General features: G+C 39.9%; 38 protein-coding genes and 1 pseudogene (2 of these 39 running past the window's edge). 14 read left to right on the forward strand and 25 right to left on the reverse strand.

Annotated elements, in window-relative coordinates:
- The 6 genes in view from MR054_RS04115 to MR054_RS04140 are tightly spaced (at most 43 nt apart) and all read right to left on the reverse strand, a layout consistent with a single transcriptional unit that may run on beyond the window.
- A protein-coding gene (locus MR054_RS04115) for a cytochrome P450 (RefSeq protein ID WP_242156293.1) crosses the window boundary here: on the reverse strand, positions 1–360 show its beginning. Its footprint begins 981 nt before the window's first position; only the first 360 of its 1341 coding nucleotides appear in the window; it begins with the start codon at positions 358–360; its stop codon lies off the left edge, out of view.
- Complete coding sequence (locus MR054_RS04120) at positions 350–1489, reverse strand: hypothetical protein (RefSeq protein ID WP_242156294.1); 1140 nt, start codon at positions 1487–1489, stop codon at positions 350–352. Before MR054_RS04120 ends, MR054_RS04115 begins: the two co-directional genes overlap by 11 nt.
- 16 nt (positions 1490–1505) lie before the next feature.
- Positions 1506–4319, reverse strand: a complete 2814-nt coding sequence (locus MR054_RS04125) for an aminotransferase class III-fold pyridoxal phosphate-dependent enzyme (protein WP_242156295.1) — start codon at positions 4317–4319, stop codon at positions 1506–1508.
- Entirely contained in the window at positions 4303–5355 is a 1053-nt protein-coding gene (locus MR054_RS04130; protein ID WP_242156296.1) for a hypothetical protein, read from the reverse strand. The genes MR054_RS04125 and MR054_RS04130 overlap by 17 nt, the downstream gene beginning before the upstream one ends.
- Positions 5356–5366: 11 nt before the next feature.
- Positions 5367–6887, reverse strand: a complete 1521-nt coding sequence (locus tag MR054_RS04135) for a B12-binding domain-containing radical SAM protein (RefSeq protein WP_242156297.1) — start codon at positions 6885–6887, stop codon at positions 5367–5369.
- Positions 6888–6930: 43 nt separating this feature from the next.
- The gene (locus tag MR054_RS04140) at positions 6931–8262 is read right to left on the reverse strand and encodes a B12-binding domain-containing radical SAM protein (protein WP_242156298.1); all 1332 of its coding nucleotides are present in this window, start codon (positions 8260–8262) and stop codon (positions 6931–6933) included.
- 377 nt (positions 8263–8639) lie between these two features.
- Here MR054_RS04140 and MR054_RS04145 point away from each other — a divergent pair, with 377 nt between their 5' ends.
- From MR054_RS04145 to MR054_RS04155, 3 genes are read left to right on the forward strand one after another with little or no spacing between them, the layout of a single operon-like run.
- Positions 8640–11948, forward strand: a complete 3309-nt coding sequence (locus MR054_RS04145) for a DUF1553 domain-containing protein (protein WP_242156299.1) — start codon at positions 8640–8642, stop codon at positions 11946–11948.
- A gap of 5 nt (positions 11949–11953) precedes the next feature.
- Positions 11954–13378, forward strand: coding sequence for a DUF1501 domain-containing protein (locus MR054_RS04150; RefSeq protein WP_242156300.1), 1425 nt, complete (start codon positions 11954–11956; stop codon positions 13376–13378).
- The gene (locus tag MR054_RS04155) at positions 13378–14787 is read left to right on the forward strand and encodes a DUF2231 domain-containing protein (protein ID WP_242156301.1); all 1410 of its coding nucleotides are present in this window, start codon (positions 13378–13380) and stop codon (positions 14785–14787) included. The genes MR054_RS04150 and MR054_RS04155 overlap by 1 nt, the downstream gene beginning before the upstream one ends.
- Here the strand turns inward: MR054_RS04155 and MR054_RS04160 are convergent.
- On the reverse strand, positions 14784–15365 hold the full coding sequence (locus MR054_RS04160; protein ID WP_242156302.1) for a hypothetical protein: 582 nt from the start codon (positions 15363–15365) through the stop codon (positions 14784–14786). The two genes, MR054_RS04155 and MR054_RS04160, sit on opposite strands and share 4 nt — an antisense overlap.
- 698 nt (positions 15366–16063) lie before the next feature.
- Here MR054_RS04160 and MR054_RS04165 point away from each other — a divergent pair.
- Positions 16064–16690, forward strand: a complete 627-nt coding sequence (locus MR054_RS04165) for a porin family protein (protein ID WP_242156303.1) — start codon at positions 16064–16066, stop codon at positions 16688–16690.
- A gap of 106 nt (positions 16691–16796) precedes the next feature.
- Here the strand turns inward: MR054_RS04165 and MR054_RS04170 are convergent, their stop codons facing one another.
- Positions 16797–17156: a hypothetical protein gene (locus MR054_RS04170; RefSeq protein ID WP_242156304.1), complete on the reverse strand. Its 360-nt coding sequence runs from the start codon at positions 17154–17156 to the stop codon at positions 16797–16799.
- A gap of 293 nt (positions 17157–17449) precedes the next feature.
- On the opposite strand from MR054_RS04170, the gene MR054_RS04175 reads away from it, so the two are divergent.
- Complete coding sequence (locus MR054_RS04175) at positions 17450–18166, forward strand: hypothetical protein (RefSeq protein ID WP_242156305.1); 717 nt, start codon at positions 17450–17452, stop codon at positions 18164–18166.
- A gap of 48 nt (positions 18167–18214) precedes the next feature.
- Here the strand turns inward: MR054_RS04175 and MR054_RS16785 are convergent.
- The 8 genes and pseudogenes from MR054_RS16785 to MR054_RS04210 form a co-directional block, all read right to left on the reverse strand.
- A pseudogene (locus MR054_RS16785) lies at positions 18215–18616 on the reverse strand (transaldolase family protein); the annotation flags it as partial.
- Positions 18609–19229 (reverse strand): HAD family hydrolase, encoded by a 621-nt coding sequence (locus MR054_RS16790; protein WP_420868319.1) that lies wholly within the window; start codon positions 19227–19229, stop codon positions 18609–18611. The gene MR054_RS16790 and the pseudogene MR054_RS16785, both read right to left, overlap by 8 nt.
- Positions 19230–19233: 4 nt before the next feature.
- Positions 19234–20538: an MFS transporter gene (locus MR054_RS04185; protein WP_242156306.1), complete on the reverse strand. Its 1305-nt coding sequence runs from the start codon at positions 20536–20538 to the stop codon at positions 19234–19236.
- Between the two features lie 102 nt (positions 20539–20640).
- Positions 20641–21291: a GDSL-type esterase/lipase family protein gene (locus MR054_RS04190; RefSeq protein WP_242156307.1), complete on the reverse strand. Its 651-nt coding sequence runs from the start codon at positions 21289–21291 to the stop codon at positions 20641–20643.
- 5 nt (positions 21292–21296) lie between these two features.
- Positions 21297–22229, reverse strand: a complete 933-nt coding sequence (locus MR054_RS04195) for a glycerophosphodiester phosphodiesterase family protein (RefSeq protein WP_242156308.1) — start codon at positions 22227–22229, stop codon at positions 21297–21299.
- 84 nt (positions 22230–22313) lie between these two features.
- Positions 22314–25433 (reverse strand): TonB-dependent receptor, encoded by a 3120-nt coding sequence (locus tag MR054_RS04200; RefSeq protein WP_242156309.1) that lies wholly within the window; start codon positions 25431–25433, stop codon positions 22314–22316.
- A 189-nt stretch (positions 25434–25622) separates the two neighbouring features.
- Positions 25623–26867 (reverse strand): FecR family protein, encoded by a 1245-nt coding sequence (locus MR054_RS16730; protein WP_242156310.1) that lies wholly within the window; start codon positions 26865–26867, stop codon positions 25623–25625.
- Between the two features lie 56 nt (positions 26868–26923).
- Positions 26924–27493: an RNA polymerase sigma factor gene (locus MR054_RS04210; RefSeq protein ID WP_276520142.1), complete on the reverse strand. Its 570-nt coding sequence runs from the start codon at positions 27491–27493 to the stop codon at positions 26924–26926.
- Between the two features lie 300 nt (positions 27494–27793).
- On the opposite strand from MR054_RS04210, the gene MR054_RS16795 reads away from it, so the two are divergent.
- Positions 27794–27943 (forward strand): PspC domain-containing protein, encoded by a 150-nt coding sequence (locus tag MR054_RS16795; protein ID WP_420838779.1) that lies wholly within the window; start codon positions 27794–27796, stop codon positions 27941–27943.
- A gap of 52 nt (positions 27944–27995) precedes the next feature.
- Here MR054_RS16795 and MR054_RS16800 read toward each other — a convergent pair whose 3' ends face one another.
- Positions 27996–28139: a DUF5679 domain-containing protein gene (locus MR054_RS16800; protein WP_420838778.1), complete on the reverse strand. Its 144-nt coding sequence runs from the start codon at positions 28137–28139 to the stop codon at positions 27996–27998.
- Positions 28140–28417: 278 nt separating this feature from the next.
- On the opposite strand from MR054_RS16800, the gene MR054_RS04220 reads away from it, so the two are divergent.
- The gene (locus MR054_RS04220; RefSeq protein WP_242156312.1) at positions 28418–29878 is read left to right on the forward strand and encodes a YiiX/YebB-like N1pC/P60 family cysteine hydrolase; all 1461 of its coding nucleotides are present in this window, start codon (positions 28418–28420) and stop codon (positions 29876–29878) included.
- 38 nt (positions 29879–29916) lie between these two features.
- Here the strand turns inward: MR054_RS04220 and MR054_RS04225 are convergent, their stop codons facing one another.
- The 8 genes from MR054_RS04225 to MR054_RS04260 all read right to left on the reverse strand — a co-directional run bounded on the left by MR054_RS04225 (position 29917) and on the right by MR054_RS04260 (position 42953).
- A complete protein-coding gene (locus tag MR054_RS04225; protein ID WP_242083890.1) occupies positions 29917–30156 on the reverse strand; it encodes a hypothetical protein in 240 nt (79 codons plus the stop codon).
- A 188-nt stretch (positions 30157–30344) separates the two neighbouring features.
- Positions 30345–31763 carry a glycoside hydrolase family 5 protein gene (locus MR054_RS04230; RefSeq protein WP_242156313.1) on the reverse strand — a complete coding sequence of 473 codons (1419 nt, stop codon included), beginning with the start codon at positions 31761–31763 and terminating at the stop codon, positions 30345–30347.
- Between the two features lie 34 nt (positions 31764–31797).
- Positions 31798–32010, reverse strand: coding sequence for a hypothetical protein (locus MR054_RS04235; RefSeq protein WP_242156314.1), 213 nt, complete (start codon positions 32008–32010; stop codon positions 31798–31800).
- A 57-nt stretch (positions 32011–32067) separates the two neighbouring features.
- On the reverse strand, positions 32068–34335 hold the full coding sequence (locus MR054_RS04240) for a glycoside hydrolase family 3 N-terminal domain-containing protein (RefSeq protein ID WP_242156315.1): 2268 nt from the start codon (positions 34333–34335) through the stop codon (positions 32068–32070).
- Between the two features lie 26 nt (positions 34336–34361).
- The gene (locus MR054_RS04245; RefSeq protein ID WP_242156316.1) at positions 34362–35327 is read right to left on the reverse strand and encodes a sugar phosphate isomerase/epimerase family protein; all 966 of its coding nucleotides are present in this window, start codon (positions 35325–35327) and stop codon (positions 34362–34364) included.
- A 420-nt stretch (positions 35328–35747) separates the two neighbouring features.
- Entirely contained in the window at positions 35748–38081 is a 2334-nt protein-coding gene (locus MR054_RS04250) for a glycoside hydrolase family 3 N-terminal domain-containing protein (protein WP_242156317.1), read from the reverse strand.
- 12 nt (positions 38082–38093) lie between these two features.
- Positions 38094–40634: a glycoside hydrolase family 3 C-terminal domain-containing protein gene (locus MR054_RS04255; protein WP_242156318.1), complete on the reverse strand. Its 2541-nt coding sequence runs from the start codon at positions 40632–40634 to the stop codon at positions 38094–38096.
- Positions 40635–40760: 126 nt separating this feature from the next.
- Positions 40761–42953 (reverse strand): carbohydrate-binding protein, encoded by a 2193-nt coding sequence (locus MR054_RS04260; RefSeq protein WP_242156319.1) that lies wholly within the window; start codon positions 42951–42953, stop codon positions 40761–40763.
- A gap of 317 nt (positions 42954–43270) precedes the next feature.
- On the opposite strand from MR054_RS04260, the gene MR054_RS04265 reads away from it, so the two are divergent.
- The 7 genes from MR054_RS04265 to MR054_RS04295 all read left to right on the forward strand — a co-directional run.
- Positions 43271–47413: a hybrid sensor histidine kinase/response regulator transcription factor gene (locus MR054_RS04265; protein ID WP_242156320.1), complete on the forward strand. Its 4143-nt coding sequence runs from the start codon at positions 43271–43273 to the stop codon at positions 47411–47413.
- Positions 47414–47649: 236 nt separating this feature from the next.
- Complete coding sequence (locus MR054_RS04270) at positions 47650–50715, forward strand: SusC/RagA family TonB-linked outer membrane protein (RefSeq protein WP_242156321.1); 3066 nt, start codon at positions 47650–47652, stop codon at positions 50713–50715.
- 20 nt (positions 50716–50735) lie between these two features.
- Positions 50736–52400 carry a RagB/SusD family nutrient uptake outer membrane protein gene (locus tag MR054_RS04275; RefSeq protein WP_242156322.1) on the forward strand — a complete coding sequence of 555 codons (1665 nt, stop codon included), beginning with the start codon at positions 50736–50738 and terminating at the stop codon, positions 52398–52400.
- A gap of 109 nt (positions 52401–52509) precedes the next feature.
- Positions 52510–54327, forward strand: coding sequence for a glycoside hydrolase family 2 protein (locus MR054_RS04280; protein ID WP_242156323.1), 1818 nt, complete (start codon positions 52510–52512; stop codon positions 54325–54327).
- A gap of 4 nt (positions 54328–54331) precedes the next feature.
- Positions 54332–55735: a glycoside hydrolase family 44 protein gene (locus MR054_RS04285; RefSeq protein ID WP_242156324.1), complete on the forward strand. Its 1404-nt coding sequence runs from the start codon at positions 54332–54334 to the stop codon at positions 55733–55735.
- Between the two features lie 7 nt (positions 55736–55742).
- Positions 55743–57119: a hypothetical protein gene (locus tag MR054_RS04290; RefSeq protein ID WP_242156325.1), complete on the forward strand. Its 1377-nt coding sequence runs from the start codon at positions 55743–55745 to the stop codon at positions 57117–57119.
- Positions 57088–57671, forward strand: the 5' end (the start) of a protein-coding gene (locus MR054_RS04295) for a glycoside hydrolase family 5 protein (protein WP_242156326.1). It continues 658 nt past the right edge of the window; only the first 584 of its 1242 coding nucleotides appear in the window; it begins with the start codon at positions 57088–57090; its stop codon lies beyond the right edge, outside the window. Before MR054_RS04290 ends, MR054_RS04295 begins: the two co-directional genes overlap by 32 nt.

Genomic DNA, 57671 nt, shown 5'->3' on the forward strand with positions numbered 1-57671 from the left:
TTCTAAAGCCTCATCCATTTGCTCATGTAATTGATGGTGACTGAACACCGGATTCAACAACCGTCTCTGTGAGGACCATAATTCCCCTTGACTGGTCACCATCCCATGGCCAAACAGCGTTGTGACCCGCCGACCAATAAAATCGTTTTGGGAAAAATCCTTTTGATCCCGATTTAATATATCCTTTGCGATATCCGGATGATTGATGAGATAAAAATAAGGACCACATGCAACCACATCGCCATATTTTGCCATAAGATCATAAAAATGAAATGCAGGAAACCTCGTTGCTCCCCTGAAAAATTCCAGTAGGGATGGTCCGCTTGCCTGATGTTCTTCTTTTATGGTATTAACTAACATGTTCCGATAGTTGTTTCTTATACAATCTGTAGTGTTTTGTCGGAGACCCTCCTATTTTCAATAGTAATGAGTTCATGGTCTTATTGGTGGACATGACGTAACCCGCCTCACAATGAAATATATGCTGTTGATGCAGGGCCTCTGTGATTTTTTGATATAATACCAGATCCATCCCTGTTCCCCGATACGTATCCTTGATACCGATTAACATCACGCGCGCTGATTGAATGGATTTGCGATACTTTAAAATTTTAAAGATTCCGAATGGAAAAAGTTTACCATTGCGAATTTTCCGTAATACCTGGTTGAAATCAGGAACGGCAATGATATACCCAACGATCTCCCCTTCGACTTCGGCAAACAAGGCCAGATCGTAGGGCATAATGGATTTTAACTCGGAGGCCAAATATTCGAATTCCACTTGATTAAGAGGCATGAATCCCCAACTGCCCTCATTGCATGCGTTGTAGGCCATCCTTAATTTGGTGATGTCCGATGTATAGGTTTTTGGCGACATCGCCCTTATTTCTATGTTATTCCTATGAAGGTGCCCTTCTGCCCTGCGCATGATATTCGCATATTTTTCCAATTGGGGCTTTTCAAAGATCTCATAGGCCACAAGATCGATCACCCCGGTACATCCAACGGCTTTTAATAGAGTATCATAATAGGGATAATTGTAGGGCATGTTGATTTGATTTGGATATTCAAATCCCTTACACAGGATACCGCAGGAATCATTGGTCGTCGGATTGGTTGGCCCAATAATGGCTTTAATGCCTTTGGATCTTAACCAAATACAGGCCTGGTCTAAAAGCATTTTGCAGATTTGCACATCGTCAATGGCATCAAAAAAACCGAAAAACCCACAGGAATCATTATACTTATCCAGGTGGGTCTTATTCCATATGGCGGCAATCCTTCCAACGATTTTCCCTTCTTTGGATTCTTTGGCAAGAAATAAAGCCATTTCAGAATGCTTTAAAAAGGGATTTCGACGACTTAACCTGCCTTTTAGAGTGATATCAAGATCGGAAATATAATTTGGTTGATGTTCATAAAGCCGGCGTGGAAAATCAATGAACTGTCTTAACTCTTTTTTAGTATTTACCTCAATAATTATAGCCATAGCCTACAAAATTTGCCTAATCTGCCATTTCTTTAACCTGAGCACCTTCTATAAACCCATGGTTTAGCACCCGATTTCCCAATGCGATCACCAATGCCTTCGAAATTTCGCCAAATGAATAGGGGTCCCGATCCTGTTCAAAGCCCATAAGCATCGTTTCAGCCATGCATGCAAAGGCTTGTCCATCCTCTAAAAAAAGACCGGGAGGATACAGATTTTCACCGTTAACCAACCTCACTATACCGCCCTTTACCACTTGAAAATCCTTGTCTTCCAGCAAGTCCTTTTCACAGTTTAACGGAACGGAGATATCACATATAAACGCTCCTTTTTTTAAATAGGCTTTATTAAGGAAGGGGGTTGGATCGCTGGTAGCCACTACGATCACATCGCAATCACGAAGGCGATTTAAATCCGTCCCAATTTCAATTTTCTTATCGGACTCAAATTGCTTAGTGTAGGCGTTCCAAATGTTGACATAATGGGAACTTGATTGATGCTCTGAAGCACCCTTGTCCATATCGAGCCGGTTAATTTGATCATAGATCACATTGTCGTACGCCTTCCCTTCCGCAAGGTCCTTTAAGATTTCCTGTATTAAAAACCCGGCATGGTCCATGAGTTTATTCGGGTTGCCATTAAACCGCCCCAATAACAGCATTTTATCGCATTGATCCGCCACCATGGTGGATAATACTTTGGCTATGTTACCCCCTGCACCAATTACGGCCAGTTTGGTGGATTGCCCTTTACGGTTTATTATGGCTTCATATACTTTTTGCACTACGGTAAAGGCGGTATAACCATTGCCCGTTGTCACTCGAATATGGGGATTGGTTATGGCCTTACCGTTTTGCATGATCATTGAATTGTATTGTCCAAGACCTATTTTGGTAATTCCCAGATGGTATAAAAGGTCAATGCCTTTATTACAAATCCCCTGATATTTTATGATATTCCCCATAGACTCCCGCATATCATCAATGATCATTTTAGCGGTAAAGGACAGCCCTACAAAACTGATACAAATTTCCCGGCCCGCGGCATCCTTTATTCTGTTGCGACCAATCACTACGGGTTCAGAAAAAGGGCTTAGTCTTTCTATCAGATAAAGAACCAGGTCCTCCGGTAAAATATCCAGGGAAGGCAAATAAGCCCGAATGGTATGCACATCTATATAGTGGAGCAAAAACCCAACCTCATCCATGCTACCGTCCATTTCATCCCATTTTACCCTTTGGGGATTAAAATTTGAAACAGGTCGGAGATGTTGCCCTCTTTTGGGCAACAGAAAGGATATCAATGCGTAGAAATCGCCATACATCAAAATTTTACATAATTCCTCCAAGGCCTCAATCCATTGATTGATCTCCGCTTTATCCATAAATAAAGAAGGTAGGAGTCTAAGGGTTCTGGGGTCCGACAGGGTTACGGAAACCCTGATATGCTTTTCATTAAGTAAATACGCTGACAAGACATACCCAAAATAATTGGAACGGGATATCCCCTGAAGTCCAAAACTGGTGCTGTAATCCATACTTTCAAAACGGATTCCAATCATCAGTCCCAGGCCTCTTACTTCGCGTATAATTTGAGGGTATCGGTTCTGTAAATCCACCAAAGCATCAAATAAACAGGCACTTACGCCCGGTATCCTGTGACAGTTTTTTTCCAGTAATTCAAGACTTTTATGCGCCATAACCGTACTGTAGTCATCTTCGGCAAAGGTGGATGAATGCAAGACATCAAACTCAGGGATGTACAACCGCTTTTCAATGGCTACGGCGCTTATTTTGGCAAGTCCGCCCCCTAGGGATTTCCCTAAAATATAGTAATCGGCACTGACCTTGTGATGAAAGGAGGCTAGAAACGGTCCTGTTCTAAAGCACCCACATTGGATCTCATCGAAAATCAACGGAATGTTATACGCTTTGGTGAATCTCCTTAAATCCGTCAGGAATTCCTTCGACACCACATGTATGCCCCCTTCTCCAATGATGGGTTCCAGGATCGCGGCGGCAATTAAATTGAAAGTCTTCGTTTTAAATACAAGTTTTCCGTCCTTGGATACTTTTGGTATGGAAATCTCAATCTCATTTTCTTTAAACAGGGCTTCGGGGCATTCCGTATTTATATCCAGATAGATCGTTTCAAAGGGGGCATTCCTTAAAAATGGCATCCTAAAGGCTTGATTGGAGGTAACGGAAAGCGCCCCTAAGGTTTTACCGTGAAAGGACTTATTTGAAGCTACAATTTTTGGTCGGTATGTATTTGAATTCTTATTCAATGATTCCATGAGAGACCGTAACGCCTCGATGGAATGAATTTCATAATCGTTATACATAAGGGGGCTCTGAGGACAGGTGTTAAAAAACGATTCCTGAATATTCATCAGTTCCCTGGACAGGTCATTATCGATTGCCATGAGTTTATTATAAAACGTCAGCATGGCATGCTTTATCGCGGCTTCAACAGCTTCGGTTCCGGAATTGAGAACCATGGTCGTGTAGTTCGCACGGGTTTGAGAACCTATAAGGTCATTGATCTTATGGCAAAGGGCATCCAATTTTGATTTTTTAGATAATTGATGGTGGGCACAGACATGGTCTCCGAGCAATTCCTGCGCTGTTCTTATGAGATCCGGATGATTATGCCCAAGAAGCAACGAACCATAGCCCCCTGCGAGATCAAGATATTTTACCTGCTCTTGTCCCGCATCACTATACAAGTAATTCCCTTTGGCATGATGAAATTCCTTGTCCAGTTTTAAAATAGACAACAACTCCTGCAAATAGGGTTTCGTATAGCTTGTATTATGAGATTCCTGCATAATGCATTTTATTTTTTGAAATGTCACTCATTGGGACCTTATCCTCATGATAAACACGATGGCCCCCGGTATGCGATGTATAGCTCAACTGGTTTCTCAGGCTGTTGAAAAGCCATCGAATCATCCTGTTATGATGATAGAGACACATTTTATTATTCCTTTTATAGGCTCCAAACCGGGCTTTGGAAATTTCGGCGGTTTGACCAAGATTTATGACATGACATTCTCTATGGATTCCTTCCTTGATGATCTCAATCAAATTATTGGTATAGGAATCATACGTATCCCGGGCCTTATAATCCAGTCCTCCAAAAAGGAAATAAAGGGTCTTATTTTCCTCCAGCGTAATATTCCAGTACAACAGTTTTTCGTTATCGTAAAAGGAATTCAGATTAAAGGGTTCCGGAAGGGTTTTAAAAAAGGCCATACTCAATATTTCAAGTTTGGTTTTCGAGCGTTTAACCACCTCAAGATAGAGTTCATAATGGCGTTCTGTAAATGCCCCACAAGGTTCCCTACGTCCGGTAACAGTAGCTGTTTTATCCAGTGCTTTTAGGATACGTCTGCGATATGGATGTCTCAATGCCTGCATGTACCCCTCCCAACTGTCATGTTCTATTTGAAAAATCATACTGGGCAAAGAGGTCATGTTAATGGTCTTGAAGTTGGGCAGGTCCTGTGCGTAATTTAAACAGAGCACTATCCCGCGTTCCTTCCGAAATATATGGGACAAAAGCGTCTCCACATAGGGATCACTTCCCCATACACCGCTTTCGTCATTTGAAATGGGTAATCCAATAACCTGCATGGGAAGTTTAAGTTCCAGTTTTGAAAAGGTAAAGAGATTAATCTTTAAGGAATACACTACCGCTCCGGCACATAAAACCCCCTTTTCATGGAGCGTATAATAGCGCTGATTCGAATGATTCGTCCGTTCCAAGTGCGACAAGAAGGAACGCTTCTGATAGATGGAATGCGCGATATGGTCCCATTCGGGACTTAATTCTTGAACCTTGTTAACTTTTTCAATACTCACTTCAACCGGTATTACATTGGAACTTCAGAGGGCACCTTTTCGGAACTATGTATGAATGCTTTAAATGCGTCATGCCTAAATTTATCGCTAAAGGTTAGGTTTTCAGGACGTGGTCCTTTAAATCTTGATCTTCTTATCTCCTTTGGGGAGTGATGGGTGTAACTGAATAAAAATTGTCTGCCAATCTTCAACGCACCCAGTATCAGCCTCCAGTAATCGCGTGTCCAAATGGATGGAAGGGTTCTAAAGGTGTTTACACGTGCACTTCTCATGTTTAGCGTCGTTTGCGCATAAAGTTTTAGAAGCTCCCAGTAATACGCCTTTAATGAAACTTTAGTTGGAGACAATTGATGAGACAGGTCAAACAAGCTGTGTGCATCCTCGGGAACCGTAAGCTGGTCTTTGAATTCATGATAATTTTCAGCGCCGGGTAAAGGGGTTGCCGGAGATATATTGACATAATATAAATGGTTATCATTAATAAATTTTGCAAGACGTCTCCAATCCGCTTTAGTGTAATCCGGGCCCGGAATAAGTGATCCGTAAGTGTCAATCTCATGTTTTCTTAACACCTTAATGGCTTCAATATTGCAATAGGCCGGCAACTGTTTGTTCATGCCGTCCAATTCTTCATCCGTGGTAGCCTCAAGACCAATAAAAACAGCCTTGAGTCCCAATTGCGCCCAATGCGCAATAATATCTTCATTTTCCGCCACGAAATCCGCTCGCGCATAACAGAGATAGTTTTTCTTAATGTTATGTTTCCGAATAAGTCTTGATAGTTCATTGAGCCTGCTTTTATTGATGAGGAAGATGTCGTCGACAATATAAATTTCATCGGATTCTATGGTCAACAATTCCGCTACAATGGATTGTGGGGACCTGCTGTATGGCAGTCCATCGGTAATTTTCCAGGTAAAACAGAAGTTGCATTTATACCAGCATCCCCATGTGGTTTTCATCGTTGCCACGGGACGATGCATCAGGTAATAGTACTTATGTCGAAGGTGGGACACCAGGCTGCGGCTTGGGAACGGTAAATCGTCCGGTTTGGGCATGTAGGCCCTTTTTTTGGTGCTATACAATTTCCCTTCCCCATAAGGAATGGCAATTCCGGAAACCTCCGTCAGGGAGGTTCCGTATTCAATAGCATCAATGATTTCAGGCATGACCATGGTGCCATCTCCCATGCCTATAATGTCGACAGAGATATCGGCAAAATCCTGCGGAACCAGGGTGGCGTGAACGCCACCTACCACCGTAATGCAATCGGATTTCACCGATTTTACATAGCGGAATATTTTCAACACTTCATTCGTCCCCGTTTTATAACAGCTACTCACCACAACGTCCGGATTGAAATCCAAAAACCGTTGTTTAAACCCGCGTTCCACCAAATGATCAAATAGCATTAGTTCATGTCTTTCGAGATTTGCGGCAACATATTCCAATTCCAGGGGCTCACAGATCATGATGTGCTTGAGTCCGATGGTATGTTTTGGCACCGGTGGACGAACTAATAAAATTTTCATATCTCTAGTTTTAATTTAAACCTTCTGTTACCTCAAAAAAACACTACACAATTCCGGGGGTGATCCCGCGTCGAATGTGGTTTTGATAGATCATATTTGTCCCAAAGACAAATAATCTCATGAAATAATTTAATCCGGCAGGATTTCCTTTTAATCGTTTTATGATATTTTTAGTGGAATACAAGCGTTTATACAGATTCCAATAGCCTTCCTGCAGGGTTTGTGCCGACATCCTTTTAGGATGAAAAACGGCAGAACCTCCTACATATTTCTTAAAGTCAAAATCAAAAATTCGGCCTTCCTCCATTAATTGATTATACATGGGGGTTCCGGGTACCGGGGTTAAAATGTACATCCTTGGTAATGCAATTTTATGGGTCATAAGGAATTTAAACGTACGGTCAAAAACAGTCTCGTCATCGCCATCAAGCCCCAGGATCATCTCTGTACTAATTTCAATGCCATGCTTTTTTATGTTGGCGAAGGCGGTGCCGTAATTCTTAGGATCGTTCCACTCCTTGTCGATATGGGTAAGACTCTCCTCGTTAACCGTTTCTATTCCAAAGGACAAAATTCTACACCCGCTGTCGTAGGCCAGCTGAAGCATCTCATCCTCCTTGGCGATTTGCAAACTACACTGACTGGCCCATATGATCTTTTCCGGGATCAAGGCAGTCCATAATGCTTTGCAGTAATTAAAATCTACGCCTATGTTATCATCAATAAACGTTATGTACTTACTCCCATGGGCTTTTGCCGCCCTAACGTCCCTTATCACCTGGTCGACCGGTCTTTTGCGGTAACTCCGTTTAAAAAACTCTGAAATGGAACAAAATGTACATGGAAAAGGACATCCGCGAGTGGCTTGAACGGGTCTCCAGAACCCATAATACTTGGCGTTGAATTTATCATAGGAGGGGGGTGGAAAAGCCGTGACATCGGGAACTTTTTCCATGGTATAAATAGGCTTGATCTCATCGTTCAGATAGTCCCTTAAAAACCGTGGCCAGGTATCTTCCGCTTCTCCTTTAATGATCACATCGGTATGGGGTTTGGTCATGGCATCATCAAATAATGAAATAGCGATACCTCCCATGACCACTATCGCTCCCCGTTTTCTGAATTCGTCCCCAATTTGATACGCCCGGATCACTCCGGCGCCTCCCATTCCCGTAAGCCCGACAATATCCCATTTCTCATCCCATGGAATGGGCTCCGAAGTTTCAGAAACACAAGTAACCTCAAAATCATCCGGAGTTATAGCCGCCAGTTGAGGCATGGTTAATCCCGGCAAATAGGTTTTTCGCTGTACAATAGGGTTTCCCTCCCTATCCAAGCCCGTTGGGCTTATTAGAAGAATTCTCGCTTTACTCACATTAAAATTATACTCCAAGTTGGAAGTAAAAGTAAACAGGGACTATGGGTAGCTAAAGCATCGGATACGATCTTGACTTATAAAACCAAAATCAGATAAATATAAGAAATATCTCATGTAAATAACTATTCGGTGTTCACATTTATTAATTCTGCATCCGGTAGAGGTAGGGCCGGTGTGGGTTCCGGCTTTGTATTGGATACATAGTCCTCTAGCCCATGGATGATCCCCCCGATCCGGATTATCCTTTGGCTGTTCACCTTCCTCATGAGGTCTCTTTCTGCACGGTACCGGACCATCCCGATCAAATAATATGCCCGCCGCAGTTAAAATTGTTCAAAATAAGCTATCTTTAAATCCACTAACTAAACCATTTATTGGGTATCCTATCTTTAAATAAATCGCGTTCTCCATCCAGAGGATGGACATATCCTGTTCTCCTATTCTTTATTTGGATGAATTTTGGATGTTCAGGACGTTTGCCCAAGGAAATTTCTCAGGCTTATGCCTCCTTACCTGAAATTGTCGACTATAACTTCCATATTAAACCCATTCTATCCGACCGCTGTTATACCTGTCATGGCCCGGATGACCAGACAAGAAAGGCCGGATTGCGGCTGGATGTTGAAGAAGCAGCCTTTAAAAGACTGGAATCCGGCCATCATGCATTTGTAAAAGGCAGTTTGCGCAAGAGTGAAGCGATTCACAGACTATTAAGTGATGATCCCAATGTGATGATGCCACCTCCCGATTCGGAACTCACAATGTCCGCCCGTGAGATTGCCATGATCGCCAAATGGATCGAGCAAGGTTCCCAATGGAAGGAACACTGGTCGTTTCTTGCTTTGAAAAAACCGGCCATACCCGAGTTATCCAACGACTGGCCAAGACGGAATGACATCGATTATTTCATTCAAAATAATTTGGAGCAGCTGGGTCTGCAACCCGCTTCGGAAACGGATAGAGCACATTTGATTCGACGGGTAACCATGGATCTTACGGGTTTGCCCCCAACGGTAGCGGAGATTGATGCCTTTCTGAATGATCCTTCGGAAGAGGCCTATGAACAGGTGGTCGACCGGTTGTTACTGACGGATGCTTTTGCTGAACGCATGACTCAGGAATGGATGGATGTATCCCGTTATTCAGACTCTCATGGCATGTCCTTTGATGGCTCCCGAACCTCATGGCCCTTTCGGGATTGGGTGATAAAGGCCTTCAAAAACAATATGCCCTACAATACGTTCATCACCCACCAACTGGCCGGGGATCTTATTCCGGATGCCGATGAACAGTCCCGCATAGCAACCGCATTTGTAAGAATGAACCCTTTGGAAGGTTCGGCAGGGTCCATAGATGAAGAGTTTCGTATTGAATATGTGAATGAAAGGGCCGGAGTTACCGGAACCGCGCTTCTCGGACTTACCCTGGAATGTGCGAAATGCCATGACCACAAATTTGATCCTATCACTCAAAAGGAATTCTATCAGATGTCAGCATTTTTTAACCATACCATGGAATATGGTCTCGCCCCGGCAGATTCGGATAGGGCACCTACCCTTATGCTCCTTAATGATGAGGAGAAATCCAAAATCAACACCTACCTGGCATCGCTTCAAACCGAAGAAAAAGCAGTAGAACAGCTAAAAAGAGAAGCCCGTTCCCAATATCATAAACCCCTTCCAAAAGGCATCGTTTCAGAGCCCATGGGCCACTACGCCTTTAATACCATAAAACCGTATAAAAAAGAAATCAAGAAAAAGAAAGACGAGGAGGAGGAAAAAGATAAAAAGAAGGCAAAAAAGAAAGCAAAAAAGAAGGAGTATAAGGAATTACAGATGCTGGATGACAATACGGACGCCGAGGCCAATTTAAACATCACACTCACAGAGGGAAAATATGGTAAGGCCGCCTATTTCAATGAGGAATATGATGAGATATACCTGCGGAAAATTGGGGAGTTCGACCATTTCGATCCTTTTAGCGTAAGCACCTGGATCCGTACCGAAAAGGACACCGTAGGAGCCTCGCAGACCATTATAGGCAATTCCGGTACGGTATTCCAATTTCATCGTGGTTGGGAACTCGCATTGGATTCCCTCAATCATGTTCGGGTCAGACTGATCCGTCGTTTGCCGGATGAGCTTTGTTCCGTAAGTACTTTAAGTCCCATTCCTGCCAACACCTGGCAGCATATCGGGTTCACATATGACGGCAGCAAATCGGCGAAGGGCATCTCTATTTTTCTGAATGGCAGAAAAGTTAAAACCCAAACCCATTCGGACCAGCTCAAACGATCGATGATCCCGGTGAGCTTTAAAATGAAACGCGATTCCATTCCTCTGAAAGTGGGAAGAAGCTTTCGCCTATGGACCGAAGATCTGGGCCTGTTCCAAGGCGCCATTGACGACATCAAAATTTATGATCATCAGTTATCGCAGTGGGAAATGGCCACGCTGGGTGAAGCCGAAATAGATTCGAATTCAGAAGCAATAAAAGAGGAGTACTGGTTTTTAAAGGATCCCGCTTTGGCTGTGAAAAGAAAGGGAATCCGTGAAACCAGAATTCAAATGGGTAAGATTCTGGACAGCGCGAACGAATTGATGGTAATGGAAGACATGAAGCTCCCACGAAAGACCTATATCCTGGAGAAAGGCATTTATAATCAGCATGGTGAGGCGGTTGAACCCGGAGGAATCGATAAGGTGCTTCCATACCGCAGTGATTTCCCCAAAAACAGACTCGGGCTGGCCAGGTGGCTTTTTGATGATAAAAATCCCATTGTTGCCCGGGTAGCCGTGAATCGATACTGGCAGATGATCTTCGGGAGAGGATTGGTTAAAACCGCTGAAGATTTCGGAAGCCAGGGGGAACGTCCGAGTCATCCCGAATTGTTGGATTGGCTTGCTGTCGATTTTAAGGACCATGGTTGGGATATCAAGCGCAGCATCAAACAAATGGTGCTGTCCCATGCCTACAGGCAAACCTCCTACTGTCCCGAAAGCTTGCGTGAGACGGATCCCGAAAACAGATATCTGGCTCGGAGTCCATCGTATCGCTGGCCGGCAGAAATGATTCGTGACCATGCCCTGAAGGCGAGCGGATTATTGGTTGAAGACATCGGAGGACCCAGTGTTAAACCCTATCAGCCTGAAGGCCTTTGGAAAGAAGTTGGAATGTCTTCCGAAACCTTGAAGACCTATGAGCAGGACAAAGGCAACAAGTTATACCGACGCAGTCTTTATACCTTCTCCAGACGATTCGCGCCTAATCCAACCATGATAAATTTTGATGCCACTTCCAGGGAAATCTGCACCATACGGCGCAATACGACAAGTACGCCGCTGCAGGCCCTGACGCTTTTGAATGATCCACAGTTTGTAGAGGCATCACGAGTCCTGTCTGAAAAGGTCCAAAAGGAATTTCCGGATAGTGTCACCCAACAGATCGTATCGGCATTCAGACGATCCACCGGTCTAAAACCCAATACTGCCCAGCTGACCGTGCTTCAAGACCAGTATGAACAGTCCTTACGGCAATTTGAACGGGAACCGCTGTTGTCGGATTCCATTTTGTCTGTTGGGGAGCGGCCCTTTGACACCGTGTTATCCAAAGAAAAAACAGCAGCCCTGGCCCTGGTAGTCAGTACCATATTCAATTTTGACGAATCCTATATGAAACGCTAAACGCAATGCATGACCATCACCATCACCACCCCATAAGCCGGAAGGATTTTCTGAGCAAATCGACTTTAGGTCTTGGGGCACTATCTCTGGCTTCTCTGATCCATCCTTTGAGTGCCTTTGGATCTGCCTTGAATGCACCGGTAGGGCCCCATTTTGCGCCGAAGGCGAAACGGATCATTTTTCTAAACATGATAGGCGCCCCTTCGCAGTTGGACTTATTCGATTACAAACCTATTTTAACAAAAATGCATGGTGTTGAATTACCTGAAAGTGTCATGGGAGATCGCCTGACGGCCACGGCGGAAGCGCAGGCCACAAAGCCTATCGTCAGGCCGCTGTATGCATTTAAACAACGGGGGAAAAGTGGGATGTGGATGAGTGATCTGATGCCTTATATGGCACAAATTACCGATGAACTCTGTATGATCAATTCCGTATATACCGAATCCGTTCAGCACGAACCGGCACAAATGTTTACCCATACCGGTTCGGAAATTCCGGGAAGACCCACCATGGGGGCCTGGATCAGTTACGGCCTGGGTTCGGAAAATGAAAATCTCCCCAGTTATATCGCCTTGATGACAAAAGGAAATGAAGGGGGATCTTCACGATTGCTGTCCAGTGGTTTTTTGCCTGCCGAACATCAGGGGGTTCAGCTTCGAAGCGGTAAAAATCCCGTGTTGTTCTTAAATAATCCCCCGGGCGTTACCGAAGGAATGAGACGCGGCCAACTTGACCATCTGCAGCAGTTGCAGGATCAAAGTTACAGCACCTGGGAAGATGCCAGTATCAAGGCCAAAATGTCGCAATATGAAATGGCCTTTCGGATGCAGACCTCCGTTCCGGAAGTGATGAATATAGAAGGCGAACCTGAACATATTTATGAACTGTACGGTGAAGACAGTAAAAAACCCGGAACCTTTGCCAGTAATTGTCTGCTGGCAAGACGATTGGTTGAACGCGGGGTGCGATTTGTCCAGTTATATCATGGCGGCTGGGACCATCATAGCAACCTGCCCAAGCAGATTCCAAAAAATTGCAAGGATGTCGATCAGGGTTCTGCAGCCTTAATCATGGATCTTAAGCAACGTGGTCTTTTGGAGGACACTCTGGTTATCTGGGGCGGGGAGTTTGGAAGAACCAGTTTTTCGCAGGGCCAGCTCACCAGGGATAATTTTGGCAGAGACCACCATCCCGACGCCTACACCATGTTATTGGCCGGCGCCGGAGTAAAAAAAGGACTTACCTATGGTGCTACCGATGCGTTCGGGTATCACATCATAGAAAACAAGGTGCATGTACATGATCTCAATGCCACCATCATGCATCTTATGGGATTGGATCATGAAAGGCTCACCTATAAATATCAGGGGCGCCGGTTTCGGTTAACCGACGTTCATGGCAATCTTGTAAAAGGTATTTTGAGCTGATGGATTGGAATCTTTTTATTGGCCGTTTTCATCCTGTCATGGTCCATTTGCCCATTGGCATATTCATTCTGGGCTATGGTTTTGAAATCCTCTTCCAATCCGGGTATCGAAACCCCATTAATTCACGAAAAATCATTATCGCCACCTATAGCTTCGGTCTTTTGTCGGGCATTATTGCCGCAGTTACCGGTTGGCAGCTGTCCTTAAGTGACGCTTACGGTATGGCGCCTTTAAATGACCACAAGTATCTGGGAATAGCCACATTGGTGTTGATGCTTGCGGTTATTATCTACCAGATCAAAGCGCCTGAAGTTAAGGGACGTTTAAAACTTGGCCTTTCTACGGTTGCTATTGTATTAACCGCGTTAACGGGCCATTTTGGGGGCAATCTCACCCATGGGGCGTCTTATTTAGTAGAATATGGTCCTGAATTTCTTAAGGGTGAAGCGGATACAGGAACGCCGGTCCTTACAACGATGAACCCGGATTCTGTCCAAATTTACGGGACTATTATTCGCCCCCTTCTCGACCATAACTGTATGGCTTGTCATCATTCCGGAAGTGATAAAGGCGGTTTGATTCTTGAGGATTATCCCAGCCTGTTTAAGACGTCCGATCACAACCAACCCATCGCTCCGGGAGACCCCTTTGCCAGTGAAATATTTACCAGAGTAAGTTTACCCGCCAATCATGAAAAGGCCATGCCCCCGCGCGGAGCAGGTTTTGGATATACCGATATCCAAATCCTGAAGTATTGGATTGAGAACGGGGCAGATAGTTTAACCGTTTTTAATTCGGATACCATGACCCCCGAACTGATTGCATTAATTAATCGCGACTACGGTTTGGATTACAGTCCAAAACCGTATTATGACCGGATAAGGGTCGACAGACCCGATGACGACCTCCTGGCGGAACTTCGGCGTTCGGGTTACCGGGTTCATTTCCTCAGCGAGACCAACTTTCTATTGGATGTCGCCTTCATGAACGATTCCATAAGCACGGAGCACCTTAAATTGCTCGGTAAGATTTCAGATCATGTAACCATTCTCAAACTGGTGAATTGCCATCTTACGGATGACCTGATACAGGATATGGCTCCGATGACGCATCTTACACGAATGGATATCAGTAAAAATAAACGGTTATCGGGGGGAGTGGCCTTTCTGGCCAAACACGACCATCTGGAATCCGTTAACTTCAATGAAACCGCTTTGTCGAAGGATGCCCTGGAACACCTCCTAACGGGGTTTGAGGATTTAAGGGTTTATGTGCGGCATACCAACATCACTCGGGAAGAACGTGCCGACCTGTCACAGGCCTTTCCCGGGGCCGAAATTATTTCAGAATTTACCTTTGAAACCGTTGCGCCAGCTAAATCCGTTTTCAGATCGGAATCGGAGAACTAGGGGTTGTCTTGAATCTGTTTTTTAGCCATTATAAAATCAGCCAGGCCCTGTACTGTTGCCTGAATACAGGCGCATGGTGTAGGTCCTCCCTGCTTTTCGCGATTGCAGGGTTCTTCGACCAATTCGGGCAAATGCTGTCTTACCCATTTCCTTCCTTCGTAAAAGAGTTCCGGATCGTTAGAGGAGGTTTCCACCGATGTCAGATGCCCGTCCCTTATGCCCAGGTGAAACGTATCGGTCACATGAAGATCGAGCTGAAGCGCTTCCATTAAATCGTCCTTTACGGTAACCGGACACACCACCAGGGTATCATTTTTTTGAATGCATTGGTGCCGGTTGAGCACTTCATAATGCCCGCATTCTGCCCATTTTTGATAAAATAGGATTCCCGAACGGGAGGTCTTGGCCTCCGCTAAGACGGTTCGTAAGGCCTCCGGATCAAACGAATAAAACGCATCAATAAACTGATTGGCTATGACCAAATTTTTATTCTGTTGCATGGCCGCTTCCGAATTGGACCCGTTTTTACAGCCTACGAGGAGGGCGAGGAAGAGGACAACGACCGGTATTATTTTCATAAGGAACAATTTTGGGTGCCCTGACACCTGTTTCAGGCACGTGAAATAAGGCTTTAAAGTAAACCATTTTGGCGATATGGCGTAAAATAATTGAACCTGTTTTGGCGACGTCTTAACCGGACCCGTGTTAGTCTCCTTCAAACGGCACGCGCCTGGACCCTTCCCCGGGCATTGTTGGGCCGGGGCGATTCCATTGGCAAACCTCATATCAGGGCTGAGGATTGAGGGGTGAACCCTCTTAAAACACCCTCTGGGAACATCAGTGTTTACAGGGCTTAAGAAGGATGCGCAGAAAATTTAATTTCCTGCGTAAAAAAAATAATTTCTTAAGCAGAAAATAGAGATTCTTTGCCTAGAAAAAATAATTTCCTAAGCAGAAAAAATAATTTCATGCGCAGAAAATGGAGCACCCCTGCGCAGAGAAAAAAAATTTCAGCGCAGAAAAATTTTGACGCCCCGGGTAGGGGTTTTTTGGGCTAACCTCCAGTTCCCTGAATCCACTTAAAAAGGAGGCATGGGCTTTCCCTTTTTTACAAGCTCATGATCCATACTTCTCCACAACTATCTTTAGTATTCTTTAGACTTGAAGGACCCTGCCATGCAATCGCCATCGCCATGCATAACACATTAAAATCACACGAATACATTTATTATCTTTAGGTTATAAAATAAAGATGGGGCTACACCATACTCAAGTTATGGTCAACACTTTAAAACATATATTATTTGTCGTACTCATTTTCTTTATGATCTCCAGAGGGAATACCCAGAATGCAGGAGCCATTGAAATGGGGTTTGGCTTTGGATATAATATGGCCAGGGTCTCCACCATTGACGGCGACAGGGGTACGTCCTACAGAAGTTCATTTAACGGCGGTGTTTTTGGAGAATACTTTTTTTCAGATCGCTGGGGATTGAAAATGAAACTTCTTTATGACCGAAAAGGCTGGTCCGGAATCATCCTGAAGGATGACCATCCGATAAGTCTCGTTTCCGATTACCAACTCAACTACATCACCCTTCCTGTAACCGCTAACTATCATTTAGGAATGGGCAGGAATTGGTACATAACCCTGGGGACCTATTTTGGGGTATTACTCCATGATAAGGCCGATGGATCGGCAACGGCTACCAACGAAGCCTTTGAACCACTGGACTTCGGTATCGCCTTAGGCATTGGGTATGCATTTAAAATCCAGGGCAGTACTAAATTTTATCTGGAATGGGATGCACAGGATGGGCTAACCGATATCTTCGATAATCCTTCAGAAAAGACCATAAGAAATTCCAGGATGAGTATCAATGTAGGCGTATTGTTTTTATAATTTAAAAAAGAAATCGGTTGAAAAGGGAAACCAACTACTCCGCTTGAACCCATTCATAGTGGCACAAATCCTTTTCTGTACCCCCTTTGCTATTTTGAATCCTCGCTTAGGGATTTTTTCTTTTGGTTAATTCCAATCGCATCATCCCAAAAAAATCGTATTCCACGATAAGTTGGTCCTTGGTCAGGGCCTTGATATAAACCGCCCCAAATTCATTCAATAGTATGGAATCCCCCTTAATGCGCCAGGCAAAATAATTTATCGTATCTGACTGCGACATTAAATACAGTGAATCCGGTCCAAACCTGACAAACTCTACATTGTCTTGTTCCGGTAATTCTACGGCCCCGGTTTCCATGTCGGTTGACGAAACAAAATACCAATTTCCCAGCAGGGCCTTTTTCTTGTGATTTTGCGTACAACCTAAAATGGCGCATGCTAAAAGAATCCCTAATATGTGTTTCATTGTAATGCCGCTGATAAGCTGTTTAATTAATACATCCATCCGGTCGCATTTTCGGGTTCTCAATGCTACTGTATTCTTTTGGGACAACCTTATAGGAATAGCAGGAACTCATGAATATTGGAATAAGACAACCGTTGCTATTAATAAAGGTAGTCATTAAATCCATATCGTGATGTAAATATCCTTACAAAGAGAAATAAACCCAAATAACCGCCCATTTATCAAGTTTAATAAGTAGATTTGAATACACGGGTCATTGGTTATTATCCCATATTGGGATTAAGCATTAGGTCATGATGATGACATCAAGAAATACATTCATTCTAATTGTTGGCAGTCTACTCCTGTCCATGATGTCCTGTACATCTGTTTCCTTTAATCAACCCCAACCGGTGGATTCCAAAAACCTGAAGCGCATTCCGAAGAAACTCCGGGGGACCTGGGTTCAAAAAATGGATACTATAATTATTGGAAAACGATTCTATCAAAAAACGGACTGGCATATTGATACGATATCGAGGGCCGAAATTGAGGCAGATACCTCCCTGGAAATACGCGGACAACGCATTTATGTAAACCATGAAGACGCCTTAAAAGGATTTGAATTTACGGTGTTGCAGGACTCCTTAATTGTGAAAGTTCCGGATAGATTTGAATTCACCTTAGGAGATTCGGCCCAACTTCGAAGGATTTCTAAAAGATATGCCATCATCAACTTAAAAAAGGACAGTATTTGGTGGGATGTCCACCTCGTGGAATATAAAAATAATGGCGGGATCATCGTCAGACATCCAAAAAAAGAGGAGTTGCACCTTTTGGAGTCTCTTCTGAACCGGACTGACATTGACCTTATAATGGCCAAAAAGGACACCAATAATAAGAACACAGCGGAATCCCATAAATACTGGGATGTGGGGTTGACCTCAAGACAACTGATGGATTTTATTAACCAGGGCGGGTTTTCGGGTACCAGCTTAGTTCTCGAACCCCATGAGAAAATTAGTGACTGATTTAAAAATAAACGGCCCTCCGCAACGCTTTGTTCAAAAGAAACAAAACTATTGAAAATGGGCGTCAAAATGCTCCAATTCCAACTTTAAGAACACTTGCTGATGGCATCCGCGTGAAGGCTGGTGTCTTTTTTGATGTGTGAATTTCCATTTATAATCCTCTAAGAACTTAGCTAAACCCATATCGGTTAACGGGTGTTTCAATAATCCCATGATTGAAGATAAAGGCCCCATCATCACATCACTGCCTATTTTTGCACCGTCAATCACATGCATAGTGTGACGGATTGAAGCCGACAGGATTTGTGTTTCAAAACCAAAGTTGTCATAAATTTGTCTTATTTCTGACATGAGGTGAAGTCCCTCCAATGGTTCGCCCTCTCTTATCATACCGTCAAAATCGGTTGCTATGACCTCATTACTCAAATCACCATTAACAATATCACTTATCTTTTTCTAATAAATCATGGATTGAGTTGCTATCGGCAATATGATATGTTTTAATTCCCATACTTTGTGCTGCCTTCAAATTTTCTAAAGAATCATCCACAAATAACGTTTCTTCTGGATTTAAATTACTATCTGTGAGCACATAACCAAAAACTTCTTTATCCGGTTTTCTAATACCTATTTCAAATGAATAATAGGCCTTTTTAAATAAATTATTAAATGAAAAATTATGGGCCTCATTCACTTCGTCAAGAAATTTCTTTTGGTGTATGCTATTGGTATTACTAAGTAGGTAAATATTGTATTTATCACTTAAGCTGGAGAGGATATCTATTCTATCCTTTGGCATGTCCAGAATCATAGCGTTCCATGCATTGATAATCTCAGTATTGGAAGGATTTTCATTGGATAAACTTTTAAGTTTTTCAATAAAGTCCATTGCCGACACCTTACCTATTTCCAAATCATAGAAAATGGAATCGGTATAATGATGCCCTGTATTGTTCACAATGTTTGTTATTCCTATGTTTTCAAACTCCAAAATGGTTTTTGGGACATCAAGGTTCATAATCACCCCTCCCAAATCAAAAATGATATTTTTTACAGTATTCATAATTTCATGTCTTTTTCCAAGTCAGTAATGCCAATAATACAGAGATTGATGCAGCCCCAATCCAAAATATAGTGATGGATGAAAAGTCATAAAGGGTTTCCTCTTTTAATATGGTTTTATTCCCCTCTATTAGAAACCCACTGGCGATATCCTGTATCCCTGCAGCCAGATAGCTCATGATACCCACTATACCCAATGCGGCACCAGAGGCTTGCTTTGATGCGATATCCACAGCCATCAACCCCCCTAAATAGCAAATCAATGCCCCAATTCCCAGTCCGAATATCACCATACTCAAGGCATCCAGCCACCATATCTTTTCGGGAATCCCTAAAAAGAGGGATAAGGCCAAAACATTCATCAGTCCAAATATTAAGGCAGGCGCATTTCTGCGTCCTTTAAAAAATCTATCGGATACGAACCCTGATGAGGCTGTTCCTAAAATGCCGCACACAGCACTTATGGCCACCAGGGTATTGGCTTCGGTCAAGGAATACCCCTTGGCCGCTTCAAAGTAATACGGCCCCCAACTGTTCACCGCATATCTGGAGATGTACATAAAGGCGCTGGATAAGGCCAACAGCCAAACATAAGGGTTCCTTAACACCCCTTTTTGCTCTTCCCATGTGGATACATGCGCTTTCTTAAAATCTTTATTAACCGGTGGCAGTCCTTTACTCTCCGGGGTATCATGGAAAAAGATGGAAATGATAAGTGCTCCCAATACACCCACTATGGCTGCTGCTCTAAAGCCCCATTGCCATCCAAAATAGGAGACCACAACCGCCGTGAGTATATAAGTTAAGGCCTCTCCAATATTATGGCTGGTACTCCAAAACCCATAGAAACTACCCCGTTCTTTGTCTTTATACCAACGGGATAAGGACACCACACACGAGGGGGCTCCCATGGACTGAACCCAACCATTGACCCCCCAACACAGGGCAAAAAACAAGAACGTACTGGTAAAGCCCATGATTAAGTTGGCCAGGGCCGATACTAAAAGCCCAATAGACATGAACCGCCTGATGTTACTATGGTCGGCTAAAAACCCATTGGTGAGTTTGCCTATGGCGTAGGTGAAAAACAAGGCCGAACCTATTAAACCCAACTCCGATTCTGTTAAAACCCCCGCATCAACAATCGGTTTTTTAACCACATTCAAACTTAAGCGACATACATAGTACAGACCGTAACCCAAGGTTGCCGATATAAAGACCTGCCATTTTAGATTTTTGTATTTCTTTGGATCTTCTATTAAGACCCCTCCTATTCCTTTTGGGAGTGATTTTTTAAAATAATTTAACATTTGTTGGGTGTATAACAATTCAATAAAAAGGCGTGGCTGACTTTACCACGCCTTTAAAAACTAAACTCAATCATATAAAAAAAACTACTGTTCTGCTATTAATTATTCATTGACATAATTTTCTATAAGTTCCTTCCATTTCAGATAACCCAATCCATTGAGATGAAGGCCATCCAATGAGTATACTTTATCTAAAGTGCCCGATTCATCAATAAAACTTGAAAAAAGATCGATAAACACAATATTTTCCTCTGTTGAAATTCGCTTCAATTGATCATTAATCTCTTTGATGGACTGATTTGGTCTTTCTTCTCTATGATAGGTTGGCAAAATACTCTGTAAAAAAATTAAAGTCCCCGATGATTCAGACTTTATTCGCCTGATGATTTGATGTATTTTGGCTGTAATGTAGGATGGTGATTTCCCATGTCCCAAATCATTGGTCCCTATTAACAAGAATATTTTTTTTGGCTTTGAGGCTGTGACTTCTTCCAGTCTGTACAGTATACCATCTGTGCGATCCCCTCCAATACCCCTATTTATTACATTAGGTTTATTAAACAGTTCTCGCCATCTACCCTGTTCTGTTATACTGTTGCCCAAAAAGACAATCTCATCTTTTTGGTCTGGCAATAATTCAAAAACACTTTTCATATGATAATATTTAGGACTAAAAAAAGTGGTGTCAATCTCCTGTGCCATCATATTTGTAAAATAAAAAATGGCATAAAACATTAAAAAAAGGGTTTTCATAAGTACTATTTATGAAGTTTTTTGCCTCTTAAATATTTAAGCAATAATTCGGGTCTATCTGTTTGGATAATATTGATGTGATTATCTATATACCAGTCATAAACCGAAGGGTTTAAAGCTGCTTTTTCGTCATCATGCCCTCCATTATGTTGTGGCCAAAGTGCATTTACCCAAACACTGGTTCCTTTTTCTCTAAGTTCTTCAAACTTTTTAATACCACTTAATGTGTCATATTTAACGGTGAACTCAATCGCAACCGGAGGATTTTCCTCCATATATTCATTAACGATTTTGTTAGCATCCAAATCATGAAGCCTTACAATTGGCATAAACAAGACCTTATCCAAATATTCGCCGAATTCGTCTTGTACTAAAGATTTGTTCTTTGCTCCTTTAATAATAACTTGATCCTGGGTTCCTGTTTCTTGAATTATCCGAAAACACTTATCAAAAATAGCATAGCTCTTATCCAAATTCACCAAGATCTTATCCTTAGTTAAGGTCAAAGCCTCTCTAAGCGTTGGTATTTTATGAGGTGTTGGAACTTCCAGACCATCTAATAATTGTAAGGTTTTTAAAGAATCCAAGGTCCAATCCTTAACGAACCCGCTTCCATTTGTGGTTCGGTCGATCGTTCTGTCATGCATCAAAACCAAATAACCATCTTTGGTCTCCCTGACATCAATTTCAACCATATCCACTCCCATATCTATACAGTTTTGTATTGCTTGTAAGGAGTTCTCTGGAGCATTTCTCCAATCTGCTCGATGCGCAACTACCAGGACTTCATGATCTTTTGAATCGTTTAGTTTATGGAGTAATGACTGTATAGGAGACACATAATTCTCCTTAATGGAACCGATATTGTCATTATTAGTTTCTTTACAGGAAATTAATAATGCCGTAATACAACAATAAAACAATATTCTTCTTCGCATTTCTAGATTTTTAAACTAGGGAGGACTAATATCCTCCCTAAGTAAAATTTAATTTGATTGTATTCATTCTAAAAGTGGTTTCCCTTAGAATTTTGCGCGAACACCAAAAGTGAAAAACCTACCTGTTTCACTAAAGGCTATATTACGATCTTCCCTTTCTGCATAGCGATAAGTTTCTTCTCCTGTAAGATTTAATGCATTACCTATTAAGATAATATTGTCTGTTAGGCTGTATTGTATATTGGCATCCAGTTGACCATAATCCTTTAGGAAATTACTTCTTTGACCACTTGAGCTTCTGACTTCGTATAATAATTTATCTCTCCAAGTATATGCCAAACGGGTACTAAAAGGCCCTTTTTCATAATAAGTCACCAAATTAAAGGATGTTTTCGCCTGACCAGGTAGCAAGGTTTTAACTGTTTGGTTGTTAAATGTTATTTCTGATTCACTATCTGAATACGTATAATTTATTAATGCTCCCATCCCATCCAGTGGTTTAGGCAAAAATGTGAACGGCAATTGAAGCGATATCTCAAATCCCGTAATAGTAGCACCCTCTCCATTAACTGGTTGAGTTACAATAAAAGGCGAATTCCCAACCTCTTCACCGTTATCATTAAGTAATGATCCCACATCTATTAATCTTTCATTTGTCACACTTGTAATAAAATTATCAACCTTTTTATTGAAAAAAGTAAATGAAGCTAATCCTTCTTTACTAAAGTACCATTCTAATGCCAAATCAAATTGAGTCGCAGTGAATGGCTTTAATTCCGGATTTCCCAAATTTGCCGTTCCACCACCGATTCCGGGCACCGCATTACCCGGTGCAACTGTTCCTCCGGGAGTTAAACTAGTTAGAGTAGGTCTTGTTAACGTGCGTGATGCTGTAAAACGAAACAACAAGTCTTTATCTAAATTTAACACTGTATTTAGGCTTGGTAAAAACTCTGAATATGTTTGGCCTATTGAAACAGGCGTTCCATCTCCTAAAAAACCATTTGAAGTTTGATCTGTAGAAACATATCTGAAACCAGCATTGCCTCGCATAGGCAATCCAAATACTTCACCTTTAAAATCTGCTTGAAAATAGGCTCCAAATGTTTTTTCTTCAATGGCAAATGTACTAATGTATCGTTGAGGTACATTAAAATTTGCACCACTTATAACTGGATCATCAAATACAGCATCAAAGTCAGCAACAAACCAATTTCGCACAATGTTTGGAGAATCATATTGGCTAAAGAAATCATTAACAGGTAAGTTTGTAGCTACCGAACTACCTACGGGCAAAGGATCTCCATTTGTATCAGTTGCCGTGAAACTACCATCATACCGAATACTACTTTTCTCTCTATTGCTATATCTAGCTCCCCAGCTGAATGACCTAATCAATCCATTATTATAATTCTTTATTAAATCGAATTTAATTGACGATTCCTTGTCATCTATGTCATCATTAATAAATCTACTTTGATTATGTCTGAAATCATTTGGATCGGTGAAGTCTGTGTTTTCCGGATGTAGCCCAACAAAAATTCGATCTGTAAAATCATAAGAAAAACGATCTATTGCATTATAAACGGCTCTAAATTCTCTTACCTTTTTTGTTGCGTTGCTATAGCCTAAATTACCTTTCGCATACCAATTGTTTTTTAACATCCAGGTGCCGTCTAAATTCAATAATAATAAATCTTCCTCAGATGGGCTATATAAATTTTCACTTCTGGAAGATACATTATCATATGTTGCCATTGTTACCAATCCAGTATTATCTATTGTCGCCTCTATTGGTTCTGAACGATCTCCATTGAGTACACCATCTATTGAGTGTCTGGTGCGTAACTCATTGAATTTAGCATATGCAACATCTAGGTTTAAGTCAAAGTTGTCATTAGGCTTAAATTGTAATGCACCTGTAACGCCTAATCTGTCACGATCTAAAAATTCTAATACATATCTAGGAATAAATGGGATTTCCACATTTGTAGCATCTACTGTTCCATCCCCGGCAATATCTAATTCTGGTATTAGTAAGAATCTTAATCCCTCAGCATTGTCTTGACGCAGACTAGATTCGGAATAGGAAACACTTGCAAGTAATCCTAGTTTGCCTCCAGCTAAACTATTGGTGCTGGCTAAAAAAGAAAGTCGTGGAGTAACGTCATCTTTTAAATCGTTATAAACCCCCTGGGCAGAGGCCGCGAATACAGGCTTTTCTCTAGAATAATCAAAAGGTCGAGCTGTTCTTAAATCAATGGTAGCTGCTAATCCACCTTCTGTCATTGAAGCCTCTGGGCTTTTAGATAATTGTACATTATTGAATAATTCTGAAGCAAATACATCAAAGTCCACTTCCCGACCTGGGTTTCCCGAAGCAACGGTTTGTCCATTAATTGTTACTCTGGTAAACTCTGGGGCCAACCCTCTAACACTTACTTGTTGCCCTTCACCCAACACTCTATTTATAGTTACTCCAGTAATACGGCCTAAGGACTCACTAATATTTAAATCGGGAAAATCGGCAATGTCTTTGGCTGCAATACCGTCCACAACACTGGTAGCATTTCTTTTTTGAGTTATTGCCTTGGCTAAACTCCCTCTGAATCCGGTTAAAACAATGGCATCTAATTGTGCGGCATCTTCCATTAATATAATATTAAATGTGCTTTGATCTCCAATTATTACTTCTTTTGTTTTATAACCAACATAGGATACAACAAGTATCTCCGCTTCGTCTGATACGGTAAGCGAAAAATTTCCTTCAAAATTAGTGGTTGTTCCTGAAGAGGTGTCTTTAACTTGAATATTCGCTCCCGGAAGAGGTACTCCAGAGGTATCAGTGACTTTGCCATTAAGCACTCTTTCTTGCTTAACCTCAGTTTTATTCACTTCTTTTAATTTCACCAGAACGGTATTATTCTCCGATATAGAAATCTCAAAATTACCACTTGTCAAACTTCTTCTCAATAGCTTATTAGTTGAAATAACTCCTTTTTTAACCTGAACTTTTGGAAAATCTTTAAATATACCTTCCTGATAAATAAACTTGTAATCCGTTTGGTCCATGATTAGATCAAATACCTCATCTACCGTGAGGATTTCATTATTGTCAATTTTTACTTTGGAATTTTGTGAGATAACATTGTTGGGTGCTAAACTAAACACTGTTGCAACACACAAAAAAACAAAGACTTTCATAATGTTAATTAATAGTTTCCTTCTGTTACGGAATAGGAAATTGTTTAGATTAATTTTCATAAATTTGATTGTTATTAGTTGATTTAATAAATAATTAATTAATAATTGATACATCGGGGATTGAGAGTTATACTTTCCACGGTCTAAACTCGGTCCCCTTTTTATTTAGCAATAGTGCTAATTAAGGTCTTATTCCAGTGTAATTATTTTTCCATTTATTTTATAGTTATTGATTATACTTAATGTCTTTATTGTTTCTAAAATTTCTTCCAGATTTTGGTTTTTCCCCAATACGCCTTTAAAAGTAATTTTTTCAAGTTCTTTGTTTTCAAAAACAACGTCTACATCATACCATCGCGAGATGACCTTCATAATTTCTTTTAGTGGTTTCCCTCTAAAACTAAATACACCCATTTTCCAGGACACTACACTTTTAATATCTACTTTTCCAATAGAAACAGTTTGAGATACTACGTCAACATTGGATTGGAAACTCGGCGATAAGTTTTGTCGTTTACCATTATATTCTAAAGCCACCTTACCTTCAACCAGAGTGGTATAAATGTTTGTTTCATCCCTGTAAGCTTTGATATTGAATTCCGTTCCTAAAACTTCCACTTCCTGTGCCTTATTAAGAACCTTGAATCTGGCACCATTATGCGCAGTACTTGGAGACACATCAAAGTACGCTTCTCCATACACCAATTCCACTTCACGGGCTTGACCCTCCATAAAATTTACCGGATATTTTAATTGAGATTCAGAATTCAACCACACTTGGGTACCATCGGACAGTTCGATAACAAACTGCCCGCCTCGAGGTACCGTCAGGTGATTAAATACTAACTCAACTACTTCCTGTTCCTTATTTTTATAAACGATTTCCTCACCGTTACTTATCGCATTTTGGGTTTGAATGGGATTTCCTTTTTCCAAGGCTATTTGTGAGCCGTCCTCTAATGTAAGTACGGCTTTATCGGTGCCGGGTTCAATGGTATTGGTATTTGCAATTGTTGGGGTAACCACATCGTCAGCAGATGAATTAAACAAACTAGCCTTAAAGAAATAGGTGGTGGCCAAAACGCCGACCAGAATCGCGGCTGCGCTATATTTAAACCAAGTCCTTCTGTACAATGGGATCACTTTTGTTTTCTTCACGGTGTTCAGGATTTGAGCTTCTAGGCGCTCATACACTTTGTCGGAATCCGTTAGACTGTATATGGCGAGTTTCTTTTGGATACTCTCATTACTGGTAATCTTTTTATAAAGCTTTCTGTTTCTATCCTGATTTAACCAATCGTCAAGTAGGATCTTTTCTTCCTTGGAAAGAATTTTTGCAACGGATTTAAAAATGAGTTGCGCGATTTGATATTTGGATTTTTCTGGTGTCACTGTCTTTAAATTATAGGTCGTATTGATGCTTTTAAATGGCACTTATAACACTATGACTTAAAAAAGTGATTTTTGGGTGGAAAAAAATTTAAATAAAATTAAAGCATGGACAAAAGCAGTTGATAAATCGGGTAGTCCTTAAGCTGTTTTTTTAGAAGTTCAATGGCCCTTGCTCGCTGGGATTTAACGGTATTGAGGCTTATTTGCAATTCTTCAGCAATGTCCTTGTACTTCATGCCTTGAATACAGGATAATTCAAAGACCTTCCGGCTTTTTTGCGGTAAGTTTTCTAAGGCCTGAAATAAAATGGAGTGTGTTTCTTCCTCTATTATGAACTGCTCCATTACGGCTGCGGCATCATGTTTATCCAGATCCAACCGCACAAATTTTTTTTCTTTTTTCAAGTAATCCAAAGATGCATTTCGGACCATGGTGTATAAATAAGATTTTAAATGTTTAATCTTATTTAAATTTTGACGTTTCTGCCAAAGCGTTAAAAGCACCCCTTCCACAATGTCTTCAGCAGCATAGGTGTTCTCCACGTATTTAAATGAAAAGGCAAACAGTCTTTTATAATACGCATCAAATATGACTTTAAACATTTGCCTGTCCCCCTGTTTTAAAAGAGACTCAAGAGAAATTTCCGTATTTGAGTTTTTGTTATGCAATTAAATAATCCCTAAAGCGAAGTAAATTAAAGGAATTAATACGATACATTGCAAATTAATCATCTCTTAATTATTAAGTACTCCTACTTTTGAGATACCACTTCTTTTCTAAGGGTTGTATGTCTAAACATTTCTGCATGGAACGCCCTTCCAATTTACGTCTTGAACAAGTTCTTATTCCCTTGTATGGATTGTATTACTGATTTTTTGCTTTACTCCTTTAACATAACGGTCCTAAATGGTTAAAAATATATTAACCATATTCCCTATATTTGATGTATTAATAAATACATTAAAATTATGATTTTAGGCGTTTCAGAATGGTTAAGTGGGAAATTAGGGTGGAAAACATCGCATATCCGAATTGCTTTTGTCCTTTCCGTGTTACTCTTTGGGGTCGGTATTGGACTTTATATCATTCTCTGGTTAGTCAAATTATTTTCAAAATAACAAAAAAGGGAAGCTACACGCTCCCCTTTACATTTTGAACTAAAAAAATGATCTATGCCTTTCCAAGTATCCTGAACATGCCTGTTCCGCAGGTGGGGCAACTGCCTTTCATCGCTTTTCTGCCATTTTTCATTATCGTTTCTGTAGCATTTTTAATTTCCTTTTTAGATTTGCACTTTACACAGTATCCTTCCATAATTTTATGTTATTAAGTTAGTTGGATTATTTTCCATAAATTTAAGATTAAGTTTGCCAACTTCCAAACGAAATCTTACTCTTTACTACTTTTCCGTAACTATCCGATATTATCCCCTTATTATAATGCCCTAAAAATGCCCTCATAATAAGGATGGACCCTGTGCTTTTGGTAGCTTATATGGGGACCCCATCATCTTCTCGAGGGTCATGGTGCAATTCCAGTTAATTATCATTACATTTCAATGCCATATAACGGCCATTTACAACAAAGACCCGATGAAAAAGATCTATTTACTGGTAAAAATAGTTGTGGTCCTCTATATGTTGCTCTTAATTCCATTGCCGGAAGGTAAAAAGGAATTTCACAGAGCTTCAAGGACGCCTTTTACCTGGAATCAGGATTCCCTTTGGAAAAACTTAGAGGATACCTTTCTCATGGCCAAGCGTTTATCCCCCGTGAAACTGGATGCTATGGTGGAACAAATGCGTGCGGATGCCGATGTCCTTTTGGCAAAATACGAAGATAGTATCTACGGCCCTACCCGTAAAATCCATGATTCCATCGCCCATCAGTTTTTCAGGATTGCGCCATTAATAGCGGCACAAGACAAAAAATCGGATTGGTATATCCGATACTATAATGCGGTGCGCCGTCAATTGAAAATGGATTCCCGTTACTGGGATATGTCTACGCTGAGCGCTCGAAATACGTCTTATAAACTGCTATATGGGCTGAGAGCAGCGGTAGAGGAAATACTGTTACAATCTCATACAGATGAATTTATCGCCACCATGCGTGTTGCAGACGAGCCCTCGGTAACGCCCGCAATCGATATGCTGGGCATAACCGTACACAGCGGAGATCTGCTTGTTAGTCGGGGTGGCGCAGAAGTTTCTGCTTTTATCTCCCGGGGAAATGATTATCCCGGTAATTTTTCTCATGTGGCCTTAGTCCATATTGATAAGGATACCCGTACCCCTTATTTTATCGAAGCCCACATTGAGAAAGGTGTTGCCATAGCTTCACTGGACCAGTATTTGAAAGATAAAAAACTACGCTTTATGGTGATGCGGCCCCGTTTTGATCTTCCGGAAATACAATTGAATCCCATGCTGCCCTATGAGGTGTCTGAATACATGTATAAAGAAGCTCAAAACAAACATATTCCCTATGATTTTAAAATGGATTATCACGATGCTTCAGCGATGTTCTGCTCGGAAGTGGGATCGTATGCTTATAAGCATTACGGTATTCGGTTATGGGAATTTCAGTCTACCATTTCTTCAGATGGAATTATAGATTGGTTAAACGCCTTTGGCGTACAACACTTTGTGACACAAATGCCTTCAGACCTTGAATATGACCCCATGTTAAGTGTGGTAGGCGAATGGCGCAATAAGGAGGTTCTTTTTCAGGACCATGTGGACAATGCGGTTATGGATGCCTTGATTGGTCTGGCGAATACGGGCGAGGAACTGGGATATAATCTATGGGCGCTGCCCCTGGGACGCGGTATTAAGGCGTATTCTGCTGTTTTAAATAGTTTTGGAAAGGACGGTGTTATCCCGGAAGGCATGGATGCGACAACCGCACTGAAAAACAATTATTTTGTTAACCGATTTCAACGTCTTAAATCCAAAACACTCCAAAAGGCGGAACTATTCCAGAATGAAAACGGGTATTTGCCCCCGTATTGGCAATTGGTCCGGTTTGCTGAAGCGTCCCAGGTCAAATAGACTATACGATAAGACAAAATGTGAAATGCAGTTTTAAATTAACTCAGGTTACCCGTCAGGGCGGCACCTAATAAAACTACGAGTGCAATTCCGACTAAGACAACCAATGTTACAATTAAAGTTATTACAAAAACGGCTAACCAGCAGCCTTTATTCTGGGAGGTTTTACTTCTTTTCCCCAGACCAAACCGGTAACCCAAAAACAGTAATGGAAATAAAATGCCAAAAAAGAGAATCAATACGAACAGTACGATATGCCCAAAATGAAAATTACTCATCCTTAAATCTTTGTTTCAGTTAGCGTTCTAAAGATACTCAAATTCGTGAGGTACGTTTAAAAACCCCACACTTTATGTGCAGCTTTTCATAAGCTTGCTCACTAAGAGGGCAAAGTCCCACCAATCCTGGATTGGCAAATCTCTACATCAACTATACCAGGCCCTGTAAAGGCCTTATATACGGATTTTTAATGATACGGACTAATGGCCTCCCAAAACGCTGGAACAGCGTTTTGGTCACAATTCTCAAATTTTATGTTTTCAAATAAAGTACCATTTTCCCATTGCTGTATGTCATCCCATAAATTATTTCCTCCCACATCTAAAGGGATTCTATTACTTATATAATTAGGGTCATTTCTATCAGTATGTGTTTTTAAGGTCCATAATGCCCATCCAAAACCAAGGTCACTCATGTTTTTAAGGTTCGTAAAAAGTCTTACATAGTTATCATCTAAACCGGTTTCACCACAAAATAAAGGGACATTATGGGCCTTACTAAAGGCTACGGCAGATCCAAACAAATTAATGTTGTCCTTATCTCCATTTATTGCAGTGATAGAATTATCAGCTCGATATCTATGAAAATTAAACACCAGATTACTTCTATTGTCCATATCTGATGGGTAAATAGATACACCGCTTGACAAATAATCGTTCCCAAAGTCCCCACCTTGCAGAAGGATCAGGGTTTCATCACCATTTCCTCTAATATCATTAATCATGGTATTATAGCTATTTCTTAAAATGCTCATTTCATTTTCAGTTAGATCTACTAAGGAACCTGAAGGCCTGTGATGGGGTTCATTAATGAGGTCATACATACAGATTGTACTTTCGTCTTTATAACGTTTAGATATTTTATCCCAAATCCTAAATAGTACTTCTCTGTTTTTGGAATCTGCAAAAAAATCACGCCCTCCAAATGAAAAATCTTCCATCATTTCATCCGTTATGGGGACATTGTCCCCAGCCGTACCCGGTACGACATGCATGTCAAGAATAATATAGATTTGATTGGTTTTACACCAATTCACCATCTGATCTATGATTTTAAAACCGTCAATATTACTTTGTGATGCCAAGGTATTATGGTTTACCCAAGACAGAAGATTGCTCTTATATGAATTATAGGCCACTTCTTTTGCTGCTCCGTCAGCATAAATGACATCGAGTCGTTTTTCCCGTTGTTCATCCGTTAAGAACAATTCATAATGCAATGGCAAACGAATGCAGTTATAGCCTTTTGAAGCAATGAAATCAATATCTGCACTGGTAATAAAGTTTGAACGATATTGATCAAAATAAGCTTCAATTTGTGCTTTGCTTTTTCCTGAGTCAAACAATTTTCTTTTCATGGCGGATTGAGACATCCCTCCATGGCTACCCGACATAAAACCTTCCATCACCAGCCATTGGCCCAGGTTTACACCTTTTAATAGTACAGTCTCATTATTGCTGTTTGCAATTCTATTCCCAACTGCTTTTAAGGCATTACTTTCAGATGGGTTATGCTGACTTTTTGCACTGCAAGAAAATAACATGACTATGAATACTCCCCATAAGGGGCGTTTATATATGTTAGATATCTTTTTTATTTTATTCAATACGTTACTCTTTTAAAATAGTTTCTACGGCATCTCATGCTTCACTTGTATATTCCAGATTATTTTGGATGCCAACAGCATCTTCAATAGGCGAGACTGAACTGACCCCAATGGTGACAGATGTTACCCGATGATCTCTTAATACCCAGGCTAAAGCCAATTGAAACATGTTTTGACCACGGCCAAGAGTAATTTTGTTTAAAGTTTTTTTAGATTCAGAGGGCCTGTAAGATGAAATTATTGGCATATCGATCTTCGTTTGCTGTATAGGTCATTATACTTATTTATGAATGAAACAGAATTGTTATCGATTAATGATTTCAAACTTTACTTTTTGATCGTTTACCAGAATGTAAAAATCCCCTGATTCTAAATGCACATTCCCTCTGCTATCAAGATAACTTAAGTCCCTAAGAGGATCTATTTCAAAACTATATTTGATGGTTTCCCCTGCTCTGATGTATTTTTTTTCAAAATATTGTAACTCTTTCATGGGCCTGGAAATATTTGCAATGGGATCCCTTATATACCACAGAACAGTCTCTTTTCCATCTCTTGTACCCGCATTAGTTACCTCAACTTCCGCAATCAGAGTATCTGTCTTACTTATTTCGGATTTGGACAGTTTAATTGGCCCATAGTCAAATGAACTATAGCTTAAACCATGACCAAACCAGTACAGAGGATCTCTGGGAATATCTTGATAATGCCCCAAATTAGGACGGGCAGGTTTCCGCATATTGTAGTACATTGGAATTTGGCCGGTGGTTTGAGGAAATGTCATGGATAGCTTTCCTGAGGGATTATGTCTTCCTGATAAAATACCTGCGACAGCAGATCCCGCTGCAGTACCGGGCTGCCATATTTCTATAATAGCATCGGCCCACCGGTTTAATCTTATCAATTCCAAAGGTCTTCCACTGGACAGTATTAACACAATGGGTTTTTTAGCCTTTAAGAGCTCCAACACTAAATCTTCTTGAATTTTAGGCAGTGCAATGCTGGATCGGGAACCATTTTCTCCACTCCAGTTCCTTTTTTCTCCCAAAAAAATCAAAACTATGTCTGATTTCTCGGCGGTCTCCAGAGCTTCTTTAAATCCACTTCGATCCTCGCCTTCAAAATCACAGCCCGCGGCAAAATTTAGGGCAACCTCATTTCCAAATTCCTTTTCCAACCCTTCATAGATGGTTTCTACATCCTGTGACCTTCCCATGCCCTCCCAAAAACCCATAATATGTACGGAGTCCTTAACCATGGGACCAATTATGGCTAATTGTTTATACTTAGAGGTAATGGGTAGTGTTTTATTATCATTTTTCAGGAGTACCATGGATTCTGAGGCTAATTCTTCAGCGACCTTTAGGTATTCGGGAAGTAAATAGCGCTTGTCTTCAGGAACGACATCCACATATGGGTTTTCAAATAACCCCAATTTCATTTTAACGCGTATTATGCGTCTTACAGCGTCATCAATGGCAGACATAGATAGTTTCCCCTCAGCTACCAATTCCGGTAGGTGATCTATGTAAACATCGTCCACCATATCCATTTCAATTCCCGCCAAGAAGGATTTTAAACCTGCCTCTTTTCTATCTTTGGCAACACCTTGATCCACTAAATTTCGGATTGATCCCCAATCCGATATAACAAAGCCATCGTGTTGCCATTGGTCTTTTAAAACTTCTGTAAGGGTGTAGTGATTCGCTGAGGCTGGAACCCCTGTAATATCATTAAATCCACTCATTACAGTAGCCGCACCTGCTTTTATCCCTGCCTGAAAAGGGGGTAGAAATGTTTCCCATAAGGTTTGCATGGATACATCACTATAGCGATAATCTCTTCCCCCTTCAGACAAACTGTAACCAACATAATGTTTTAAGCATGCTGCTATCGTGTATTTATCGGCAAGATCTTCTCCTTGATACCCTTTTACTGCAGCTATGGCGAACTGAGAATTGGCGTAAACATCCTCTCCATAGCCTTCTGATACACGACCCCATCGTGCATCTCTGGCCACATCGAGCATCGGTGAAAACGTCCAATCAAGACCCGATAGCCACCCTTCCTTTGCCGCTATTTTACAAGATTCCTTAACAAGATCGGTGTTCCAGGAACAAGCTTGAGCCAAAGGGATAGGAAAGACCGTACGATACCCGTGTATGGCATCGAAACCAAAAATAATCGGAATCCCTAAACGTGATTCGGTCATCGCTTTTTTTTGAATTTGATTGCGATATTCCGGATGGGTACTTCTATAGAGTAACGAACCGATTAAGGGGCTAACCTCCTTCATTTTATCGCCAATATTATTTGGATTGGCATTCTTCCCATAGGTCCATTGGTTCATTTGCTTTATTTTTTCATCCAGAGTCATGAGACCCAGCAAATGGTCAATCCGATCTTCAATAGGGACATTTCTATCCTTGTACAGGTACTTTTGCTGTTGTGTCTCAACGTTATTTTCACCAGTTTTTAAGATAATGGCATAATCATTTGAATGGGGTTCCTGACCCAGTATGATAAATTGATGAATAAAAAATAGGATAATAAATACATTGAAAGTTTTCATTGAGTTGTTATTATTTCAGGTTTATATTATTGTTCTGCTATTTCCTCAGTTTCCAGTTCTTTACGCAATAGGTCTAACATATTTTCAACACGGTAAAAGGGATCGTAAAACTCACCTTTCACCTTAAGCGTTTCAACAGGAACTATCCCTTTGTAGCCTCCATCGGTTATTATTTTTACTAATTTTTTGTAATCGATGGGGACCTTTCCACCATACCCATCAATATATTCCTTTACTTGCCAGTTTATGGCATATGGAACAAGCATGGCTATATCCTTATAAGGATCATCGGTTGTAAAGTTTCCTGTATCGACAATAATGTCTGCCCATTTTGAATTCAATTGTTTTAAAACATACAGGCATTGCGCAGCAGTTTGAAGCATCTCCCCATGGTTTTGAATTCCAATTTTAACGCCAAATGCCTCAGCCGTTGGAAGTAATTCATTATAACAGTCGATCATCCAACACGCCGGTTCCTTCCAGTTATTCTCATAACCCTCAGGAATTCCCCCGGCAAAAACACGAAGGACCGGAGCTCCGAGTTTAGATGCAACTACAATCCATTCTTTCGCCAAGGCTACGCCATCTGCTCTTACTTTGGGATCAGGAGAGGCAAAATTGTTGCGAATTCCTGCACCGCTAATGGCAATACCAAGTGCATCAGCCTTATTTTTAAATGTTGTGATATAGTCATCGGATGGTACTTCCGGATAGGTTGGGAAGAAATATCCTGTAGGGTCCAGTGCTTGAACCCCTTTATAATCGCACCAGTCTAACAAGTTAAAAAGTGTATATACCTGCTCTTGGTCTCTAAAATCTTTGGCTTGAAGTAAATCTGCAAATGAATACGCGTTGACACCAAAAATTATGACAGATTCATTTTCTGCTGAAATAACCGGATTATTTAAAATTTTTTTGCACGATAAAAGTCCTAAAAAACTAAAAATAAGGAGATTGGTTTTGAATTTATTTTGAGAGATTATATTCCTCATAGCCCTTATTTTGAATTGGAAATATTATCCGATTCAAATATTAAAATTTTTAAATATTCTTAAGGTTTTAAATGTTCATATAAATGGGTGTATTTGTGTTTTTGTTCAATAATGGACCTTATTTTATCCTGTATATAAGTCCATTGAAGTTTGTCCCCGTTTTTGTTTAAAAGAGATGGATTACCATGTGAGTAAAGAGTGGAATAGGAGCTTCTTTTAAGGTTTCCCAAATCTCGGTACGATTTGCCGAAAGGCAGTTACCCAGAGCCATTGGTTTAATATTTAGAAAAGGTATTTCATTTTAGTGCTGCGCTTCCTTTACTCTTGTCGTAATCGCTATCAAATAATCAATAATAAGCTCCGTTCTCCAAAGCTAAAAACGTACAGTTCTTTTGTAAAAGAATCCGAATTAATAGGTTCCTATTTATTTTTTATCCTAAGTGTTCTGGTAATAAGTTCTTGAGAATTAGGCCCTACCATAATGTCAAATTCACCGGGTTCTACAACACGATTCATGGCTAAATCAAAAAAATGAAGTTTCTTTTTATCTATAGTAAATGTTACGGTTTTTGTTTCTCTCCTTTTCAAAGAAATGCGCTCAAACCCTTTAAGCTCTTTCATTGGCCGTGTCACCGATGAGACCTTATCTCGAATATACATTTGAACGATTTCATCACCAGCGCGATTTCCAACATTGGTCACATCAACCGAAATGGTTACCAGTTCTCCAATATTTGCTTCAGATTTACTCAATTTTATGTTTGAATATTCAAACTTTGTATAGCTTAAACCAAATCCAAAATAATATAATGGATCATACGTACCTTCAACAAAACTGCGCTCATGTACAATGGGCTTATGGTTATAATAAACGGGAAGTTGCCCTACGCTTTTCGGAATGGTAACGGTTAATTTTCCGCTTGGGTTAACCTCACCGAAAAGAATATTGGCGACTGCGGTTCCCTGTTCCTGACCTAAATACCAACCTTCTATAATAGCAGGGACATTTTCAGTCACATAATTAATAGCTAAGGGGCGCCCATTAATTAGTAACACGGATGTGTTTTTATTGACCTCCAGGATTTGTTTAGTCAGTTCATCCTGACCTCCCAATAAGGTTAAATCAACCCGATCACCGGTATGATCTTCAGCCCAACCTTCTCTGCATGTAAATTCATTGCCTCCCAGTACCAGTATAACCGTGTCACATTTTTCTGCAAGAGCAACGGCTTCCTTTAGGCGTTCCACAGCGCGCTCTGCCGTTTTTTCTGAAGCAGGTAAAAGCGTATCGTTTTCATAAATTTGGAATCCTTCGGCGTAATGTACTTCAAATTCTCCATTAGCATAGGTTTTAATCCCCTCTAATATACTTACGCCTTCTTTAAAAACATTTGAATATGTTCCATAATGCACTTCATCGGCGTTTGCCCCAATAACGGCTAGCTTTTTGATTTTGGCCTTATCCAATGGAAGTGTATTGTTATCATTTTTTAAGAGTATCATCCCTTGTTCAGCCGCTTTTAACGCCAATTTTCTATGGTCTTCTTGAAAAACCAATCGTTCTTTTTTTGGAATTTCTTTGACATAAGGTTGTTCGAATAACCCCATTAAAAATTTATTGCGAAGTACTCTTGCAACAGCCAAATCCAATACAGCCTCTTTAATAGATCCCTCCTTTATTAACTGTGGCAAGTATCTGAAGCAATATTTATCGCGTCCACTTGGGCATTCAAAATCCATACCGGATGTTAAAGCCCTTTCTGCGGCCTCCTTTTTATCATGAACAACATGCTGACGATAAATCATACGCCGAACAGCATCATAATCCGAAATAACATAGCCGGTAAAGCCCCATTCACGTCTTAAAATATCATTCAGTAGCCAGGAATTCCCATGACTTGGCACGCCATCGATTTCGTTGTAAGAAGCCATTACGGATCGTACATTAGCATCCTTTACAATGCGTTCGAAGGGATAGAAGTGCGTTTCCCTTAAGACACGTTCGGAAAGATTTACCGGAGCCAAATTGGTGCCCCCTTCAGGCTCACCGTGAGCTCCAAAATGTTTTGCCGTAGCTATGAGATGATTTGGCCCTATTCGCTCATATCTTCCTTGAATACCGAAGATTGCCGCAACCCCTATTTCAGCGACTAAAAAAGGATCTTCCCCATATAATTCATCGCAGCGCCCATACCTTGGATCCCTTAATAAATCAAGGACCGGAGTAGCTGCATGTGTTATACCATATAAGCGCATTTCTTTTCCAATAGCCGTGTAAATAGCTTCAATTAAATCTTTGTTCCACGTACTTCCCATGCTTAAGGGCACAGGAAAGACCGTCCCTTCCGCCCCAACGAAACCATGACATCCTTCACCGTTAGAGATGGCCGGTATGCCCAGTTCTGTTTCTTCAATAAAATATTTTTGGATGGCATTGAAATTTGCCCTGTATTCATCTATTGGTAATTGCGTGTCAAATTGTAAAAATCCGATACCCCTGGACAGGGTATCTCCCATGGTCTTAAATTCCCTATTTAAAATCTTTCGGTCACTTATATTCAGTGCCTTTGCATGATAAATATCGATTTGCCTCGCTTTATCCGTGATGGTCATTCGACTCAAAAGATCTTTAATTCTATCCTCAATGGGGGCATTGGCATCTTTGTATATGGGTCTATTCCATTTTTGAGAATAGATTGGTGATAGACATAGTAAAAAGAAAATGCTTGGAAGAATTAAAAGGGGATATCTCATGTTTTTAAAATTTTATAACGAAGCTTTTAAAGTGTTTAAATAATCATATATATCTATAGGGATGACCTTGCCATCCGGTATGTTTATTATGCCTTCACAAGAATTATTATCGGTATTTAAATCGGCGTCTTTTTCTGATTCAATTTTTGCGGTTATCCTATACTGCCCTTTTGAAGCGGTCCAATCGGATGCCTTTATTCCTTCGGCTACTACCATAGTCATACCTCCGACAGGAATGGATATTGATTTAGAATAATAAGTAGCCACTTTTTGGTCATCGACATAAAAATGTACGATATGGTCATCTCCAAAATCAGTTTCGACGGTACCATTGTTTATAAGTGAGGCCATAAAGACCACCTTATCTCCTTCCTTTGGAAAAACCGGCATGGTTCGAATATTTGCAGGGTAGAGGTCGTGCTTAAATTCAGATTGAAGCACAGTAAAGGGCGCCTTTAATTTCAGTTGGTCTGAGGCGCTGCCAATCTGCACCATAAACTCACCTTCAGGGACTTTGTAGGACCGGGATACATCATCATAAATGTACATGTCTTCGGGAGTTAAGTTAAATGTTACGGTTTTAGTTTCTCCGGCATTTAAATAGATTTTCTTAAATCCTCTTAATTGCTTGGATGGCATTTCAATATTTGGAAATATCGAATCTGTAGATAAATATAATTGAGCGACCTCTTCGCCTGCTATTCTGCCAACATTGGTTAGATTGAATTTTACGGTGACGACATCACCTGCCTTTGGGTTTTCGTTTTCCAAACTGATATCGCTATATTCGAAATCCGTATAACTTAAACCAGACCCAAAGGCAAATTCCGGAATGAAATTCTGAGAGTCGTACCATTTGTATCCGACACCGGTGCTGACCATATTTCTAAAATCAGGACGGATTGGAATGATTTGTGCATCGTTTTTCGGCATGGTCGCCGGTAATTTTCCAGATGGGTTATATGTTCCGAAAAGGACATCAACAATTGCTCTACCGGCTTCCTGCCCCGGATAAAAGCCGTATAATAAGGCCTTTATATCATGTATTACAGGGGTTACACTGCAAATACCCCCGGAAATAACAACAAGAATCACATTTGAATTCACTTTTGCAATTTCTTTAATCAATGCGTTTTGCATACCGGGTAGCAAAACCGTTCCAGATGGTCTGTCCGGACGTGTTATAATACCTCCCCCTTTTTCATCACCTTCTTTGTCAATAAAATAGCCCTCGCCTTCAATGGTATGATCTAAACCCCCAATGAAAATAACATAGTCTGATTTCTTTGATATTTCAATTGCCTTTTTAAACTGAGAGGAATCCGTATCGTTTATATTGCACCCTTTTGCATAATTAACACGTTCATTTCCTAACAAGGTATTTAATGCTTCATATACCGGAATCGTATACGACGGCGCAACTTTTGAACTACTGTTGCCATCCAATGGCAATACCGCCGCATTGGGCCCAATTAGAGCAACTGATTTAATCTTTTCTCTGTCGAGAGGTAATACTTTTTCATCATTTTTAAGTAATACCAATCCTTTAAGACCACTTTCGTAAACCAATTCTCGGTGCGCTTTACTATCGATCACACGTTTTGAAATGACAGGTACACCATCTATCATTCCTGATAAAATTTTGGTTCTAAGAACATTTCGTGTAGCGCGATTTACCAGAGTGCTGTCATAAGTTCCATTAGCAACACCTTGCGGTAATTCTTTAATGTATAAATCATTGCCTTCACAAAAATCCAATTCAGAATTTAAGGCCTTTCCGGTATTTCCAAATCCTCCCCAATCACACATGGTATAATAATTAAACCCCCAATGGTCGCGTAACAGGTCCTTAATAAGATATTTGTTCTCTGCACATTTGTCACCATTCACCCAGTTGTAGGCACACATAATGGACATGGCACCGCCGAGTTGAATGGTACGTTTCCAATGGTATCCCCAAAATTCCACTAAGCTTCTATTATCACTTAAATAATTATTCGTTCGCCTATTTAGCTCGTAGGTATTCAAATTATAATGCTTTACCGAACCAAATACTGAAGTCGTGTTTTGACCTTGGACGAAGGCTTCAGAAATTCTTCCACCTAAATAGGGGTCTTCCCCTATGGTTTCGGGTGCACGACCAATGCGCGGGTCGATGAGCAAATCGAGTGTAGGGCCGGCTAATCTATTCTTTCCTCTTGAAGCCTGCTCCAACGAGATGGCACGGCCAACACGCATAATTAACATGGGATCCCAAGTAGCGGCCATCCCAATAGTTACTGGAAACGATGAAAATCCATGGGCTCCGTTTCCAATACCATGTGGCCCATCGCTGCCTTTAAACTGTGGAATTCCTAAACGGTCATTGCCGTCGGTCAAATAATACAATTGTTCAATTTTCTCTTGCATACTCATTTCGGACATCAAGCGATCAAGGCGCTGTTCTAAGGCATTTTCTGTCTCATTAATAGCTTGTTTTTTACAAGTTGGTAATGTGGTTAGAATAAATATGAATACGCACGCTACTTTAACAGGAGTGTCTATTTTGTCCATTTAATTAATAGATTATAAGAATTATTTTGAAGTATGTTTGATGGTCTGAATACATAAAGTAAAAACCTGTGAAGTATGAACGACCCCACAGGTTTTGGTGTGAATAATACCTAGGTATTTCATAAATTACTTAACGATATAATGAACGCAATTTAAAAACAATTGAGAGCCTGCGTCATTATAGGTGAATCCACCTCCTGTGCCAGCCAGGAACATCCGTTTTGAAGGGAATACGGTTGCACCATCATAGGCTGCCGTATTGGCGTCCCATTCTGCTATGGTCACATTGCTACCATCTCCGGTCAAGCCCAGTAAAGTGCCGTTTCCGGGATCTGAAGAGACAATTACATGCAGATTAGATGCGGTAACGGTAAGGGAATTATCACTTCCCAAACTAAGTCCTGTAAAAATAGGATGGGAAGGATCCTGAGCAATTATGGAGGTACCCCCTGATTCATCCTGGTTCGGGGAATTAAAGAATTGCAACCTGGTACTTCGGGCAACATAAGAGCTCATATTTAGGACAGGCTTGGTAACCTGTGCCCATACATTGGCTATCGAAGCATCAAAATTACCACTATTAGTATTTCTCGATATGATGACCAAGTCAAATCCATTTAGTGTTGCTGCTCCTGCAGCATCCAGGTTGTTGTATTTTCCCTGTTCCGCTTCCACGGTATGACCGGAACCTTCAAGTAAAGCAATATACCCGGCATCACCTGTTGGATCGTCTGTAACAAACGCAATGTTGAGCGGATCCGGGGCAGGTTCAGCATAAACGGTGCCCGTAACGATATATTCCACACAATTCAAAAACAATTGAGAGCCTGCGTCATTATAGGTGAATCCACCTCCTGTGCCAGCCAGGAACATCCGTTTTGAAGGGAATACGGTTGCACCATCATAGGCTGCCGTATTCGCATCCCATTCTGCTATGGTCGCATTGCTACCATCTCCGGTCATGCCCAGTAAAGTGCCGTTTCCGGGATCTGAAGAGACAATTACATGCAGATTAGATGCGGTAACGGTAAGGGAATTATCACTTCCCAAACTAAGTCCTGTAAATATAGGATGGGAAGGATCCTGAGCAATTATGGAGGTACCCCCTGATTCATCCTGATTTGAGGAATTAAAGAATTGCAACCTGGTACTTCGGGCAACATAGGAGCTCATATTTAGGACAGGCTTGGTAACCTGTGCCCATACATTGGCTATCGAAGCATCAAAATTACCACTATTAGTGCTTCTCGATATGATGACCAAATCAAATCCATTTAGTGTTGCTGCTCCTGCAGCATCCAGGTTGTTGTATTTTCCCTGTTCCGCTTCCACGGTATGACCGGAACCTTCAAGTAAAGCAATATACCCGGCGTCACTTGTTGGATCGTCTGTAACAAATGCAATGTTGAGAGGGCCAAGTGGGGCTTCCCCACCGGTTACGGTTATTTTATCCAAATTCGTTGATCCACCCGTAAAATATACTCTTAACGTATTTATTCCAGCAGCTAAGTTTACGCCCGAAATGGTCAAGTTTGTATAAGCGGACCACCCTCCGGTATTCGGAAAATCCCCGGTCTCTCCTAATTCGGTGATGTCTCCGCTTAACGGCGCGACGCGTTGTAATTTAATAGATTTTCCTCCACCGCTACTCCCCGATGCTACTGAAAATATGAAGTCATAGGTTCCGGAATCAGCCACGTCCACAGTATAATTTACCCATTCATCGGCATTGGTATAGCCTATGTTAATGAGCGTTCCATCGGCATTAACCTCAACGTCTACACCATCATCCTCCCTGTAGGTTCTTCCATTTGCCGTTTCGGCCTTATTCTCTTCTTCAGCATCATTATAGGCTACACCCTGGCCTCCTTCATCATAATTTTCAGCTTCAATGGTACCGGGAATCGCAACAGCCGATCCTCCAAATGGGATAGGATCAGGCAAGGCATCAATCGGAGCAACTTGAATATCAAAAGTTCTGCGAGCCGTAGTATTGTCTATAAATTTCACAACTAAAACGACCTCACTTTGGAATACCTCTGTAAATGAGGTGTTATTAAAGGTGACTTCAACAGTGGCATCGGTTGATGTTGCAGGTGTACCACCAGGAAAAGTCCATTCCAAAGTATACTCCTTTGTTGTATTCGCAGAAAATGTAATACTTTCTCCGGATTCGATTGAAGTTGCACTGGCAGTAGCTTCTGCGGTCCCTTTATCATAAAGGGTAACTTCAATTATATCATCTTCACAGGAGAACACTCCAATAAATAAGAGTAAAAACAATAATCTCCTTAAAATGAATCTATTTTTTAACACCATAATTTTATTCGTTTAATTGTTAGTATTTAGTTTTTAGATCATTACAAAGGTTGAAATATTATTAAAGGTTAAGGTGTTCAAAAATCTTTCTTTAGGGTGAGATACGTACGGGTATGATTAATCCGATAAAGAAAAGCTATTCTTTAATTGAACTTTTCCTCCAAAACCATTTGACTTTCTTAAAATTTCTGATTATCTGTACAAATACAACCCTAAAAAAGAATGCTAATTCCGTTTTGTACTTCATAATTAATTAAATTGTGATCCATTTATTTTAAAAACTAATTGTGCTTTAATGATTAAATTGGTTGTGTGACATGAGTAAGGTTAAATTCATTATTTTTTGTTTATATCTCATAATTGGGCTTAATCTCAATGGACAAAACTCTGAGTTGTACTTCGAACATATAAATTATGATGAAGACTTTTCACCAAGTATGATTTCAGATCTTTTTCAGAGTAAAAAAGGGTTCGTTTGGATAGGCACAGAAAATGGATTGTTTAGATATGATGGTTATCGGTTTATCAGATATGTTCGGGATAAGAATGTTAAAGGGAGTTTAAGTAATAACCATATAAATGCCATTTTTCAGGATAGCGAAGAAAACTTATGGATTGGCACAAGTAATGGTGTTAATCTATTTAATAGTATTACGAACGAATTTTTGGAGGTTGACATTCCGCCCATTAAAGGGGGACGAAATTATATTACATCTTTCGTGGAAGATGACCGTAAAAATGTATGGGTTGGTACTTTCGGAGGGGTCAAAAAATTAGACAAGACCAATTATTTGCTGGAGAACATATCTACGGATTCCAATTACAACCTGAATCACAGTCGTGTTCTTTCCTTATTCCATGATACCTATTACGGTATTCTCGTCGGTACATCCGAGGGTATAAAATCCTTTGACCCCAATACAGGACTTCAAAAAGCACTGCCTGAAGCCTTTTATAGGAATAAACCGTTCTTAAAGGCTAAATTTTGGAAAATTATAAAAGAAGTCAATGGAAATTTATGGTTCGCCTCTGAGACCATGGGAGTCTTCTATTATTCAAAAACTGATAATATAGTCAAACAATATTCTCACGATCTTAATGACGAAAATACAATTTCTTCCAACTGGGTTAATGATATTATTATAGTTGATGACAGTACCATTTGGTTTGCCACAAATGATGGTTTAAATGTTTATAATAAAGTCAATGATACGTTTACCAGATATAAGCACAATACCTTAAATAGATTTAGTCTTACCGATAATAATATTCAGTGTATTCTCAAGGACAGACACGGGAGTATATGGTTGGGAACCATTGCTGGAGGTGTTAATTATTACAATAAATCCAATTCCAACTTTATTAGCATTGGAGAAACAATCAAACCTAATTTTGGTTTAAATAATGCGATGGTGAATGCCGTTTTGGAAGGAGATGACGGGGGATTATGGGTTGGAACTTATGGAGGTGGTTTGAATTACCTGGACCTCAAAAATAAGTCCAGTGATGTTTACACCAATAACTATAATGATAATAAAAGAACTAAAAATTTAATTACGGCACTGATAGAAAAGGACCGTGACAATTTATTATGTGGCACCTTTAATGGATTATTCGAGTTCAATAAAGATTCTAAAACATATAAACCGATTCCTCTTTCTTTCAATGGATTACAAGAGGACGAGCGTCCAATTACCTCCCTATTAATTGATGATGGCAATATCTGGATAGGAACAAATGGAAATGGGTTAAAACGGGTTTTAAAAAATAAAACCATAGAAAACTTCAGGGCAGACGATACTTCAACGGGGTCTTTAACGGATAACTTTATTTTGGATATCGAAAATAGAGAAGAAGGACTCTGGTTGGCCACTCTGGATGGTTTGAACTATTTTGATAAATCCTTAAAGAAAATTACGAAGGTTTTCAGGCATGACAATGAAAACGATATTGCCAATAATAGTTTAACGGTTTTATTTACCGATTCTAACAACAGACTATGGATAGGGGCAGATTATGATGGCCTGACTTGTTTCGATGAAGAATCGGAAACATTTTTTGTCTTAAACAAGCACAACGGTCTTACGGATGCCACCATTAAAAGTATTTCTGAAGATTCCTATGGTAACCTCTGGGTAAGTTCTGAAGACCTGCTCTTTAAAATAAAAGTAAAGGATGTTGAGGTAAGTGATTTTGAAGATTCTGATTTTGAAATAACATCCTACTCTTCAAAAGATGGATTGGCGGTAAGGCAATTTTCTCTTAACTGTAGTACCAGGTTAAAAACGAACCAACTTGTCTTTGGGGCATCAAAAGGGTTAACCATTTTTGATCCGGATCATATTGTTAAGTCACCGAATGACAGTGAATTATTAATCACCAGACTTGAGGTAAATAACAAGGAAGTGTTGTCCGGAAAAAGTGCGATATTGAATAAACCTATATACGAAACCTCAGAAATTGAATTAGACCATGATCAAGGATATATAGAACTTGAATTTAGCAGTTTAAATTTTGTAAATCCCGAAAATAGCAAATACGCCTACAAATTGGATGATAATTTTAGAGTGGATGAGTGGCATGACATAGGAAAACAAAATCGTATCAATTTAACCAATTTAGATCCGGGATCGTACACATTTTCCGTAAAAACCACGAATAGAGAAAGCGAATGGAACCCTAATATTAAAACCTTAAAAATAGAGGTTTTACCCCCTTGGTGGGAAACAAATTTGGCATATCTCACTTATGCCATACTAATTTTAGGATTCGGACTTTTAATTATACGATTTATAAATAATCGAATAAAATTAAAACGGGAGTTATACTTAGAACATGTGGAAAAAGAGAGGCAACAGGAACTTCATAATATGCAGCTCAATTTTTTTACAAATGTTTCACATGAAATAAGAACACCACTAACGCTAATTACTGGACCGTTGGAGGAACTGTTGTCCTTGGATGGGCAGGAACCAAGATATAATAAGCACTTAAAAACCATAAAGCACAATGCAGACCGGTTACTGAAGCTTTCTAATGAATTGCTGGATTTTAGAAAAGCAGAAAAAGGCCTCTTGAAGATATATTGCCAAAAACAAGACATTGTTGCCTTTTGTTTTGAGGTCTTTGAATCCTTTAAAGGCATTGCTGTTGAAAAAAACATTGAATATAAATTTGTTTTAAATACGAACTCGATCCAGGTATATTTTGATGAAAATCAAATGGAAAAGGTAATTTATAATCTATTATCGAATGCGTTTAAATTTACAAAGAATGGAGGAAAGATAGCATTAGCTGTTGAAAAGTCGAGTGATATGGATGGTAAAGTAAATATTATGGTAAAAGACAATGGCATTGGTATTCCCTATGAAAGTAAAGACCGCATTTTTAACAGGTTTTTCCAGGTTGATGACAGAGGTGTTCAAAAGATGGGCAGTGGTGTGGGTTTGGCTTTGTCCAAAAGTATCGTGGAGTTACATAATGGAGAAATTAGCATTCTTGAAGACACGGAGTCCTGGGCGACCACGGTATTCCAAATTTCACTATTGACGGGTAAAAGTCATTTGTTGGATTCTCAGATCGTAAAAGCGGAGTCCTCTAAAGTTAATGATTTTGCCGCAAACGATGTGATTCAAATAAAGGACCCTCAGGACACCATAATTCTAGAGGAGGACGAAAAATGCATTATCGATTCTAACAAAAAAACCATACTCATTGCAGAGGATAATGAGGATGTTAGAAAATTTATTTCTTCCATTTTAAATGAAACGTATAATGTTATACAATTTGATAACGGGAATGATGCTCTGGAATATATGGAAAAAGAAATTCCTGATTTAGTAATTAGCGACATTATGATGCCCGGAATGGATGGCCTTGAATTATGCAGTATCATAAAAAATAAGGAAGCTTTAAATCATATTCCTGTTATTTTACTAACAGCAAAATCTTCGACTGCAAATAGAATTGAGGGGCTTTCAACCGGAGCGGACAGCTATATTTCTAAGCCATTTAGCCCGAAAGTATTAAAGCTCAATGTTGCCAATATTCTGAAGGCTAAGGATATTTTAAGAGAGAAGTATAGTGGCAATTTTATAATTGATTCCAATTTGGATAAATTGGAAACTCCTGAAGAGATGTTCATAAAAAAATTAATGAAAATAATAGAAGCCAATATTGAAAATCCCGATTTTGATGTCAATACTCTGGTAGATGAGATTGGTATGAGCCGAACCATTTTGTATAAAAAAGTTAATGCGCTAACCAATCATTCCGTAGCAAGTTTGATTAAGCAGATTAGATTAAAAAAGGCGGCCGACATCATATTAAACACATCCTATCCAATTTCTGACGTTGCATTTTTGGTAGGGTTTAACGATAGAAAACATTTTAGTAAGGAATTTAAAAAGGTCTATAATTTCTCACCGTCCATGTATAAAAAATCCAAGCAAAGCGTTTAAGAGATACAGAATTTTATATTCAAAACACCATCATTTCCAAGAAAACTAAGACTTCAATGATGTTTTCTTTATTCTAATCAGTTGAAAATCAGCAAATAATATCTGCGCGTACATACATACCCCTACAAACGCATATTTTCCTCCCCTGTTATTAATTTTTAAAAATCAAATTTGTTGTTGAGATAATCTAATGATATAGATGATACAATTAATATTCTAACTAAACTTTCTTAAACATGAAAAAAAACAAACTTCTAAGCATACTCTCGCCCATTAATTACGGGATAAGATTGGGTTTTATTTTATTCATGTGTACGGCATTTTTAAATGTACATGCACAACAAATAGCCTTATCTGGTTCAGTAGTCGATGAAATGGGGGTTCCTTTACCCGGAGTTAATATTATTGTTGACGGAACAACAAGAGGAACTCAAACCGATTTTGATGGTAATTATTCTATTAATGCAACACCTTCAGAGGTAATTACCTTTTCGTATGTAGGCATGAAATCCATTTCAGTTTTGGTTGGTAATCAAACCAATATCCGAGTAACCATGGAAACCGATGCCCAATTGGACGAAGTCGTTGTCATTGGTTACGGAACTAAAAAAATAGATGATGTGGTAGGATCTGTTGCTATTGTAGATCCGGAAGAAATGACCAAAGTCGCTACGGCCGATGTAGGTGAGATGTTAAGAGGTCAGGCAACGGGAGTTCGCGTTACTCTCGGTAACACCGGTGTGGGTCAATCTTCAAACATTGTGGTAAGAGGTCAGGCTTCCTTAACAAATAATTCTCCCTTAATAATAGTTGATGGTGTTCCCGCGGGTGCATTAAATGATATTAACCCCAATGATATAGCATCTTTAAGTGTGCTTAAGGATGCCGCCTCATTGGCGATATACGGTGCACGAGCAGCGAATGGGGTCATATTAATAACAACGAAAAGAGGAAAAACAGGAAAAGCAACAGTTACTTACAATGGATCATCAGGTATTCAAACCTTTAATAAGGGTTTTGAAACCTATTCGCCAACCGAATGGGCGGATATGGTGAGAGAAGGGGATCGTCATGCTAACCTGGGGATCATTAATTCAGACGAGGTCATATTTGCCAGTTTATATAATAACATACAAAACGGTATTACCACAGATTTTGAAGATCTAATCCTGAGAAGTGGGACTATTCACAATCATAACATCAGTTTATCGGCCGGTACGGAAAACACCTCTGTTTATGCCAGTGTTAACTATTTAGACCAAAAAGGTATTGTAATCAATACGGATTATGATAGAGTCACAACCAGAATTAATGCCACTCAAAAAATTACCGATTGGTTAGATATGGGAGCAAATATCATGTTTCAATATTCCAACGCCTCTCAACCAAGAAACGTAAACGGTGCCATCAGTCTGGCTACTGCAGCGAATCCATGGGGGACGCCTTATAATGATGACGGTAGTTTTAAACTGTTTTATTTAGAAACGTATAACAGTGATATTACCAATCCATTAGTTGATTTATATGAAACAACTTCTATTTCAGAATCAAAAAATGACATGCTTAATCTTTATGCCAATTTTGGTTTGTTTAAAGGATTTAATTACAAATTAAACCTGAGTAGAAGAACGTGGAACAATAAAAACAGACAATACTCCAGCTTGAATTCTGAAAGTGGATTACGTTCTGGTTTTGGAAGCGGCTTTCACAGATATCGTGATGTTACCGAGTGGCAGTTAGAAAATATCCTTACGTTTTCAACAGATTTCGATACCGATAACTTGCATCAATTGGATTTAACAGCAGTACAGAGTGTCTTTAGTACAAATTACACGGATTTTCAAGTTAATGGTACCGGTTTCGTAACAGATGCCTTAATGGGAAATAATTTAGATTTAGCCTCCGCTGTAACCATAGGAAGACATGATGGAAGCAAAAGAAATTTAGCATCATTTGTAGCTCGGGCTGAATACAACTATGACTCTAGATATTATCTAAGCGCTTCCATCAGGGCTGATGCCAGTTCCGTATTTGCTCAAAATGAAAAATGGGGTTATTTCCCTGCAGTTGGTGTAAGTTGGAATGCCCATAATGAACGGTTCTTACAAGATGTCGATGCGGTAAATAATTTAAAACTTAGTTTAAGCTATGGACAAATTGGAAATCAGGAAGCCGTAAGCCCATATGGAACTTTAATTTTAGCCAGTATTGGTAGAACTGACACTAATGCCGGTATTTTTACCGAAAACACTTCAAGATTTATCAGTCCGGATCTGACCTGGGAGACCACTACAAATTTAAATGCAAAGCTGGACTTTGGTTTTTTCAATAGATTAAGAGGTACTGTTGAATATTATATCAATGAAACTACCGATTTAATCCAAACCGTGAATTTATCAGCTGATTCCGGATTTGATGCACAGGTATTAAATGTAGGAACTGTGGAAAATAGAGGTATAGAAGTTGGATTAAGTGGTGATTTATTGAAAACAGATGATCTCACTGTAAATCTCGCGGTTACCTATACGAACAACACTAATGAAATCATTGATTTAGGAGGTGATCAAAATGGTGATGGTGTGATTAATATTAATGATGCGTATCAAACCACAAATGGCAACTGGCTCATACCGGGGCAGCCCATCAGTGTGTCTTATAGAAATATTGATGGCGGTATTTGGCAAGAGGGAGAAGACATTCAAGGGTCAACACTGCTCTCGGGATCAAATAATACCAGCCTTAGAAACTCCTCTTTACCCGGGTGGTACAAGCCTTTTGATGGTAACGGAGATGGTGTTTATGATCCGGTTTCCGACAGAGTGATCATACCACTTGTTGAAGATTGGTTTGGAAGCGCTGTTCTTAACGTTAATTATAAAGGATTCGATCTAACAGCTAATTTTTTAGCAGTTCAAGGATTGAGCAGACAAAATAACTTTTTATCAGGTTATGCCGAAGGCGGTGATCACCGCGGTATTTTTAATACAGTTAAACAAAATTATTGGACCCCTGAAAATCCGGGTGGTACTTTTGCCAGACCCATTACTTCCGGCAGCGGTATATCCAATGTATGGTGGGGCAATATGCAAGACGCGTCATATGTGAGATTACAAAACGTGACCATAGGTTATTCATTACCTGCCGATGCGCTTTCAAACATAGGATTATCGAAATTACGTATTTATGTCACAGGCAGTAATTTATGGACCGATACTGACTTCCAATCCTTTAGCCCGGAAGCCAGCTTAGATCGCAGCCCCGAGCCCGTGACTATAGTTGCCGGTTTACAATTAGGTATTTAATAACCATTAAATTAAATAAAATGAGTTCAAAGAAAATATTAAAAAAGTATACATATATTTTTATTCTATTGACATTGTCTATAGTGTCATGTGATAGTTTTTTAGAAGAAGATCCTCAGTACGACGGTTTAGGAAGTCTTGTAAAAACTGACCCGGCTTCTGTTGAGAATGCAACCGCTATATTTTATCAATTTGCTCGACGTTCCAACGCCGGCGGAGGGTTTTATGATGGTGATCGTTTAGGCGCCAACGCCATATTATTGGCCGGAACGGATTTGGGCCAAGTTAGAACGTGGTATCGCCCCTATGGTTCCGGTCATAATCCATTAAATGGTCAGTTAGCGGCTAAATGGAATGATGGCTATGAATTTTTGAATAAATTAAATTTATTCATTGATGAAATTGACGCCTCTAAAGAAGAATTGGGCGAGCTAAACGAGGTTCAAAAGAAATCACTCGCAGAAGCGCGGTTATTTAGAGGGGAAACCTTTTTTACTTTGCTAAGATTGTATGATAATATTTTACTGGATACCATACCTTCAACTATTGAAACCTACCTTGCCGGGGAATCAATAGATTATACGCCTGCAAATAAAGCGGATGTCTATGCTTTGATAGATCGTGATTTCGATTATGCCATTGCAAACCTCCCTTCGGCTTCACAAGCAGAATATGGCAAGTTAAATAGCGCCGTTGCCAGGTTATTAAAAGGTAAAAGTGCCATGTGGCAGCAAGACTATGCCGAAGCCAAGACTCAGTTTGAAGAGATTATCAACAACAGTGGTAAATCATTAGTTGCGTTAGATCAGGTTTTTGGTCAAAATTTAGATCATTCGGAAACCTTGTTTGTCTACAAACGGGATCTTGCCACGGCCGGTGATGGCAATGATTATTTTTCACTTGGAGGACGACCTTCGCATTTAGCCGGTATGTTCCAGTCTCGTTGGTACGAAGATTCTGCAGGAAGGTTTGTGCAAGATCTTGATAATGGGGGCCAATCATTAGGCTGGGCTCACCCAAACGATTATTTACAATCGCTCTATGGTCCGGTTTCTATTCCAGACCCTGCCCAACCTTGGTTTAAAAGAGTTTCAACTGAAGATTTAAGATATACTACGTACTTTTTCCCGGAGACCTTAGTGGCTAATAATCCCTCCCACCCAGAATTTGGTAAGGAACAGTTTACTTATGATGATAACATAAGACGTTATCATTTTAGTTTAAAGAAATACTGGGATACAGAAAGCAAGGAACCTTTAACCAATGATAGCTGGAAAGATCATGTGGCTTATCGTTTAGGTGAAGTTTATATGCTTGCAGCGGAAGCTAATTTGTGGTTAGGTGATGAAGCCAAGGCATTAGAATATCTAAATGCTATTAGAAGAAGAGCTTATTTTGGCTCACCCGGGTCTTCTGATACAACCTATGATTTTACAACATTAAATTTAGACACCTACCTTGAAGAATCCGCGCGAGAATTGGCAATGGAAGGGAATAGATGGTACTTATTAAAGCGATTGGGTTTACTGGTGGAAAGACAAAATTTACATTACTATTACGGTTCAAATTCCATAGACCTGGTTTTAGAACCGATGCAACCCCATATGGTTAATCACCCCATTCCGCAGAGCTTTATAGATGCGTCCAATAATCAATATCCACAAAATGACGGATACGGATTATAGCATAAGTAATTTGAGTTAGTTTGTTGTTTAGTTTAAAATGACGGGTTTAGGTAAAACATATTACCTAAACCCTCGCTAAACTCCTTCTAAACCTTTATAAAAATAAACTATGAATTTATTAAGAATTTTATGGGCATTAGTTATTGTGACTACAATGAGCTATTCCTGTTTTTCCCAAAAAACATTTCAGAACATTTCAAGCAGAAATGGTATCAGCCTTAACGGAACCTGGAACTATATTATAGACCCTTATCAAATGGGCTATTTGGATTACAGACTGAAGCCATTTGACGAAAGCGCAACAGGAAAAGGAGGGTTTTATGAGAATTTAAACAACCTTGAGAAATCGGAAAGAGCAGAATATAATTTTAACCATGAACCAACATTGGAAGTTCCCGGAGACTGGAATTCCCAGGATGAAAAATTAGAATTTTATGAGGGTACGTTATGGTATAAAAGAGACTTTACCATAGCTCCTGAAACCGATAAAAGATACTTCTTGCATTTCGGAGCCGTAAATTATGAAAGCCACATTTATCTCAACGGGAAAAAGTTGGGCGTACATAAAGGTGGGTTTACACCATTTCAGTTTGAGATAACTCATGCCCTGGTTATGGGCGACAACTTCGTTGTTGTCATGGTGGACAATACCAGAAAAAAGGATGAAATCCCAACCATTAATACCGACTGGTGGAATTACGGTGGCATTACACGGGATGTCACCATATTTTCCACGCCAAAATCCTTTATCAGTGATTATAGAGTACAGCTTGCCAAAAATAAGACCCATACCATTGAAGGTTATATACAATTAGAGGGCAACAATACCAAGGAAGCCGTTAATCTTGAAATACCGGAGCTAAATATAAAAGCGTCCTACAATACCGATGAAAACGGTATGGTTAAATTTAATATTCCTGTCTCAGGTATAAATTATTGGTCCCCTGAAACCCCCAAACTTTATAAGGTTATCATTTCTTCTGAAAGCGATGAAATTTCCGATAATATAGGTTTCAGGACCATAGCTACCCAGGGTAAGGACATCATCTTAAATGGTAAATCTATTTTTCTAAAAGGAATTTCCGTTCATGATGAGAATCCATTGTTGGGTGGCAGACTACGCTCTGAAGGGGATATGAGAATGATACTCAACTGGGCCAAGGAATTGGGCTGTAATTATATTAGATTGGCGCACTACACGCATAACGAAAGAATGCTGCGGTTATGTGATGAGGTAGGCCTTCTGGTTTGGGCTGAGGTCCCCGTGTATTGGACGATTTCCTGGACCAATCCAGAAACTTACAAAAATGCTGAAAATCAATTATCCGTTGGCATTGAACGCGACAAAAACAGATCAAGTATAATCATTTGGTCAGTAGGAAATGAAACCCCGGTATCGGCAGTCAGAAATGACTTTATGGGTAAGTTGGTGAACACCGTAAGAAGCCTGGACGATACAAGACTGGTGGCTGCCGCCCTTGAAGTTGAAAGACATGGTTATACCGTAACTGTAGATGATGAACTGGGAGAAAAATTGGATTTGGCCAGTTTTAATGAATATGGCGGCTGGTATTGGTCCAATGCAAAAGAATTGCCAAAGTATTCCTTTGAAATTAAATTTAATAAACCGGTAGTCATTTCTGAATTTGGTGCTGGAGCATTAGGGGGATTTCATGCCGATGAAGATACCATGTGGAGCGAAGAGTATCAGGAATTGATTTATATCAATCAATTGGAAATGCTGGATAAAATAGATGGTCTGCGTGGTATGACCCCCTGGATACTTGTCGATTTTAAATCCCCAAGACGACAACATCCCGTATATCAAAATTTCTGGAATAGAAAAGGATTGCTTTCAAATACAGGTAAAAAGAAAAAGGCCTTTTTTACTTTACAAGATTATTACAAAAATAAATTCCTGGACTAAAAATATGAGGCATAGTATTTTAGTCGAATTCTTACCCGGAAAAATCCTATTTGGATGTATAGTGTTATTGCTGATACATTCTTGTGTCAATAAAGAGCGTTCCTATCAAGAGCCTTCGAATAATAGTATGCCGCCCATTGCCAAAATTCAAGAAGATGAAAACATAGAGATTAGTCGAATGTTGGTGGGAACCAATGTTTGGTACATAGACCCGAGTCATGAGGTTTGGGAATTAATTAAAACATCTGGGGTGTCCTCTTTAAGAATTGGAGGTCATGCCTATGACAGAAAAATCCCGGGTAAAGATCAGCTTAAAAGTTGGGTGAAGAGAATTCAAGATATGGGAGCGGAACCCATTTTACAGGTATCTCAATATGACCCTCCTGAAAACGCCGCCGAACTGGTAAGGTATTTTAATGTGGATTTAACTACCGGTAAGCCCATTAAATATTGGAATATTGGTAATGAACCCTGGTTACAAAATGGAAAGCCTGAATTATCTGAAGTCGGTAGTATGGTTGAATCGTATTTTAAGCCAATAGCAAAGGCTATGAAAGAGATTGATTCCAATATTAAGATATATGGACCCGATCTTTGTTATTACATGGATGAAGCCATTAATGATCTGTTTGGTGGCAAGAATGATATTTCCGGAAAAATCCCGGGTAAGGCGTATTACTTCTGTGACGGTATTTCATGGCATAGGTATCCACAGGATCAGAATATTAATTTGGCATATGAAGGAATCGAAGATTTTAAATCTTCCATAATAAAATGTAAAGCTAAAGTGGATGAAATAAACACCAAGCATAATAGAAAGGAGGATAATGTATTGGGCTGGGGTATTGGCGAGTACAATGCGAAAGGCGGACCACAAGTTCATACCTGGGAAAATGGTCAGATGTTTGCAGGAATCCTGGATTTATGTATGAAATATGAAGCCACCTATGCCGCAAGTTGGAGCATGTTCGAAAATTCAGGTAATCGGAAAGGCACTGATTTTAGTTTAATCGATGGAAAAAATATGACACCAAGGCCCAGTTATCGTCACATTGAAATGATCGCCAACAATTTTACTGGCTATTACGCAGAAGGTAACTCGTCATTATCAGATATCATAACGTTTGGCTCTTATGAAGGATCTAAAGTAAGTGTCATGATTATGAATCGGGCCAAAGATTTGAAAATCTATAATTTGTCATTAAAAAACGCCGATACCATAGCACATGAAAACCTATTGAAACTGAATATAAATGCAAATAGTAATTTGATATATACAGACAGTATTGATGGCTTATCTACACAGACACTGGTGTTTGAAAACGATAAACTGCTTAAAACCACGTATTCCAGTACGTTTTTTGAAAATGAATTACCTCCCAAAACAGTAGAAATAAACTTAAAATAAAGATCATATGAAAAAATTAAATTTATTAATCGGGTTGATGACGCTCCTTTTATGCATTTCTTGCAGCGATGATAAGGTCGTTTTCATTGATGGCGAAGCTGTTGAAAATCCGGACGATGGAAATATGGACCCCGGCCCGGGGACAGCAATTAGTCCATTATTAGTAGGAAATAATGCATGGAGTTATACCAGAAACATCACAGACCAGGTATGGGATTTAACGGCCGATGCAGGAATGCAATCCATAAGAATTGGGGGGAATGGCTATAATGACGATATGCCTTCAAACGCGATACTAACAGATTGGGTAAAAAGAATACAGGCCATGGGGGCAGAACCGATCATGCAGGTTTCACAAAAGGATCCTGCTTCAGAAGCAGCCGCATTGGTTAAACTTTTTAATGTTGACTTGATTACCGGTAAACCCATTACGTACTGGAATATCGGTAATGAACCATGGTTGGAATTTAATTCGACTCCAACAGCTGTCGCTGGTTTAGTAGAGCCCTATTTCAAAGAACGTGCTGCTGCAATGAAGGAAATAGATCCAGGCATTAAAATTTATGGGCCTGATTTCGCTTATTATATAGAACCCGCGATAGATGATTTATTTGGTGGTAAAAATAACATCGCAGGAAAAGTACCTGGTAAGGATTATTACTATTGTGATGGGATTTCATGGCACAGATATCCGCAGTCAGATTCAGCAAATCAAAACTTAGCCTATGAAGGACTCGATGGATTTGAAGATTCAATAATAAAATGCAAGGAAAAAGTTGATGCCGTTAATGAGGCATTGGGAAGAACTGGCGCTAACGCATTAGGCTGGGGAATTGGCGAGTTTAATGCTAAAAACGGGTCCTATGTTCACAATTGGGGGAATGGTCAAATGTTTGGAGGGATTTTAAACTTGTGTATGAAGTACGAAGCCACTTATGCCACAACTTGGAGTATGTTTGAAAACGGTGGAAATAGAGCCGGTACCGACTATAGTTTTATTGATGGAGCAAATATGACCCCTAGAGCAACATATCGCCACATGCAAATGATTGCTGAAAACTTTAATGGTACCTATTACGAAGGAAAATCTAGCAAGAGCGATATCATTGTATTTGGTACTGTTGATAATGATAAAACCAGTGTCATGATAATGAATAGAGCAAGCTCAGCGACTGCCTTTAATTTGACTTTGAATTATTCAAATAGTAATACAAGCGGTGGTGTAGCCTTAAATGTTAATGCAGGAAGTCCCTTATCACACAGCGGGGACATTGAAGGTTTAGCAACCCATGTGTATGTTTTCGAGAATGGACATGTAACCCGGACATCTTACACGAATTCAAATTTCTTGAATGAAGAAGCCCCAACTGTTACGGCATTATAATAATTTACTATTGAAAAATGATATGATGATTGGAGAAAGCATTTTATCGCGTTTTGGATTATTGGTGTTGGGGATATTAACATTTATGACCTTGTCTTGTTCGGGATCTGAAGATGTTGTGTTTGTTAAAGAAGATATAAATGAGACAACGGATCCCGATCCCTCAAGAACGGGAATACTATCGGCAAAGGAAATTACTATTGAAATGTCCGCCGGTTTTAACTTAGGAAATGTATTTGACAATGGAATTAATGCAACTACTTTTACCAGTATTAAACCGATTATCGACTTATATGTTGATGCCGGTATGAAGCATGTTAGAATTCCGGTAACATGGATGGATAGATTTACGAATAATCTTGCGAATGAAAATGGTATTATCGATATCAATAACCCAAGATTTCAGGAACTTGTAAAAACAATAGACTATGCAATTAGTATTGGACTTTATGTTGTGATCAATACGCATCATGAAGTATGGCTAAAAGATCATTATGACGGTTCTGGTGTATATGAGTCTAAGTTTTTTACTTTATGGACAGAAATAGCTAC

The organism is Aestuariivivens sediminis (genome assembly GCF_022662105.1).
Lineage (GTDB): Bacteria > Bacteroidota > Bacteroidia > Flavobacteriales > Flavobacteriaceae > Aestuariivivens > Aestuariivivens sediminis.

Coding starts and splice junctions, on each gene's coding strand:
- MR054_RS04285 (WP_242156324.1), top strand. CDS start 54,332: ATGAGGCATAGTATTTTAGTCGAATTCTTACCCGGAAAAATCCTATTT.
- MR054_RS04200 (WP_242156309.1), bottom strand. CDS start 25,433: ATGAAAGTCTTTGTTTTTTTGTGTGTTGCAACAGTGTTTAGTTTAGCA.
- MR054_RS04250 (WP_242156317.1), bottom strand. CDS start 38,081: ATGAGATATCCCCTTTTAATTCTTCCAAGCATTTTCTTTTTACTATGT.
- MR054_RS04155 (WP_242156301.1), top strand. CDS start 13,378: ATGGATTGGAATCTTTTTATTGGCCGTTTTCATCCTGTCATGGTCCAT.
- MR054_RS04280 (WP_242156323.1), top strand. CDS start 52,510: ATGAATTTATTAAGAATTTTATGGGCATTAGTTATTGTGACTACAATG.
- MR054_RS04235 (WP_242156314.1), bottom strand. CDS start 32,010: ATGCCAATAATTTCATCTTACAGGCCCTCTGAATCTAAAAAAACTTTA.
- MR054_RS16795 (WP_420838779.1), top strand. CDS start 27,794: ATGATTTTAGGCGTTTCAGAATGGTTAAGTGGGAAATTAGGGTGGAAA.
- MR054_RS04260 (WP_242156319.1), bottom strand. CDS start 42,953: ATGGTGTTAAAAAATAGATTCATTTTAAGGAGATTATTGTTTTTACTC.
- MR054_RS04245 (WP_242156316.1), bottom strand. CDS start 35,327: ATGAGGAATATAATCTCTCAAAATAAATTCAAAACCAATCTCCTTATT.
- MR054_RS04265 (WP_242156320.1), top strand. CDS start 43,271: ATGAGTAAGGTTAAATTCATTATTTTTTGTTTATATCTCATAATTGGG.
- MR054_RS04270 (WP_242156321.1), top strand. CDS start 47,650: ATGAAAAAAAACAAACTTCTAAGCATACTCTCGCCCATTAATTACGGG.
- MR054_RS04160 (WP_242156302.1), bottom strand. CDS start 15,365: ATGAAAATAATACCGGTCGTTGTCCTCTTCCTCGCCCTCCTCGTAGGC.
- MR054_RS04120 (WP_242156294.1), bottom strand. CDS start 1,489: ATGGCTATAATTATTGAGGTAAATACTAAAAAAGAGTTAAGACAGTTC.
- MR054_RS04170 (WP_242156304.1), bottom strand. CDS start 17,156: ATGAAACACATATTAGGGATTCTTTTAGCATGCGCCATTTTAGGTTGT.
- MR054_RS04165 (WP_242156303.1), top strand. CDS start 16,064: ATGGTCAACACTTTAAAACATATATTATTTGTCGTACTCATTTTCTTT.
- MR054_RS04175 (WP_242156305.1), top strand. CDS start 17,450: ATGATGATGACATCAAGAAATACATTCATTCTAATTGTTGGCAGTCTA.
- MR054_RS04255 (WP_242156318.1), bottom strand. CDS start 40,634: ATGGACAAAATAGACACTCCTGTTAAAGTAGCGTGCGTATTCATATTT.
- MR054_RS04150 (WP_242156300.1), top strand. CDS start 11,954: ATGCATGACCATCACCATCACCACCCCATAAGCCGGAAGGATTTTCTG.
- MR054_RS04290 (WP_242156325.1), top strand. CDS start 55,743: ATGAAAAAATTAAATTTATTAATCGGGTTGATGACGCTCCTTTTATGC.
- MR054_RS04125 (WP_242156295.1), bottom strand. CDS start 4,319: ATGCAGGAATCTCATAATACAAGCTATACGAAACCCTATTTGCAGGAG.
- MR054_RS04220 (WP_242156312.1), top strand. CDS start 28,418: ATGAAAAAGATCTATTTACTGGTAAAAATAGTTGTGGTCCTCTATATG.
- MR054_RS04185 (WP_242156306.1), bottom strand. CDS start 20,538: ATGTTAAATTATTTTAAAAAATCACTCCCAAAAGGAATAGGAGGGGTC.
- MR054_RS16800 (WP_420838778.1), bottom strand. CDS start 28,139: ATGGAAGGATACTGTGTAAAGTGCAAATCTAAAAAGGAAATTAAAAAT.
- MR054_RS04135 (WP_242156297.1), bottom strand. CDS start 6,887: ATGAAAATTTTATTAGTTCGTCCACCGGTGCCAAAACATACCATCGGA.
- MR054_RS16790 (WP_420868319.1), bottom strand. CDS start 19,229: ATGAATACTGTAAAAAATATCATTTTTGATTTGGGAGGGGTGATTATG.
- MR054_RS04195 (WP_242156308.1), bottom strand. CDS start 22,229: ATGCGAAGAAGAATATTGTTTTATTGTTGTATTACGGCATTATTAATT.
- MR054_RS04275 (WP_242156322.1), top strand. CDS start 50,736: ATGAGTTCAAAGAAAATATTAAAAAAGTATACATATATTTTTATTCTA.
- MR054_RS04225 (WP_242083890.1), bottom strand. CDS start 30,156: ATGAGTAATTTTCATTTTGGGCATATCGTACTGTTCGTATTGATTCTC.
- MR054_RS04240 (WP_242156315.1), bottom strand. CDS start 34,335: ATGAAAACTTTCAATGTATTTATTATCCTATTTTTTATTCATCAATTT.
- MR054_RS04190 (WP_242156307.1), bottom strand. CDS start 21,291: ATGAAAACCCTTTTTTTAATGTTTTATGCCATTTTTTATTTTACAAAT.